Origin of the sequence: Polaromonas vacuolata, from assembly GCF_012584515.1 — a bacterium.
GTDB classification, from domain to species: Bacteria; Pseudomonadota; Gammaproteobacteria; order Burkholderiales; family Burkholderiaceae_C; genus Polaromonas; species Polaromonas vacuolata.
Genome location: NZ_CP051461.1, coordinates 3,735,677 through 3,793,347 on the forward strand (window position 1 = coordinate 3,735,677; position 57,671 = coordinate 3,793,347).

General features: G+C 54.2%; 50 protein-coding genes (2 of these 50 running past the window's edge). 27 read left to right on the forward strand and 23 right to left on the reverse strand.

What is annotated here, in order from left to right; genetic code table 11:
- From HC248_RS17005 to mltA, 3 genes are all read right to left on the reverse strand, one after another.
- On the reverse strand, nt 1-1,869 hold the 5' portion of the coding sequence (locus HC248_RS17005) for an indolepyruvate ferredoxin oxidoreductase family protein (RefSeq protein WP_168923516.1). Its footprint begins 1,710 nt before the window's first position; 1,869 of the gene's 3,579 nt are visible here — the first part of the coding sequence; it begins with the start codon at nt 1,867-1,869; its stop codon lies off the left edge, out of view.
- Nucleotides 1,870-2,057: 188 nt separating this feature from the next.
- Entirely contained in the window at nt 2,058-2,495 is a 438-nt protein-coding gene (locus HC248_RS17010) for a hypothetical protein (RefSeq protein ID WP_238342667.1), read from the reverse strand.
- A 42-nt stretch (nt 2,496-2,537) separates the two neighbouring features.
- A complete protein-coding gene (mltA, locus tag HC248_RS17015; protein WP_168923517.1) occupies nt 2,538-3,806 on the reverse strand; it encodes a murein transglycosylase A in 1,269 nt (422 codons plus the stop codon).
- On the opposite strand from mltA, the gene HC248_RS17020 reads away from it, so the two are divergent.
- Entirely contained in the window at nt 3,739-3,921 is a 183-nt protein-coding gene (locus HC248_RS17020) for a hypothetical protein (protein WP_168923518.1), read from the forward strand. The genes mltA and HC248_RS17020 overlap by 68 nt on opposite strands.
- Nucleotides 3,922-3,981: 60 nt before the next feature.
- Here HC248_RS17020 and HC248_RS17025 read toward each other — a convergent pair whose 3' ends face one another.
- Genes HC248_RS17025 through HC248_RS17035 form a run of 3 tightly spaced genes read right to left on the reverse strand, consistent with a single transcriptional unit; the run spans nt 3,982 to nt 10,944 of the window.
- Nucleotides 3,982-4,608, reverse strand: a complete 627-nt coding sequence (locus HC248_RS17025; RefSeq protein ID WP_168923519.1) for a response regulator transcription factor — start codon at nt 4,606-4,608, stop codon at nt 3,982-3,984.
- Between the two features lie 37 nt (nt 4,609-4,645).
- Nucleotides 4,646-6,712, reverse strand: a complete 2,067-nt coding sequence (locus HC248_RS17030; protein ID WP_238342841.1) for a two-component system sensor histidine kinase NtrB — start codon at nt 6,710-6,712, stop codon at nt 4,646-4,648.
- 11 nt (nt 6,713-6,723) lie between these two features.
- Nucleotides 6,724-10,944, reverse strand: a complete 4,221-nt coding sequence (locus HC248_RS17035; RefSeq protein WP_168923520.1) for a YhdP family protein — start codon at nt 10,942-10,944, stop codon at nt 6,724-6,726.
- A gap of 72 nt (nt 10,945-11,016) precedes the next feature.
- Here HC248_RS17035 and glnE point away from each other — a divergent pair, with 72 nt between their 5' ends.
- From glnE to HC248_RS17070, 7 genes are all read left to right on the forward strand, one after another.
- The gene (glnE, locus tag HC248_RS17040; protein WP_168923521.1) at nt 11,017-13,782 is read left to right on the forward strand and encodes a bifunctional [glutamate--ammonia ligase]-adenylyl-L-tyrosine phosphorylase/[glutamate--ammonia-ligase] adenylyltransferase; all 2,766 of its coding nucleotides are present in this window, start codon (nt 11,017-11,019) and stop codon (nt 13,780-13,782) included.
- A 47-nt stretch (nt 13,783-13,829) separates the two neighbouring features.
- Entirely contained in the window at nt 13,830-15,356 is a 1,527-nt protein-coding gene (locus HC248_RS17045) for an efflux transporter outer membrane subunit (RefSeq protein WP_168923522.1), read from the forward strand.
- A 52-nt stretch (nt 15,357-15,408) separates the two neighbouring features.
- A complete protein-coding gene (locus HC248_RS17050; protein ID WP_168923523.1) occupies nt 15,409-16,590 on the forward strand; it encodes an efflux RND transporter periplasmic adaptor subunit in 1,182 nt (393 codons plus the stop codon).
- A complete protein-coding gene (locus tag HC248_RS17055) occupies nt 16,587-19,670 on the forward strand; it encodes an efflux RND transporter permease subunit (RefSeq protein WP_168923524.1) in 3,084 nt (1,027 codons plus the stop codon). Before HC248_RS17050 ends, HC248_RS17055 begins: the two co-directional genes overlap by 4 nt.
- A gap of 167 nt (nt 19,671-19,837) precedes the next feature.
- Nucleotides 19,838-20,758: an alpha/beta hydrolase gene (locus HC248_RS17060; protein WP_168923525.1), complete on the forward strand. Its 921-nt coding sequence runs from the start codon at nt 19,838-19,840 to the stop codon at nt 20,756-20,758.
- A gap of 112 nt (nt 20,759-20,870) precedes the next feature.
- The gene (locus HC248_RS17065) at nt 20,871-21,125 is read left to right on the forward strand and encodes an acyl carrier protein (RefSeq protein WP_168923526.1); all 255 of its coding nucleotides are present in this window, start codon (nt 20,871-20,873) and stop codon (nt 21,123-21,125) included.
- A 15-nt stretch (nt 21,126-21,140) separates the two neighbouring features.
- Complete coding sequence (locus HC248_RS17070; RefSeq protein ID WP_168923527.1) at nt 21,141-22,382, forward strand: beta-ketoacyl-[acyl-carrier-protein] synthase family protein; 1,242 nt, start codon at nt 21,141-21,143, stop codon at nt 22,380-22,382.
- Here HC248_RS17070 and rfaE2 read toward each other — a convergent pair.
- Together rfaE2 and HC248_RS17080 are read right to left on the reverse strand one after the other, a co-directional pair.
- Nucleotides 22,379-22,867 (reverse strand): D-glycero-beta-D-manno-heptose 1-phosphate adenylyltransferase, encoded by a 489-nt coding sequence (rfaE2, locus tag HC248_RS17075; RefSeq protein WP_168923528.1) that lies wholly within the window; start codon nt 22,865-22,867, stop codon nt 22,379-22,381. The genes HC248_RS17070 and rfaE2 overlap by 4 nt on opposite strands.
- A 5-nt stretch (nt 22,868-22,872) precedes the next feature.
- Nucleotides 22,873-23,736, reverse strand: a complete 864-nt coding sequence (locus HC248_RS17080) for a ferritin-like domain-containing protein (RefSeq protein ID WP_168923529.1) — start codon at nt 23,734-23,736, stop codon at nt 22,873-22,875.
- A 340-nt stretch (nt 23,737-24,076) separates the two neighbouring features.
- Here HC248_RS17080 and HC248_RS17085 point away from each other — a divergent pair, with 340 nt between their 5' ends.
- From HC248_RS17085 to HC248_RS17120, 8 genes are all read left to right on the forward strand, one after another.
- Nucleotides 24,077-24,694, forward strand: a complete 618-nt coding sequence (locus tag HC248_RS17085) for a glutathione peroxidase (protein WP_168923530.1) — start codon at nt 24,077-24,079, stop codon at nt 24,692-24,694.
- A 466-nt stretch (nt 24,695-25,160) separates the two neighbouring features.
- Nucleotides 25,161-26,483 (forward strand): NAD(P)/FAD-dependent oxidoreductase, encoded by a 1,323-nt coding sequence (locus HC248_RS17090; RefSeq protein WP_168923531.1) that lies wholly within the window; start codon nt 25,161-25,163, stop codon nt 26,481-26,483.
- Entirely contained in the window at nt 26,480-27,253 is a 774-nt protein-coding gene (locus HC248_RS17095; protein WP_168923532.1) for a DUF1365 domain-containing protein, read from the forward strand. Before HC248_RS17090 ends, HC248_RS17095 begins: the two co-directional genes overlap by 4 nt.
- A complete protein-coding gene (locus HC248_RS17100) occupies nt 27,250-28,491 on the forward strand; it encodes an SAM-dependent methyltransferase (protein ID WP_168923533.1) in 1,242 nt (413 codons plus the stop codon). Before HC248_RS17095 ends, HC248_RS17100 begins: the two co-directional genes overlap by 4 nt.
- A gap of 4 nt (nt 28,492-28,495) precedes the next feature.
- Nucleotides 28,496-29,074: a chalcone isomerase family protein gene (locus HC248_RS17105; RefSeq protein WP_168923534.1), complete on the forward strand. Its 579-nt coding sequence runs from the start codon at nt 28,496-28,498 to the stop codon at nt 29,072-29,074.
- The gene (locus tag HC248_RS17110) at nt 29,071-30,423 is read left to right on the forward strand and encodes an MFS transporter (protein WP_238342668.1); all 1,353 of its coding nucleotides are present in this window, start codon (nt 29,071-29,073) and stop codon (nt 30,421-30,423) included. Before HC248_RS17105 ends, HC248_RS17110 begins: the two co-directional genes overlap by 4 nt.
- Nucleotides 30,420-30,977 (forward strand): DUF3833 domain-containing protein, encoded by a 558-nt coding sequence (locus HC248_RS17115; protein WP_168923535.1) that lies wholly within the window; start codon nt 30,420-30,422, stop codon nt 30,975-30,977. The genes HC248_RS17110 and HC248_RS17115 overlap by 4 nt, the downstream gene beginning before the upstream one ends.
- A gap of 16 nt (nt 30,978-30,993) precedes the next feature.
- Nucleotides 30,994-31,764: an SDR family NAD(P)-dependent oxidoreductase gene (locus HC248_RS17120; RefSeq protein WP_168923536.1), complete on the forward strand. Its 771-nt coding sequence runs from the start codon at nt 30,994-30,996 to the stop codon at nt 31,762-31,764.
- A gap of 12 nt (nt 31,765-31,776) precedes the next feature.
- Here HC248_RS17120 and HC248_RS17125 read toward each other — a convergent pair whose 3' ends face one another.
- Entirely contained in the window at nt 31,777-32,391 is a 615-nt protein-coding gene (locus HC248_RS17125) for a glutathione S-transferase N-terminal domain-containing protein (RefSeq protein ID WP_168923537.1), read from the reverse strand.
- 101 nt (nt 32,392-32,492) lie between these two features.
- Between HC248_RS17125 and purB the strand changes: the two genes are divergently transcribed.
- Nucleotides 32,493-33,884, forward strand: coding sequence for an adenylosuccinate lyase (gene purB, locus HC248_RS17130; protein WP_168923538.1), 1,392 nt, complete (start codon nt 32,493-32,495; stop codon nt 33,882-33,884).
- Nucleotides 33,885-33,888: 4 nt separating this feature from the next.
- On the opposite strand, the gene HC248_RS17135 is transcribed toward purB, so the two are convergent.
- Together HC248_RS17135 and HC248_RS17140 are read right to left on the reverse strand one after the other, a co-directional pair.
- Complete coding sequence (locus tag HC248_RS17135) at nt 33,889-34,233, reverse strand: DUF2007 domain-containing protein (protein ID WP_168923539.1); 345 nt, start codon at nt 34,231-34,233, stop codon at nt 33,889-33,891.
- Between the two features lie 60 nt (nt 34,234-34,293).
- Nucleotides 34,294-34,704: a DUF3717 domain-containing protein gene (locus tag HC248_RS17140; protein ID WP_168923540.1), complete on the reverse strand. Its 411-nt coding sequence runs from the start codon at nt 34,702-34,704 to the stop codon at nt 34,294-34,296.
- Between the two features lie 462 nt (nt 34,705-35,166).
- Between HC248_RS17140 and HC248_RS17145 the strand changes: the two genes are divergently transcribed.
- A complete protein-coding gene (locus HC248_RS17145; protein WP_168923541.1) occupies nt 35,167-35,916 on the forward strand; it encodes a TerC family protein in 750 nt (249 codons plus the stop codon).
- Between the two features lie 89 nt (nt 35,917-36,005).
- The gene (locus HC248_RS17150; protein ID WP_168923542.1) at nt 36,006-36,359 is read left to right on the forward strand and encodes a phage holin family protein; all 354 of its coding nucleotides are present in this window, start codon (nt 36,006-36,008) and stop codon (nt 36,357-36,359) included.
- Here the strand turns inward: HC248_RS17150 and HC248_RS17155 are convergent.
- Entirely contained in the window at nt 36,315-37,988 is a 1,674-nt protein-coding gene (locus HC248_RS17155; protein WP_238342669.1) for a M48 family metalloprotease, read from the reverse strand. The genes HC248_RS17150 and HC248_RS17155 overlap by 45 nt on opposite strands.
- Nucleotides 37,989-38,007: 19 nt before the next feature.
- Between HC248_RS17155 and moaC the strand changes: the two genes are divergently transcribed.
- Complete coding sequence (gene moaC / locus HC248_RS17160; RefSeq protein WP_168923543.1) at nt 38,008-38,520, forward strand: cyclic pyranopterin monophosphate synthase MoaC; 513 nt, start codon at nt 38,008-38,010, stop codon at nt 38,518-38,520.
- 4 nt (nt 38,521-38,524) lie between these two features.
- Here the strand turns inward: moaC and HC248_RS17165 are convergent, their stop codons facing one another.
- Nucleotides 38,525-40,063, reverse strand: a complete 1,539-nt coding sequence (locus HC248_RS17165; RefSeq protein WP_168923544.1) for a PglL family O-oligosaccharyltransferase — start codon at nt 40,061-40,063, stop codon at nt 38,525-38,527.
- 116 nt (nt 40,064-40,179) lie between these two features.
- On the opposite strand from HC248_RS17165, the gene HC248_RS17170 reads away from it, so the two are divergent.
- Nucleotides 40,180-40,374, forward strand: a complete 195-nt coding sequence (locus HC248_RS17170; RefSeq protein WP_168923545.1) for a hypothetical protein — start codon at nt 40,180-40,182, stop codon at nt 40,372-40,374.
- On the opposite strand, the gene HC248_RS17175 is transcribed toward HC248_RS17170, so the two are convergent.
- The 7 genes from HC248_RS17175 to sucC form a co-directional block, all read right to left on the reverse strand.
- Nucleotides 40,358-42,004, reverse strand: a complete 1,647-nt coding sequence (locus HC248_RS17175; RefSeq protein ID WP_168923546.1) for a PglL family O-oligosaccharyltransferase — start codon at nt 42,002-42,004, stop codon at nt 40,358-40,360. The genes HC248_RS17170 and HC248_RS17175 overlap by 17 nt on opposite strands.
- Before the next feature lie 103 nt (nt 42,005-42,107).
- Nucleotides 42,108-42,596: a pilin gene (locus tag HC248_RS17180; RefSeq protein ID WP_168923547.1), complete on the reverse strand. Its 489-nt coding sequence runs from the start codon at nt 42,594-42,596 to the stop codon at nt 42,108-42,110.
- Nucleotides 42,597-42,764: 168 nt separating this feature from the next.
- On the reverse strand, nt 42,765-43,394 hold the full coding sequence (locus tag HC248_RS17185; RefSeq protein WP_168923548.1) for an FHA domain-containing protein: 630 nt from the start codon (nt 43,392-43,394) through the stop codon (nt 42,765-42,767).
- 38 nt (nt 43,395-43,432) lie between these two features.
- A complete protein-coding gene (locus HC248_RS17190; protein WP_168923549.1) occupies nt 43,433-44,218 on the reverse strand; it encodes a Stp1/IreP family PP2C-type Ser/Thr phosphatase in 786 nt (261 codons plus the stop codon).
- A 248-nt stretch (nt 44,219-44,466) separates the two neighbouring features.
- Entirely contained in the window at nt 44,467-45,162 is a 696-nt protein-coding gene (locus HC248_RS17195; RefSeq protein WP_168923550.1) for a TerC family protein, read from the reverse strand.
- 182 nt (nt 45,163-45,344) lie between these two features.
- Nucleotides 45,345-46,238, reverse strand: coding sequence for a succinate--CoA ligase subunit alpha (gene sucD, locus HC248_RS17200; RefSeq protein WP_168923551.1), 894 nt, complete (start codon nt 46,236-46,238; stop codon nt 45,345-45,347).
- Between the two features lie 32 nt (nt 46,239-46,270).
- Nucleotides 46,271-47,443: an ADP-forming succinate--CoA ligase subunit beta gene (sucC, locus tag HC248_RS17205; RefSeq protein WP_168923552.1), complete on the reverse strand. Its 1,173-nt coding sequence runs from the start codon at nt 47,441-47,443 to the stop codon at nt 46,271-46,273.
- A gap of 283 nt (nt 47,444-47,726) precedes the next feature.
- Here sucC and argC point away from each other — a divergent pair, with 283 nt between their 5' ends.
- A complete protein-coding gene (gene argC, locus HC248_RS17210; RefSeq protein ID WP_168923553.1) occupies nt 47,727-48,638 on the forward strand; it encodes an N-acetyl-gamma-glutamyl-phosphate reductase in 912 nt (303 codons plus the stop codon).
- 247 nt (nt 48,639-48,885) lie between these two features.
- Here argC and recX read toward each other — a convergent pair whose 3' ends face one another.
- Together recX and recA are read right to left on the reverse strand one after the other, a co-directional pair.
- On the reverse strand, nt 48,886-49,326 hold the full coding sequence (gene recX, locus HC248_RS17215; RefSeq protein WP_168923920.1) for a recombination regulator RecX: 441 nt from the start codon (nt 49,324-49,326) through the stop codon (nt 48,886-48,888).
- 102 nt (nt 49,327-49,428) lie between these two features.
- On the reverse strand, nt 49,429-50,559 hold the full coding sequence (gene recA / locus HC248_RS17220; RefSeq protein WP_168923554.1) for a recombinase RecA: 1,131 nt from the start codon (nt 50,557-50,559) through the stop codon (nt 49,429-49,431).
- Between the two features lie 166 nt (nt 50,560-50,725).
- Between recA and HC248_RS17225 the strand changes: the two genes are divergently transcribed.
- The 4 genes from HC248_RS17225 (at nt 50,726) to HC248_RS17240 (ending at nt 54,158) form a co-directional block, all read left to right on the forward strand.
- Nucleotides 50,726-51,226, forward strand: a complete 501-nt coding sequence (locus HC248_RS17225; RefSeq protein WP_168923555.1) for a MarR family winged helix-turn-helix transcriptional regulator — start codon at nt 50,726-50,728, stop codon at nt 51,224-51,226.
- 125 nt (nt 51,227-51,351) lie between these two features.
- Entirely contained in the window at nt 51,352-52,026 is a 675-nt protein-coding gene (locus HC248_RS17230; protein ID WP_168923556.1) for a response regulator, read from the forward strand.
- 79 nt (nt 52,027-52,105) lie between these two features.
- Nucleotides 52,106-53,569: a sensor histidine kinase gene (locus HC248_RS17235; protein ID WP_168923557.1), complete on the forward strand. Its 1,464-nt coding sequence runs from the start codon at nt 52,106-52,108 to the stop codon at nt 53,567-53,569.
- A gap of 61 nt (nt 53,570-53,630) precedes the next feature.
- Nucleotides 53,631-54,158: a GNAT family N-acetyltransferase gene (locus HC248_RS17240; RefSeq protein ID WP_168923558.1), complete on the forward strand. Its 528-nt coding sequence runs from the start codon at nt 53,631-53,633 to the stop codon at nt 54,156-54,158.
- 61 nt (nt 54,159-54,219) lie between these two features.
- Here the strand turns inward: HC248_RS17240 and HC248_RS17245 are convergent, their stop codons facing one another.
- On the reverse strand, nt 54,220-57,240 hold the full coding sequence (locus tag HC248_RS17245) for a DNA topoisomerase III (protein WP_168923559.1): 3,021 nt from the start codon (nt 57,238-57,240) through the stop codon (nt 54,220-54,222).
- Between the two features lie 317 nt (nt 57,241-57,557).
- On the opposite strand from HC248_RS17245, the gene HC248_RS17250 reads away from it, so the two are divergent.
- Nucleotides 57,558-57,671, forward strand: the 5' portion of a protein-coding gene (locus HC248_RS17250) for an SET domain-containing protein (RefSeq protein WP_168923921.1). Its footprint extends 426 nt past the window's final position; only the first 114 of its 540 coding nucleotides appear in the window; its start codon is at nt 57,558-57,560; the stop codon falls past the right edge of the window.

The following is a 57,671-nucleotide window of genomic DNA, read 5'->3' on the forward strand; positions in this document are numbered from 1 at the left end:
TTGCAAATCATCCAGTTCATCGCGGTGATGCACGCTTGTGCCTGAGGCCAACGAAACACCTTCGTACTTCTCTGGCTCGTCAGTCACGACTATCACTTTGACCGCACCCTCGGCACTGACCGACTGCGCAATCTGCGCCACCGAGTGGCCCTCTGGCCGCTCGCCCACGCGCTGACCGCCAGTCATGGCTACCGCGTCGTTATAAAGAATTTTGTAGGTAATGTTCACGCCGGCGGCGATGCTTTGGCGAATCGCCAGCAAGCCGCTGTGAAAGTAAGTCCCGTCGCCAAGATTGGCAAACATGTGGGTGTCAGTGGTGAAAGGCTGCTGACCTACCCAAGGCACGCCCTCGCCGCCCATTTGGGTAAAGCCCATGGTGCTGCGGTCCATCCACAGCGCCATGTAATGGCAACCAATACCGGCCATAGCGCGCGAACCTTCTGGTACCTTGGTTGAGGTGTTGTGCGGGCAACCAGAACAAAACCAAGGTGTGCGCTCGCTGTTAACCACTAAAGCGGTCAACGACTGCTCTTTAGCGGTGAGCACGGCCAGACGCGCGTCTATACGGGCCAGCATGTCGCCATCCAAGCCTAGCTTTTTAATCCGTGAGGCCAAGGCTTTGGCGATTAAGGCGGGCGAGAGATCGGCATTGGCGCGCAGCAAGGTGTTGGCCGAAGGATTCGCCATGCTCCACTCACCGCCCTGCTGCAGGCCTTCGCCTTCGTTGAACTTGCCCACAATGACTGGCCGCACATCAGAGCGCCAGTTGTAGAGTTCTTCCTTGAGCTGGTATTCGATGACTTGGCGTTTTTCCTCGACCACCATGATTTCTTGCAAGCCGGTAGCAAATTCACGCGTGAGCTGCGCTTCTAGCGGCCAGACCACGCCGACCTTGTGTAAGCGGATGCCGAGCTGGCGACAAGTCTCGTCGTCTAGGCCTAGGTCTAACAAGGCTTGACGCGTGTCGTTATAAGCTTTGCCGCTAGCGATCAGGCCGAAGCGATCGTTTTTTTTGCCTTCAATGGCGTTGTAGTTCAGCCGATTCGCGCGTATGTAAGCTAAGGCCGCGTACCACTTGCTGTCAAACAAACGCTGCTCTTGCTCTAGCGGCGCATCCGGCCAGCGTATGTGTACGCCGCCTGGGGGCATCTGAAAATCAGTGGGGATTTTGATCTGTACGCGGTTTGGATCAATCATGACGCTGGCCGAGGATTCGACAATTTCTTGAATCGTCTTCATGCCAGCCCAAACACCGGAGTAACGACTTAGCGCGAACGCATGCAGGCCTAAATCCAAAATTTCCTGCACGCTGGCGGGGAAAAATACCGGCAGGCCGCAAGCCTTAAAGATGTGGTCGCTCTGATGAGCCGCAGTAGAGCTCTTGGAGATATGGTCATCCCCAGCTACCGCGATCACGCCGCCCCAAGCGGTGGTGCCCGCCATATTCGCATGCTTAAAGACGTCTGCAGTGCGGTCTACGCCTGGGCCTTTGCCGTACCACATACCAAAAACGCCGTCGTATTTATTCGTGCCGGGCGGTGCAAAACCCAGTTGCTGGGTACCCCAAACGGCGGTCGCGGCGAGCTCTTCGTTCACGCCTGGCTGAAACACGATGTTTTGTGCCTTGAGGTGAGCGCTGGCGCTCCACAGTGCTTGGTCATAGCCGCCTAGCGGTGAGCCGCGGTAGCCCGAAATAAAGCCGGCGGTGTTTTTACCCTGCTGCTGGTCGCGCTGGCGCTGCAGCATGGGTAGGCGCACCAAGGCTTGCACACCGCTCATGAAGGCTTGACCGTGATCAAGACTGTATTTATCGTCAAGCGTGACCGTGCTTAGCGACTTGCGGATGGATTCTGGCAAGGGTGCGTTCATCTTTTTTGTCTCCTGTAGTTTGCCGAGCGGTTAAGCACCGGATAGGTTCTTAACCAGAGGGTTAAAGCCGGCACACCGCGCCAAATAAAAGCTTGTGGCTCTTTGCGCATTGCATGTCTTCGCTACAAAGTGTATGCCCAACAGCAGGATAAATCTTGTCGCCGAGGCGTCGCGCTTGAGCGCTGCCGTTAAACCCGCGAGCAGCGCACCAACACTGGCTTTGTTGGGTAATGCAGCACGGCCTGACGGCCATTAGCACCTAAACCGAACTCAGCGCGCATGCGGGGGTTGCTAAAAACTTTTTGACCCGCGCCCTGACCACCCGCATCTAGGTATAGCGTTTCTTGACCGCGCGTGCTGTCGAGAACGACTGTGTCAACCGTGAAGTTGGCCAAAAACTCAGTGCTGTGGTCACAGCGGTAATGCACGGCCAGCAGCTGCGGAGTATCCAAACCCACCACCTCCCGAGTCATGCTGCAAGCCTGCAGCAGGGCGCATAGCAGCAAGCCCATGCCGACGCGCATGGTTGGCCGTCTGGTGACGCTGTCTGTCAGCTGCTTTGACGGTAAATCTGTGCTGTGCATATTGACCTTTTGGCGTGAAGTGAAAGAAAAAGTAAGACGCATTAGGTGGCTTTTTGAGCGCCCTTTTAAGCCTTTGTTAGAGATTTATTTTGGCCATAACGCCCATAGCCGCAAGGGCTGATTCATACGGGCAGCAAACAGTCCAGCCTGATCCCCAGTGCCGGCAAAATAATCGGCCCGCACAGCGCCGACGATGGCACTGCCTGTGTCCTGCGCAAAAACCAGTCTTTGTAAATTGGCGGCCGGGCCGCGCGAAGCCAGCCAAACCGGTGTGCCGTAAGGAATGCTGGAAGGATCGACTGCAATCGAGCGACCCGGCGTGAGCGCCACACCTTGCGCGCCGCGCGGGCCGAAGGCGGAGTCCAGCGGGGTGAGAGTTTCTTCTTGAAAAAAGATATAGCGCGGATTGCTCCACAGCAGTTGTTGCACGCGCTGCGGATTTTGTGCCGCCCAAGCCTTAGTCGCTTCGGGCCAAGGATTAACCCGGGTCACGCCCTGACTGATTAACCACTGGTTAACGCTGCGGTAAGGCTGCTCATTGGAGCCAGCAAAAGCCAATCGCGTGACGCGCTCACTGCCATCCGCAGCGGTGATACTGATGCGACCAGAGCCCTGTATGTGCAGCAGCAACGCGTCTATAGGGTCGGCCAACCAAGCAATCTCCCGCCCCTGCAGGGCGGCACGCGCCTCAGGCAGCGTCTCTATTTCCTGCCGGGTATACCAGGGCTTGCGTGCAGCCAGCCCCGCCGGTGGACGGTAAAGCGGTACCTCAAAACCCGGCGCTCTTTGGCGACTGGCCTTGATGAGGGGTTCAAAATAGCTGGTTAACTGACCGGTTTCAGGGCCGGCTAGAGACTCGATACGGTAGGGCTGCAGCCGGGTCAGCAGCCAGACGCGCTGCTCCTCGGGCGTGGCGATGCTTAGCCGCCTGACCTGCGAGCATAGTGGTGCGAACACCGGACCGGGCCGCTCGCAGCTTTTAATCCAAGCGTTCCAAGCCTCGAATAAAGGATCTTGACCCAAGCCGGGCAGTTCCGCCCAGCGCACCGGCACCCAGCGACTTTTCGTCGTGACGCGGGGCGAGGGTAAAGGTGCGTTGTCGTAGTGACTGAGCTCGCGGCTCAACTCGGCGGTCAACATGTCATCCATAGCGGCTGGCAAAGGCGCAGCGAGAACCTCGGGCACAACAGAAACTTGTGGCGCAGTGGGTGTGACGCCACAAGAAGCTAGCCACAGCGTGCTGGCGATAATCAAAAGAGTTTTGACAACTTGAGGAAAGCGCGATATGTACCTGCTACTGCTAGAAGCCTTTGGCGCCATGGTGTTACTCATCCTTATTGTGTGGTGGACCATGTTTTCCGGTCGTGAAAAGGGCGAACTCAAGGCAGATCCGCCCGAAGAAGAAAAAATCGTGGCCGAACCCAAGCCAGAACCCAAGGTTAACCCAGAGCCAACTGACCGAACCTGATTCAAGGCGCTGGCCCAATCTGCAGGCGTGAGCTCAATCCTGACTTGGGTGAAACGAGACTCAGGCACTGCGCAGTACGTTGGCTAGCTCGACCGCGGACTTAACCCCCATTTTTTCAAATACCCGGGAGCGGTGAACCTCAACCGTGCGCACGCTGATGTCGAGCTGATCGGCTACCAGCTTATTCGGCAAACCATCGACGACTAAGCGCATCACATCGCGCTCGCGCTCAGTCAAACCAGTCAAACGCGCCTGCAGACTGCTCGCTTGACTGTATTGGTTTAACGCCGCCGCAGACAGTGCCAAAGCCTGTTCAACCCGGTCCACCAGCGCATTGTCAGAAAACGGTTTTTCGCAAAAATCGAAAGCCCCTTTTTTTACCGCCGCTACAGCCGTCGGCACATCCGCATGCCCGGTCAAAAATATGACTGGCAACACAGGCAAGAGGCCGTAGTCAATCAGTTTTTCAAACAAGCTCAAGCCACTCATGCCAGACATGCGTACATCGAGCAGCAGGCAAGACGGCGCGCGCACCTCGAACTGCTCGCCCATGCGCGCATCAAATGCTTCGCCGCTGCCAAAGGTCTCGCTTTGCAGGCGTCGCGAGCGCAGCAGCCAAGCAAGCGCATCGCGCACACCGGTGTCATCGTCAACAACGTAAACCATGGCGTTTTGGATCGGTTCCATTTGTTCACTCTCACCAAAAAATTAAAAACATATAGCCTTAGCTTAGTAGCCGTTGGATAGAGAGGCCGGCAACCGGCAAAGTAAAACTAAACACCGTGCCGCGCGGCAAAGCAGCCTCGAAATTGAGTACCCCGCCATGCTGCTCAATCACCGTGCGGCAAAGGCTCAAACCCAAACCCATACCTTCGACCCGAGTGGTGAAGAAAGGGGTGAAAAGTTGGGCTGCGACTTCGGCAGGAATGCCCACGCCTTGGTCTATCACCGCGAACTCAACCCAACCGCTGCTGTCGCTAGAAATAACCGGCTGCACCCTGAGAGTGAGCAGACGCGGCATATCAACCGCCAAGCCCTGCATGGCCTGCATGCCGTTGCGCGAAAGGTTGAGTAAGACTTGCTCGACCATGGTGGTGTCGCACAGCACGGCTTCGCAAGCCGGGTCAAGTTGCATCTCCACTCGCACCGAGAGCTTACGCGCCTGCAAGCCAATCAGCGGCATCACGGCATCGAGCAAAGCGCGCGGCTCAATCGCTTCGCGCGACTGATCGCGCCTACGCACAAAGTCATGCACGCCGCGTATCACCTTGCCAGCACGCTCAGCTTGCTGGGCAATACGGCCCATGGCTAACTGCAAATCAGTCGACAACAACTGCGTCGCCTGTGCCCCCGCGTCGCCCGACTGCGCATGGTGTTTGATCAGATTGAGCGAGCCGGTGGCGTAACTAGAAATAGCCGCCAAGGGCTGATTTAATTCGTGACTGAGCAAAGACGCCATCTCGCCGACCATCGCCAATCGGGCGGTGGCTTGCAGCCTATCTTGGCTGGTACGCGAGAGTTCTTCGACCCGCCGCTGCTCGCTCACATCAAGAATCGCGCTCATCCAGCCGGTATGTTTGCCAACCTCGTTTATCAGTGGCGCCTCCATGATGAGCACCGGAAAACGCGTGCCGTCAGCGCGCATAAAAACCGACTCATGGCCCTGCAGCGGAGCGGTATCGCCGGCAAACCGTAGGGCTTGGCGCTGTTGGTAGACTTCCGCCATCTCGGGTGGCCAGTAAGGCGAAGGCAGACTTTGGTTGAGCAAGTCGGCGGCTGGCAGACCAACCATTTTGCAAAAAGCCGGGTTGACGTAAGTGATGCGCCCGCGCAGATCGCGCGCGCGCAGCCCGGTCAACAAAGAGTCTTCCATGGCTTTGCGAAAAGCCAACGCTTCGCCAAGATCATGCTCGACTTCTAGCCGCTTACGCATGTCGCGCGCCAACAAAAAAAGCACCGCCAGCAAAGCCAGCGTCATGGTGCCGACCAAGGCGGTGAGAACATTCGGGAAAAAAGCCGGCCGACTTTTGCGACTTTCAAAACGCAATACCAAGGTGTTACCAGGCAGGTCGACCAACTGCTGGGCGACATAAATTTGGCGGCCCGGCATAGGCAGGCCGTAGAGCGCCAAACGGGTGCCGTCAGCCTCGGTAAAAGACAGGCTTTGGCCGCGAATGAGTTGCTTGCCAACCAGCTCGGCCAACATGCCTTGCAACGAATAAGTCGCCACGCTGTAGCCCATGAGTTGGCCGCTGCGCAAAATCGGCAGACACATGTCTAGCATTTCAAAACCCATACCATCGGCCTGAGGCATAAAGTAGCTCACCGAATAAGCCGGTCCGCTCAAACGTCGCGCCGCATTACAAGCGAGCGCAACATCGGCCTGCGCGCTGCTTCGACCGAGTCGCTGGAACACCGCGTTGCGATAGGGCGTATCAGCAAAAGCCAGCACCTGAAGGTCAGGGTCGCGCCACTCTAGGCGCATGATTTCACGGTGTTCACGCAGCAAATTTGTGGCTGGTGGCAGCCAGTCCTGCTCGGCTAAATCAACGGCATGCAAACTCTGGATATTGCGTGACAGCGCAGAGCGGATATCGGTGGCGGCCTCAGATGCATCATGCTCGAGCTTGGCCTGAATTTGACTGGCCTCATAGCGACCCGACAACCAAACCAGTGTCGCCAACAGGCAAAGCACCAACACCAACAGCAGCAGCCATAAAAAAGAGCGCCGAGTGCCAACTTGCCAGTAAGCCCAACGCAGAGCATGCAAGCGCTTGAGACCGGCAGCCAGCGCTTTCACAACTACTTGGCGACCGGGGTAATGCGTGGATCAGACCAACTACCGTCAATGAGAAACTGCTTGGTAGCTGCTTCTGTCAACGGGGTACGCAGAAAATATTGCGCTAAAAATGTTCCCAAACCTATGGCTGGATTGATCGCCGTTGCGATCAAAGAGGCGGTACCGGCATTAATTTCTGGCACCACCACCACCCGTATGTCTTGGGTTTCTTTGGCAATATCAGCGCTACCTTCCATCAACACGGCAGCGTTTACACCCTTCATCTGCAAGTTGTTAGTTGACGCCAGTCCTTGCTTGATGTTGACGTCGCCGCGCACAAAATCAAACGCAAAGCCTTGGGAGAACACATCCCTGAAATCAAGCGTGAGACGGCGCGGCAGCGACTGCAGGCTAAGCACACCGAGTAACTTAGCTATGCCGGGCTCGGCCTTGAGAAACTGGCCGGATTCGACATTGATGTTGAACTGCCCATTCATACTGGGATAGTCCAAGCTTAGGGGCGATCCCAGCCAAGCAATCTGGCCTTCCATCTTGCCTTTGCCACTGCGTATTAGGCCGGGCATGCCAAAGCGCTTAAGCAACTCACCCGAGTCAGCAATATCAAGCCGGAAATTCATCACCGTGCGCCGCGTGTCCGAGCCGTTTCGCGCCGCCACAGGACCGGCTTGGGCATTGACCGCCGCCCAGTTGCCCGAGGCCGTCAGCGTCGCTTCAGGCATGATTAAGTTGAGCTTATTGAGCCGCCATTCACGCGCACCCAAAGCCGACGACGGCTGATTACGGTTAACCGCTTCGATTTCGACTCGACCCAAGCGTCTGCCTTTGAGTTCAAAATCATCGACAACAATGTCCAGCGAAGGAAGACTGGCGGGCTGCTGATCGAGAATATTTTCCACATCAGTAGCGCTGCTTTGTTCGAGCTTTAAACGCGACAAACGCGCATAAAGTCGACCTGCAGCCGTCGGCGCACTCGCGCCGGGTTGACGAAATTCAACATAGCCATTGAGCTCGTCAGCGGCGATATTGGCGCGCCAGTTAAGACCTTCACGCGAACCACCCACCACCACATGGTTGAGTTGTCGCCCCTGCAGCACCAAGGCTTTGGCGCGTATCGCCATTTGCGTGGGCAGATAAGTCTGAGCCGCGTTCGCCGTGTTGATGGCATTGGCTGCTTGTGCAAAGTTGCTTGAATTCGCAGTATTTACTCTATTTGCTGTAGTTGGAGTGCCATTAGTCGCCACCCCGACACCCACCACCGCACTTAAGGGCACACCAGCAGACGCTGACAATACCCTTTCCCACTTATCCATGTCCAGACTGACCAAGTTGATATTCGCACCAACGCCAGCGACCGGCTCCGGCACCGACTCACCAGACTCTAGACCTACGCCAATACCGCCGCGCAGCACGCGAGGGACATCGGTGCTGACGTCGCGTATAAAGGTGGCGGACACCAAAGTGCCCACGCTCAGACTAAGTCGGTCTTGTAGTTTTTGTCCTGGCGCTAGCGACTCGCGCAGCAAAGTGTTTTCAAAGCGTATTGGCAACAGCGTATCAGCGGTCTTATTCAAAGGCGCAGGCAAATTAAGCGCCATGCCTTGCAAATTGCTGGCCACCGAGACCTCGGCCAAACCGCGCCTAAAGCCCAGCGTCGCCGTATAGGCCGCCGTACCACTGGCGTTTTGCGCTAAGCGAGCCCCAAACCCTAGCTCGCTGGCCTGCCGCAAGGCGTCCGAGCTAAGCGTGCCTTGAGCCCGGAACGCAATCACCGGCTCGGCCTCCACCGCATTCGGTGCGGCGCGCGGCGCCGGTCGGCTACCGCCCTCAAAACGCATCTCACCGCCCAGCACGCGAGCCTGTGCGGCAGGAATATTAAAGCCGCTCTCGGTGAACGTCAGCTGTCCTTTTAGTCGGCTGAACAGCGGCACGCTAGGCATTAGCTGCAACTCGCTGTTGGTCAACGTTAAGCTGCCCTGAACGCGGGATTTATCGATTGTTGCGAGCGGCAAACTCAGGCGCAGATCAAGCTCACCTGCGCCGCTGGCCGTCGCCTGATCAAGCACTCGGCGAGTCAAAGCGCTAAGCGGTGAACTGTTGACAAAGGCCAGCGCATCTTGCACCTGACCCTTGACGCCCAGATTGACCTCAACCGTCGCCGAATGCATCAAGTCAGGTATGCGTGCATTACCCTTGACCACGCGCAGAGACGAGGCGCCGGCTAGCTTGGCACTGGCGGCATTAATTTCTAGCGCGGCGCGATTAAACAGCAACTCGGCTTTGAAGTCGGCCAGCGGCGGCCAGACGCCTAGCTTGCTGTCCGCATCGGTTTGTATTGACTTGGGCACATAGGCAAAAATGCCATTTTTGACCTTGGCAGAAATCCTAAATTCACCGCGCGAAGCATCAACAAAAGGAACTAAATCTATCGGTCCAGAGACCTTGAACTTGACATCGCTGACATCGCCTTGGAGCACCGCATCGCGCACATAGCGGCGCACCAGTTCCGGCAGCACCAGCGGCAGATAACGGTGTACGCGCGCGCCAACGCCGCGGCTAAGACTGCCTTGCAAATCTAGATGCCCTAGGCTTTCATGCGCTGCAGCCGTCTCAGGCGAGCGCCAGCGGGCTTGGAACTGTCCTTCTGCGTCTGGAGCAGAAAACTTCACATTGCGCAGCTCAACATCGGCCTTACCGCCAACTAAGCGCCACTGCGCGTCCAGCGACAGTTGGTCAAACGGCACCCGCACATCCTCAAATACGCCAGGAAAATCCAGTGCACCGCCGGCAAGACTCACACTGAGCTTGCCACCGTCTTGGTTCACATCAAAGTCCAGATTGGCTCCCTCAATACCGGGTCGGCCGGGCAGGGGGTGAGGTGTAGCGCCGGTCGACAGCAAAGGATTGGCCTTGGCGGCAAGCACCAGCGCGCTGGCACTGCCCTTGACCGAAAAGCGTCGGGTGACGTCGGCATTACCTTGCCAGCTGACCTGCACTTTATCCACCAACCCCTTGGGGGCAAGGGAGTCGATTAGTGCGCGGTTCTTGCCACTTAAAGGCAGGCTCTTGGCGATCTGAGCCAGCGCAGCCAAATCTAGTCGGTCGCCGGTAAGGTCAATTTGCTGCGCGTCGCTGCCAGCACCGGTATACAAAAGCGATACATTGCCGCCTGGCCACTGCAAGCCGTCATAGGTTTTAAACGCCAGGTTTTCAGTGCTTAAAGTCACTCCAGCAACACGCTTTTTTCCTGTGAAGCGCCCGCTCACCGAGTCGAGTGTCAGCGGCAACAAGTCCTTACCCAGCTGCACTTGAACATTGGTCAAAGCAGCGTCTACTGTGGCCGATACCAGCTGGCCCGCAGCCACATCGGCCCACAGGCGCAAGCCGCCTTGACCACTCTCCAAATTCATACCCATGCCCATGCTACCTAGATCGGCATACTGTTTTAAAAGAGAAATATCAACCCGGCTGAGATCGGCGAAAACTTCACCCGACCAGTCGGCCCAGCGTGCCGCATTGCCAGAGAGCAAGGGTTGGTGAAACTGACCACGTAGACTAAAGCGCTCGCCCCACTCGGGCGGCGGGGTTGCATCTAAGCGCATTTGATGATTGCGCCTGCCGTTGCGCAGCACGGCATCGACTTGCGTTAACGCCAGCGGCGGCATATGCCGTGTCTCGTCTATCCAGCGCAGCGTGCCGCCGCGGATAGCGAATTCCGTTTGTGAAAAAAACCAGTCAGCTGCGCCACTTGGCTCGCCCTGGCCTTGGGCCAAATCTAAGCCGCCGACATAGATTTTCCCGTCAGCGGTGCGGCGTATGTCGAGCTCGGCTTGCTCTAACACTAACTGCTCAAAACCCAAACCCCAAAGCGACGTCGGCGTCAGCGAAGCGAGCACGCGTGGCAAGCGCAGCGCCTCACGTCCAGCGGCATCGAATAACAACACATCTGTGAGTTCAAACGAGGGAATTAAGCCGCCAGAACGCGCACTGATTGCGCCAATACTCACCCGCATGCCCACGGCCTTGGTGGCGACTATTTCAAGCCTTGGGCGAAATTCTTCGATTCGCGGCACAATCAAACTGAGAATAATTGCCCAGCTAAGTGTAACTAAAAGTACCAACACTAACACCATCCAAAGAAACACTCGCGCGGTTTTAGCCAGCCAAGCAATACGCTTTGACGAGGCTTTATCGCGGGCTAGTTGAGGTGGGTTGCTTTGATCCATTGGCAAACAGATTATGACCGTCAGCAAAGAACTTATTGCCCGCTACAAACATGAAGGTTTATTAATCAGTCGATGCTCCACACCACCGCCAACCATCCCGAGAATGCACCGGACTTGACCGCTTCTAACTACTCACGCTTTGCGCAGCGCATTCGTCGCCGCTATGCTGGCGAACTTGGCTATCTCCCGCCAGGCGCGCCCCAGCGAGTAAGCATGGACTCAACACTGTCTGCGCTGCGTGCCCAAGGATTAGAAGCCGGCGCGGCGCTGCGTGTGCTGCGGCAACTGGTGACTGAACGACTGCTGGTGCTCGATTGCGATGCTCAACCGGGTCAAATCACGGCGCTGAGGTTGGTAACCGATGCCATGACGGCGCTTGCCGAGCTGGCCTTGGATGTAGCGGTGCGCGAGTCTAGCGCCACACTTGACGCGATTCATGGCGCACCGCAAATAGCCGGCAGCAACGGCGAGCCAGACCACAGAGCTCAGATCTGGATAGTTGGCATGGGAAAACTTGGCGCAAGAGAGCTCAATGTCTCTAGTGACATTGACCTGATTTATGTCTACGACCAAGACGGCGAAACCGCTGGTGATGCCCAAGGTCAAGGCAAGATCACCAACCACGAGTACTTCGCGCTTCAAGTAAAAGCTATTTACGCACTGATTGGCGAGACTACCGAACACGGTTTTGTATTTCGCGTCGATTTAGCGCTGCGCCCGCATGGTGGCTCGGGGCCAGCCGCCATATCGCTCAGCGCGCTGGAAGACTATTTTCAGACTCAGGGCCGCGAATGGGAACGCTTTGCCTGGCTCAAAAGTCGGGTTGTCGCGCCGCAAGAATGTCTAGACAACAACTCTGCACAAGCCATGCGCAGCTCAGTGCTGCCGTTTGTTTTCAGACGTTATCTGGACTACAACGTGTTTGACGCACTGCGCACGCTGCACCGGCAAATCCGCGAGCACGCAGCCAAGCGCAGCGCCGGTCATCCAGAGCGCGCCAATGATGTGAAGATCTCGCGCGGCGGGATTCGTGAGATAGAGTTCACCGTGCAACTACTCCAAGTCGTGCGCGGCGGCCAGTTTCCAGAACTCAGAACCCGCTCGACCATAGACGCGCTAAGCCGGCTTGCCCATGCCGGTTTAATGCCGCAAGAAAGCGCTGACGCACTAGCCGAGGCCTACACGTTTTTGCGCCGCGTCGAGCACCGAATTCAATACCTAGACGATCAGCAAACCCACGCTTTACCGACTCGCGATGAAGACTTGGCCTGGATTGCCCAGACACTGAACTACCCCAACTGCGCCAACTTTTTAAGCGATCTGGACACCCACCGCGAATTCGTAGCGGAAGAATTCGACAAGTTGCTAGGCGGCAAACCTGTCTGCAAAAGTTGTACAAAAAATAGTTGCGTGCAACTTCCTTTACTGGACGAGTTACTAGGTAAACCGCCAGAAAAATGGCCAGAACAGTTTCGTAAACGGCTCTCAGAGTGGCGGCAAAACAGCAAGGTACTCTCGCTGCGTGACGACTCACGTGCACGCTTAGCGCAACTGATTTTGCGCACCGCTGACTGGTTGAATGAAGAAAAAGTCAGCGAACTCGCGGCCATACGCTTGTTGGATTGGATGGAGTCACTGCTGCGCCGCGAAAGCTATCTGGCCCTGCTGTTAGAGCGTCCAGCGGTGCACGAGCGCATGCTACGCATGCTGGGCGCCGCGCGTTGGCCGGCGAGCTACTTGTTGCTACACCCCGGAGTCATCGATGAGCTGGCCGATAACGAAATGCTGCATCAGCGCTTTGACGGCGTCGCTTTTTGCGCCGCGCTAGAGCAGCGCATGGCGGCCCTCAAGCGCACTAACGAGGATGACGAGGAAACCAGCTTAAACCTACTGCGCCGTGCCCACCATGCCGAGGTGTTTTGCACACTGGCACGCGACATCGAAGGCATACTCACCGTCGAACAAGTCGCCGACGACCTGAGCGCGCTTGCCAACGCCGTATTAGCCACTAGCGCACACTGGTGCTGGCAGCGTCTAAAAGTCCGACACCGCGACGATCCGGCCCTGGCCATCATCGCCTACGGCAAGCTGGGCGGGCGCGAGTTAGGCTACGGTGGTGACCTAGACTTGGTGTTTGTTTACGAAGACGATCACGAGCAAGCTAGCGAAATTTATGCCGCCTTTGTCAGAAAGCTGATTAACTGGCTAAGTGTAAAAACCGGCGAAGGCGACCTGTTCGAGATAGACACCGAACTCAGACCCAATGGCCACTCCGGCCTACTGGTGACTAGCTTTGACGCCTTCACCCGCTACCAATTGCAACGTGGCAACAACACCGCCTGGACCTGGGAACACCAAGCCATGACGCGGGCCCACTGCGTGCTAGGCGACGAACGGCTGCGTGAACGTTTCGAGCAAATACGCCTAAACGTCATCAGCGCCAAGCGCGACCGCGAACTGCTGCTCAAAGAAATTGAAAACATGCGCACAAAAGTGCATGCGGCCCATCCCGTACGGGGCGGAAAATTTGACGTCAAACACAGCCAAGGCGGTATGCTTGACGCCGAATTTGCGGTGCAGTTTCTGGTTTTGACCGAGTCAGGCCAGCACAGCGAGTTGGCCCAAAACATGGGCAATATCACGCTGATGATGCGCGCCGAAGCCGCTGGTTTACTTCCAGTCGGTGTCGGTCAGCGCGCAGCCGACGCTTACCGCCAGCTGCGCCGAGTCCAGCACCGGGCACGACTGAACGAAGAAGCCACCCAAGTCATGCCGCCTGCGCTCGCCTCAGAGCGACTCGCCATCACCGCACTTTGGGACGCCGTATTTAAAGGTTAATTAACATTAATTGCTAGCCGCCTCGGGTGCATGATTTAATACCGCGCATGACGGCATATGTACACACCGGGCGCGGAATCACGCTGGCACTTGCTATGGCCTTGGCCCTAGCAGGCTGCGCCGTCAATCGCCCACCGGCCAGCCCCAGCATTCTTAGCTCTACCCCACCCGAATGGTATGCCGCTAAGGTCAAACCAGACGCTAGCGCGACCGCTGATGCAGTCAACAAGACACCCGCTAGCAGTGACCTGCCAAACGATATCCGTCTGAGCCAGTTGACTAACTGGTGGCAACTACAAAACGATGCACTGCTGCTCGACTTGATTCAAGCCGCTCAAAATGCCAGCCCCAGTTTGCTGACTGCACTGGCCAACATTACCCAAGCGCGCGCCAACACCAGCATCGCCCAAGCCGCCTTGCTGCCAACACTGGACGCCTCGGTCAGCACTAGCCGCAGCTTGGCTGGACCGATCAATCGCGCCGCCGCCGCGCCGGCCAGTCTGCAGCAGCTTGGCCTACAGACTAGTTGGGAAATTGACGTCTTCGGCAGAGCCAGCGCCAACCGCGATGCGGCTTCTGAGCGCCTGCTAGGCGCCGGTGCGCGGTGGCATGCGGCGCGTGTCTCGGTAGCTGCAGAAGCGGCCAGTCAGTATTACCAATTGCGCAGCTGTGAAAGCCAGCTACGCATTGCCCAAGCCGATACCCGCTCGCGTGAGCAAACCTCGGCACTCGCCGGACTGGCCGCAAAAGCTGGTTTTGAATCCCCTGCTAACGCCGCACTGGCACGCGCTGGCGCGGCCGAAAGCCGTGCGCGCAGCACCTTGCAACGCGGCCAATGTGAGCAAGGCATTAAGGCCTTGGTAGCGCTCACAGCAATGCCCGAGCCAGAACTAAGAGAAAAACTCGCCCAAGCCCCACTGCCACCGCCGCAACAGGCCTTGCTCGCGCCCGACAGCCTACCGGCTCAAGTGATTAGTCAGCGACCCGATGTTTTTAATGCCGCACGTGAAGTCGCCGCCAGCAGCTTTGAAGTGGCCAATGCACGCGCCGAGCGCTACCCGCAGCTGAGTCTGTCCGGCAGTATTTCTAGAAATAAGACCTTTACCCGTAATCAAGGCTTAGATTTCAGTACTTGGTCAGTCGGCCCGTTATCCCTGAACGTGCCGCTGTTTGACGGCGGCGCCAACCAAGCGCATATCGCCTCAGCCAGAGCGCGATACGAAGATGCCGCCAGTCTTTACCGCGGCACGGTGCGTCAAGCGGTGCAAGAAGTAGAGCAAGCGCTGGTGATGCTGCAAAGCAGCGCCGACCGCAACGATGATGCGGCGCTAGCAGCATTGGGCTTTGAGACCTTTTTTGACGCTACTGAGGCGCGCCAGCGTGCTGGACTGGCCAGCTTGGTCGATTTAGAAGACGCTAGGCGCAGCCTGCTAAACGCGCAAGCCGCAGTCGCCAGTTTGGCACTGGAGCGGCGCAAAGCCTGGATTGCGCTCTACCGCGCACTGGGCGGCGGCTGGTCTAGTGCCTCGGCCATGCCAGCGGCTATGACATTTCAAGACCTCGTCTCGCCTTGAGCGGCCGACACCCGAAAAGCAACTGATAAGCACCTGACAAATAACTGGCACCATGAAGAAACCCCAACGATCAACCGCCATTTTTTTGCTGATTCTCAGCGCTTTGCTGCTGGTCGCCATGGCAACATTTTTCTATCTCAAAACCCAGCGTCAATCCGCCAAGACCAGCCCGACCAAACCAGCACTGACGGTTAGTACAGCCGCGCTAGAGCAAAGCCTGTTGCCGCAGCGGCTCAGTGCCAACGGCGCTATTTGGCCTTGGCAGGAGGCAGTTATCGGCAGCGAAGCCGGCGGCCTGCGCCTGACCGAAGTGCGCGTCAATGTCGGTGACCAAGTCCGCAAAGGCCAAATATTGGCGACGTTTGCGATTGAATCTGTGCAAGCCGAAGTCGCGCAAGCCCAAGCCAGTCTGGCTGAAGCCCAAGCCAATGCGCTAGACGCCGCTGGCAATGCCGAGAAAGCCCGCAGCCTGCAGCGCAGCGGTGCGCTGAGCGAGCAGCAAATCAACCAATTCCAAACCGCTGAAAAAACCGCCAGCGCGCGCATGCTTTCAGCCCGCGCCATGCTGGAAGTGCAGCAAGTCAAACTCAAGCAAACTAGGCTACTAGCGCCTGACGACGGCGTGATCTCGGCGCGCAATGCCACCTTGGGTGCGGTAGTAGGCGCTGGCAGCGAGCTGTTTCGCATGATTCGGGGCGGCCGTCTTGAGTGGCGGGCAGAGGTCACGTCTAGCGAGCTAAGCCGGATCAAGACCGGTATGAGCGTTAATTTACTGGCCGCTAACGGCCTGCCAATAAAGGGCAAAGTGCGCATGATTGCGCCTACCGTAGACCCTCAAACCCGCCTGGCCTTGGTGTATGTGGATTTGCCGCTTCAAGCTGGCGCACCGAACGATCCAGCCGCGATTCGGGCCGGCATGTTTGCCAGCGGCGAGTTTGAAATGGGAAAAACCATGGGTTTGACCGCAGCCCAGCAATCAGTGTTGGTGCGGGACGGCTTTAGCTATGTTTACACCTTGGGTGAGGATGGTCATGCGCGCCAACTCAAGGTGCAAACCGGACGCCGTTTTGGCGAGCGCATAGAAATTCGTGAAGGTCTGGCGCCAGGTGCGGTACTGGTCACTAGCGGGGCTGGTTTTCTCAACGACGGTGACTTGGTGCGGGTTGTCAATCCGCCCATGCCGCCAACCGCATCGACTGCCGCCAATCCAGTGCCGACCAAGCCGCAGCCATGAATTTTTCTGCCTATTCGATCAAGAATCCAATACCAGCAATCATGCTGTTTGTGCTGCTGACGCTGGCCGGTTTGCTGGCCTTTAAGTCCAGCGCAGTACAGGATTTCCCAGACATAGAGCTACCCATAGTCACCATCACCGCCACCTTGGCAGGAGCTGCGCCGGCGCAGCTCGAAACTGAAGTGGCGCGCAAGATCGAAGACTCGGTGGCTACTTTGCCGGGTATTAAAAACATCTACACCAGCGTGCTCGACGGACTGGTGCAGATCACGGTGGAGTTTGTGCTGGAAAAGCCAATCGCTGAAGCCGTCAACGATGTGCGCAACGCTGTCGCCAGAGTTCGCGCCGACTTGCCCAGTGAATTGCGCGACCCTTCGGTCACCCGGTCTCTCACCGCCGGTAAGGTAGTGCTGACCTTTGTGGCTGCACCGGCCTTGATGGCGGACGGTAGTCCGAGCGCCATTGACGATCAGGACTTGAGCTGGTTCATAGACGACAACGTCAGTAAGCGCCTGCTCAGTGTGCCCGGCATAGGCGCAGTTAAACGCATGGGCGGCGTGAACCGAGAGGTACGCATTACGCTTGACGCCGACAAGATGGCGGCACTCAAGGTCAGCGCCGCCGAGGTCTCGCGCCAATTGCGCTTGGTGCAGCAAGAAGCACCGGGCGGGCGCGGCGATGTAGGCGGTGCCGAGCAATCAGTTCGCACCATTGCCACGGTGATGTCGGCGGCCGAACTTGGCCGACTCGAGTTACCGCTGGCTGATGGCAGGCGCATTCGCTTGGACCGCATAGGCACAGTCGTTGACACGGTGGCCGAAGCGCGATCTGTGGCGCTACACAACGGTAAAAAAGTCGTTGGGTTTGAGATTTTTCGCAGCCGCGGCGCCAGCGAACTAGATGTCGCCAAGGGCGCACGCGATGCGGTGGCCGAGTTGCAGCTAAGCCGACCCGCTGTGGCCATCACCGAAGTCATAGACAACGCCCAGCCGGTAGAGGAAAACTTCCAAGGCTCTATGGACCTGCTCTACGAAGGTGCACTACTGGCCACGCTGGTGGTGTGGTGGTTTTTGCGCGACTGGCGCGCGACGCTGGTAGCGGCTGCCGCGCTGCCGCTGGCAGTGATACCGACTTTTCTAGGCCTTAAATACTTTGGCTACACGCTCAACACCGTCACCTTGCTGTCGCTAGCCTTAGTCGTGGGGGTGCTGGTTGATGATGCGATTGTCGAGATTGAAAACATTGCCCGTCATCTGCGGATGGGAAAAACGCCCATGCAGGCGGCACTAGAAGCTGCAGACGAGATCGGCCTAGCGGTGATTGCCACCACTTTTGCGCTAGTCGCGGTGTTCCTGCCAACCGCCTTTATGTCGGGTGTGCCCGGTCTATTTTTCAAACAGTTTGGCTGGACAGCGGTGCTGGCCATACTCGCCTCGCTGCTGGTGGCGCGGCTACTCACACCCATGATGGCGGCCTATCTACTCAAACCCACCAGCGAAACTGAGCAAGCCGACAGTTGGTTGATGCGGCGCTACATGCAAATCATGCGCTGGTCGCTGCAGCACCGGTTTATCACCATGACCGCGGCGACACTGTTTTTTGCCGCCTCCATGTCACTGGTCGGCCTGCTGCCAACTGGTTTTGTGCCCGCCGCGGACAGGGCGCAAACTCAAATCAATCTAGAGCTACCACCAGGCAGTACCTTGGCACAAACCGGATTGATCGCCGAGCAAGCCAGACTGGCGGCCATGCAAGTTAAAGGCATCACAGGCGTTTTCAGCTCCATAGGCGGTGGCTCTAGTGGGGACGATTTCGCACCCGGTGCGGCGGCTGAGGCGCGCCGCGCCGTGCTCACACTCACGACCGTGCACCGCACTGATCGCAGCGAATCCATGGCCGATCTGGAACAACAAATTCGCGACCGACTCGACCAAATTGCCGGCGCACGCTTTAACGTTGGTCCGCCCGACATTGGCGCGAAGATGCAGCTGGTGCTGCGCAGCGAAGACCCGGTAGCGCTGACCGCTTCGGCACAAAAAGTCGAGCGCGAACTGCGCGGCCTCAAAGGCGTTGGCAATGTGAGTTCAAGCGCGGCGCTGGTGCGACCAGAAATCATAGTGCGGCCCAACTTTGCTCGCGCTGCCGACTTAGGCGTGACTGCCGCCAGCATTGGCGAGACGGTGCGTATCGCCACTGCCGGCGACTATGACACCAACCTCAATAAACTCAATTTGGCCGAGCGCCAAGTGCCGATTCGCATCAAACTGCCGGACGCAGTCCGTGCCGATCTGGCGGCCATTGAGCGGCTAACTGTGCCCGGTAAAAATGGCCCAGTGATGCTGGCAACGGTGGCGAGCGTGCGTATGGAGTCGGGCCCAGCGCAGATTGACCGACTCAACCGCAGCCGCAATGTCACGCTGAATGTGGAGCTGGGTTCGCGCAGTCTGGGCGAGGTCAATGCCGAAGCCCGCGCACTGCCGTCTGTGCTGGCACTGCCGCCCTCGGTGCGCATCGCCGAGTTAGGTGACGCGCAAGAGATGAAGGCGTTGTTCGCCAGCTTTGGCCTGGCCATGCTGATTGGTGTGCTGTGTATCTACGGTGTGCTGGTACTTTTATTCAAAGACTTTATGCAGCCGGTGACGATTCTCGCGGCGTTGCCGCTGTCCATCGGTGGCGCTTTTGTAGCTTTGCTACTGACTGGCAAGGCCTTGTCTATGCCGTCCATGATTGGCTTGATCATGCTGATGGGCATTGTCACTAAAAACTCCATCTTGCTAGTGGACTATGCACTGATAGCGCGGGCCGCCGGTATGGACAGGTTTGAAGCCTTGGTAGACGCCTGCCACAAGCGCTCTAGGCCTATCATCATGACAACCATTGCCATGGGCGCGGGCATGATGCCTCTGGCCTTGGGCTGGGGTGCAGATCCAAGCTTTCGCTCACCCATGGCGATAGCGGTGATTGGCGGACTGATCACCTCGACCTTGCTCAGTTTGTTAGTGGTGCCCGCCGTGTTTACTTATGTGGATGATGTCTCTGATTGGCTGGGCCGACGTTTACGTTCATCCAAAGCTTTGTGATTAGCGTATTGGCAGGGCGCTAGGACTAGCTCAAACAGCTAGGCGGCGCGTTGTGTACATTGATCCAAAGATTACCGGCTAGCAACAGCGGTTTTTTGTAACCCAACCGCGACCTATTGGTAGGCGGCTTTTGCCTTTTTAGTCGGTCTAAAAACCCTTCTCGCCCTATGTCAGACCCCAAGTCCATCACCGTCATTCCCCCCCTAAACCTCAAGTCACTCCGGCTTGATGGCGGCACGCATGGGGTGTTGCTGTTTCATGGCCTGAGCAGTAGTCCGATGGAACTTCAGTTTGTCGCCAGAGGTTTGCAGCGCGCCGGCTATAGCGTGGTAGCGCCGGTGATTGCCGGCTATACCCACGGTCTGTCTTCTGAGTCAGGTCAAAACGTCGGTGCCAACGAGTGGATAGTGACGGCCTTACGCGAGTTCGATGCGCTGGCCGAGCGCTGTGAAACCGTCTCTGTGGGCGGGCTTTGCATAGGTGCTGTGCTGTCCTTGCGCGTTGCCGCTCTGCGCACCAACCGCATCAGCTCGGTGTTGGCTATGTCGACAGCGCTGCACTTCGATGGCTGGGCCAACCCTTGGTACACCCACTTTTTGAGACTCGCTCGCTACCTGCCGTTTGCCCGGCGCATCGCCATCAGCGAGGGCGAACCCTATGGCTTGAAAGACACGCGCATGCGCGCTTGGGTCAAGCGCCAGATGCAAGTTAGCGGCGACTCCAGCGCCGGTGCCGCGGTGTTGATGGTGGATGACCTACTCAAATCCAGAGACTTGATCGCCTTGGCCAAGTCATCGCTGGCGCAGATCACATCGCCCACGCTGCTGATTCACGCACGCGAGGACGAATGCGCGTCACCTAAAAGTTCTTACGAGGTGGCTAGCAAAGTCAAAGCCACACGGATTGAGATTTTGATACTCACCAACAGCTACCATATGGTTAGCTTGGACCAAGAGAAAAACACAGTCATCTCTGCCATGATTCGTTTTCTAGCGGATGACGCCAAGCCCGCTGTCAACAAAGTGTCAGCAGTGCCGCCAACGCAGTCGTCTGAATCGCTTCAATTAGCGCCTTTGACTCGGACATAAAGCCCACACTCTTAGCCAAAATACATCTTGGCGTCAAGAACTGTTAAGCTTTAAACAATATTCGCTCAAATCTGAGCAACACAGCTTAACTAGTATTTATTGTTATTTATTGATGAATTCTGACCTGATCAATCTTTTTGCTGAAACTTTCGATATTGCGCCAGACAAGCTGGTGCCTGAAGCAACGCTCGAAAGCCTAGGGCTAGACTCACTGGCCACTATTGAATTTTTGTTTCAAATCGAAGATAAATTCGGCATTCAAATCCCCGACCGTGCCAGCCCACCCCGCACTCTTGGCGAAATGGTGGCGCTAATTGCGCCGCTTATGCCGCTTGTGCCGGACTCGGACAAGGCAGCGGCTGACTAAAACCGCCACAACACTATGCGTCGTGTCGCCATCACAGGAATGGGCATAGTCTCGCCACTGGGAAACAATTGCGCAGATTTTTTCTCCGCCCTACTTGAGGTGCGCTCCGGCATCGCGCCACTTGAAGTGGCCATGCCCAATGGACCAGAGACTTTTTTAGCGGGCAGCGTCTGCATCAACGTCGATACACACTTTCCGCGCGCCAAACTACTCAGCATGGACCGCGTTAGCCAGTTTGCCTTGGTCGCGGCGCGCCAGGCCATGCAGCAAGCCGGATTAAACGATGAGAACGCACGTAGCAGCCTGCCTGCCGAGCGCTTTGGTGTGGCAGTTGGCACAGCCACCGGCGGCTCTGGATCACTGGAAAACAGCTACATCGCGCTGCTAGAGCAAAAAGCGCAACGCCTGCGGCCTATGACAGTAGTGCTGGCCATGAACAACGCTACCGCGGCCCACATGTCAATGGAGTTTGATCTCAAAGGCCCGAGCAGCACTGTCTCCAACGCCTGTGCATCCTCGGCCACAGCCATAGGCGAGGCAATGCGGCAAATTCGCCATGGTTATGCCGATGTGATGCTGGCCGGCGGTGCAGAAGCCATGCTCAACCGCGGCAGCTTCAAGGCTTGGCAGTCTATGCAAACATTGGCCAAGCCGCATCCTGATGGCGTAGAGACGTCCTGCCGGCCCTTTTCAATCGACCGCAGCGGCTTGGTTTTGTCCGAAGGCGCGGCCATGTTGGTGCTCGAAGAATGGGAAAGCGCCAAACGCCGCGGCGCCACTATTCTGGCCGAATTGGTCGGCTATGCCGCCAGCACCGACGCCCATCATCTGACCCAGCCCGAGGCTCAAGGTCAGGCACGGGCGATCACCTTGGCACTGCAAGATGCGGCTTTGAATTCATCCGACATTGCTTACCTCAATGCCCACGGCACGGCGACCGAAGTGGGTGATGTGGTCGAGACTCAAGCGATTAAGTTAGCGTTTGGAACGGCAGCCGCAGCCCTACCGATAAGCTCAACCAAAGCCTTGCACGGCCATGCCATGGGCGCAGCGGGCGGCATGGAATTTATTGCTAGCATTCTGGCGCTACGCTCTGGCCAACTGCCACCGACGGCTTTTTTAGTGCATCCGGATCCACGCTGCGACCTCGACTACATCGCTTTGCAAGCGCGAGACAGTCGGGGCATTGGCGCAGTCATGTCCAACTCGTTTGCCTTTGGTGGCTCTAACGCAGTGCTGATTGCGAAGGCTGTTTAAGCTTTACTGGCGCGAATTTTTTTAACCAATGCGGTGGTCGAGTAGCCGTTGACAAAATCAATCGCTAGAGCCTTGCCGCCATATGACTCAACAACGGCTGTTTCTGCCAGTTTTTGCATGTCGTAATCGCCACCCTTGACCAAGATGTCTGGCCTTAGCGCACGGATTAATTCAATCGGCGTGTCTTCATCAAACCAAGTGACCAAGCTGACTGACTCCAATGCGGCCAGCATCAATGCGCGGTCTTGCTGATTGTTGAGTGGCCGGTCATCACCTTTGCCCAAACGCCGCGCTGACGCGTCGGTGTTGAGCGCCACCACTAGGCTAGCACCCAGCGAGCGTGCATGGGCAAGATAGCTGGCATGGCCACGGTGCAACAAATCAAACACGCCGTTGGTAAACACCACCGGCCTTGGTAGTTGCGCCAACCGAGTAGCGGCTTGCTCACGGTCGGCGAGCTTGCGCTCAAAGTCAGGCGACGTCACCTGGCTCAGGCCGATGAAGGTACGAGCGCTGTATCAGCCGCAATTTCGCGGCCAATTTCTTTACGGAAACGGTTTAAGTCCTGCACGGTTTTAAAGCTACGGTTCATCAGCAAACTCATGTTGTGCAAGATACGACCCACGACCTTGCCTTCCCATTCCGCATCAAACTTAATTTGCGTGTCTAGCCAATGATCCAACCACTGTGGATCGGGCAAGCGCGACTGTATGGTGTCGCGTGGAAACAAGTTTTTGTTCACATGCAAATTAGTCGGATGCAGCGCTTGCGAGGTGCGCCTAGCGCTGGCCATCAACACGCCAACCTTAGAAAAAGCGACGTTTGCTTCGTTACCGGACTTATTAATCGCCCGTTTCATATAACGAAGATAAGCGCCGCCGTGGCGGGCTTCATCTTGGCTGAGTTGGGTATAAATTTGTTTAATGACTGGCTCGGTATGCCATTCACTGGCGCAGCGGTACCAGTGGTTAAGCCGAATTTCGCCACAAAAGTGCAACATCAAAGTCTCTAACGGGGGCGCTGGTTCAAACTCGAAACGCACCTCATGCAACTCTTCTTCTGTGGGTGCAAATTCAGGACGGAAACGCTTGAGGTACTCCATCAAAACCAGCGAGTGTTTTTGCTCTTCAAAAAACCAAATCGACATGAATGCAGAAAAGTCACTGTCGTCTTTGTTGTCACGCAAAAACATCTCAGTAGCTGGTAAGGCCGCCCATTCTGTGATGGCATTCATTTTGATCGTCTGAGCTTGTTCGTCAGATAACTTGGACGCGTCGAAACTGGACCAAGGAATATCCTTTTCCATGTCCCACCGGACGGCTTCTAGCTGTTTAAATAGTTCGGGATAAAGCATAAGAACTCCTTGGCGATTAACAATGCATCAAATCAGACGCGGTGTTATGACTGTTACGCGGCAAGAGCATCATCAGATGCAAGAACACACATTTTTATAACAGAACAATTTTATTTTCCCATTATGTCAAATCGTATTTGACACGCAGTCTCTGGGTGATTGGTCAAATGCAAACAAGGTCAAGACCCACGAAACTACTGGCATAAGTCAAACAGCCGAATCCGACTAGTGCGTATCAGCGTATAACAATAATCAGCTATTGCACAAGACAGCCATCTTGCAAACTGCGTGCGGTATTTCCCGCCAACGAAAACAACCGTTTTTTAAAAACAATTTCGCTATGTCCGATTCTTTTACTGCGCGGATCATCCTACCCCTTATCTGCCAAGCACTTTTGGGTCTGGCTGCCTTGACAGGGCCGCTAGCCTCTGCACAGGCCGCCGCCCCAGCCGCGACGACGATAGCGCAGACAGCCGCTTGCCCGACATTACTCAAGCACAATTTCTTGCGTCTGCAAGACGAAAAACCCCAAGACTTATGCCAATACAGCGGCAAAGTCGTAGTGGTCGTGAATACCGCCAGTTTTTGTGGTTTCACACCTCAGTACCAAGGGCTAGAAGCTTTGTATTCGCAATTTAAGGATAAAGGCTTGGTGGTACTGGGCTTTCCGTCAAATGACTTTTCGCAAGAAAGTGGCAGCAACAAAGAAATTGCGGATTTTTGCGCCAGCACCTTTGGGGTGAAATTTCCCATGTTCACAAAAACCAACGTCACGGGCAAGCAAGCCAATCCGCTGTTTAAACAACTCGCTGCAAAGACCGGCACAGCACCAAGCTGGAATTTTTACAAATACGTGATCAGCCGCGATGGACAGAGCGTGATCAGCTTTAACTCCATGACCGATCCCAAGGGACGGCAATTCTTAAATGAAATTGATAAGCAGCTAGCCCGGCCCTAAATCTGAGTCGCTCAGTGAGACCAGCAGCCCTAGTAAAAGTCAAAATTAACAAAAAGATACCACTTAGTCACTATTTGACCGGTGAGTAGTGAGGCGTTTATGATAGTCAATGATAATCAAAAGCAAAATTGTATAAATACAACTCAATGTTCACAGGAAAGCCTGTCTGAGACGCGCTGCAATGAAAATAAATGCTTTTAGCCGCCATGTCCAAACTTACGTTAACAAATCTTTACTGGCAAAAAATTGCATTCACAGGGAACTCATTGATAGCTTCTGATCTCAAACCCACGTACACATTGAACGCCTTGTTGGCGAACATTGAACGTCAACCCTTTTCATTGCTGCGGAGTTTTATAGGCCTTTGTGGCTTAGACAAAATCCCGGCGCACGTCTCCTCCTCCTCCCTTGCTTTATTGTTGGTACCGGGGCGCTTCGCAGCATTTTTATCTTTTGGTAGCCGCCCATGAGCGGCCAGCCAAACTCAGCCGCTCTGGCACGGGTGGCCATCGTCGGTTCAGGTATTTCAGGTTTAGCCGCAGCGCACGCGCTGAACGGCTTGGCTGACATCACACTCTTTGAAGCCGGTAACTATTTCGGTGGACACACCAACACAGTCGATGTCACATTGCCCGGAGCAGATGGTCTGGTCACGCACGGCGTAGACACCGGTTTTTTGGTTTTCAACGAGCGCACCTATCCAAATTTAATCAATTTATTGGCTGAACTAGATGTTAAGACTGCCAAGTCAGACATGTCGTTTTCCGTCAAAGTACCCGGCGCAGGCAGCAAGGGTCGAGCGCTGGCTTGGAGCGGCTCAAACTTAAGCAGTGTGTTTGCCCAACGCAGCAATTTATTCAACTGGAAATTTCTTCGCATGCTGCGTGACATCGTGCGTTTTAACCGCATCTGCACCAAGCTGGCCGAAGCAAATCTTGAGACTGAAATGCGCCAGCCGCTGAGTGATTTTCTTAAAGCTCATGCGTTTTCCAATGAATTTCGCGACTGGTATTTTCTACCCATGATGGGCTGCATATGGTCTTGTCCAACTGACCAGATGCTGCAGTTTCCAGTCGCCACCATGATTCGTTTTTGCCATAACCACGGTTTAATCCAAGTCACTGATAGGCCGCAGTGGTGGACTGTCAGCGGTGGTGCAAAACACTATGTTGAAAAAATCGTTGCGCAGATTTCAGACAAACGACTAAACACGCCCGTGCGCTTAATTGAGCGTGACGAAGAAGGCATTCGCATCGTCACCGATGGCCGTGCTGAGCGCTTTGACAAAGTAATATTGGCCGCACATTCAGACCAATCACTGGCCATGCTGCGCGAGCCCAGCCAGACCGAGCAGAATCTTTTAGGCGCCATACGCTACCAAGCTAACCGTGCAGTGCTGCACACCGATGCGACGGTACTACCCGACGAAAAAATTGCGTGGGCAGCTTGGAATTACGAGCGTGCAGTGCAAAGCGAGCAAGAGTCTTCAAGAGTCTGTCTGCATTATTTACTCAACATGCTTCAGCCCTTGCCCTTTAGTCAACCGGTTCTGGTTTCGCTCAATCCATTGACCGCCATACGGCCAGAGAAAATCATTGCCGAGTTCGACTACACACACCCGGTGTTTGATCTGGCTGCGATTCAAGCGCAAGGCCAGCTAAGCCAATTGCAAGGCGGCTCGCACAGCTATTTTTGTGGCGCTTGGACGGGCTACGGTTTTCACGAAGACGGGCTTAAATCTGGCCTACAAGCTGCTCGCCAATTATTGCGAGACATGAGCCCCGCATGATGCAAAACACAAAGGTTGATCTGCCGCTGATTGGCTTTGGCCAAGTACGCCACACGCGGTTAAAACCAGCGCAGCACGCCTTTAATTACGCCACTTATTTCTTGCTATTGCCAATGCGTGCAATGCAGAAAAACGGCAGTGGTCTACTTGCCCACAACCGAGCTGGACTGCTGAGTTTTTTTGACCAAGACCACGGCGACGGACGCGCTAATGCGGTCAGTTGGATAGATGAATTACTGGAAAAAGAAGGCATAACAGACGCCAGCGGCGAACTTTGGCTACATGCCTATCCGCGCGTGCTGGGCTACACCTTTAAGCCGGTTAGCTTTTGGTATTGCCACACCGAAAATGGCGACTTGCGAGCGATTGTGGCCGAGGTCAACAACACCTTTGGCGAGCGCCATTGCTACCTGCTAGATGCGCCCATCTATGGTCAAGAATTGCGCGCAGATAAAGTTTTTCATGTCTCACCGTTTTGCAGCGTAGAAGGCAGTTATCGCTTTCGATTCATGCGCAGCAGTCAAGACGGCGTAGAGAAAACCGTGGCCCGTATCGACCATGACGACAACACCGGCCCATTGTTAGAGACCAGCGTCAGCGGCACGCTAGAAACCATCACCCCACGCAGCCTGCGCAAGGCGCTGTGGACTTACCCAGCTATGACTTTTGCAATCATGGCGCGCATCCACTGGCATGCCTTTAAATTGTGGCGCAAACGCGTTCCTTTTTTTAGTAAGCCCAAGCCTCCGAAAGCATTTTTGACGCGATGAATATTCTCAATACACCTAGCGCCCGACCGGCAACATTAATCATTCCTAGCGACGCACCAGCTGCTGCTCGAAGCGCATTAAAACTGCTGGCGCGTCTCAAGCACGGCACGCTTAACGTCAAGATGCCTGACGGCACGGTTCAACGTTTTGGCAATGGTCAAAGTCCAACGGCTAGCTTGCATTTATTAAACTGGAATGCCTGTAGCGCTGCGCTCAAATCTGGTGATATTGGTTTTGCTGAAAGCTATATTGCGGGCGACTGGACTTCACCTCACATGACGGAGTTGCTGCGTATTTTCATGCTCAATCGTAAAGAAATTGAAGATGTGATTTACGGCACTTGGCTAGGCCGTTTGGCTTACCGGGTTAAGCATTTACTCAACCGCAATACCAAAACGAATAGTCAAAAAAATATTCATGCGCACTACGATTTAGGCAATGCTTTCTATCAGCTCTGGCTGGACGAAAGTATGAATTATTCGTCCGCAGTTTTTGACACACCTGAAGTCTCAATGCTAGAAGGCCAACATGCCAAGGTCAGGCGTGCGCTGCAATCGGTCCAACTCAAACCAGGTCAGCGAGTACTTGAAATTGGCTGCGGCTGGGGCGCGTTAGCAGAAAAAGCCGTGCTGGAGTTTGATGCGACGGTTGTCGGCGTGACACTCAGTACCGAGCAATTGGCTTGGGCTGAAGATCGTCTTAAACGGCAAGGCATTGGTGACTTCGCTGACCTGCGTTTACAAGACTACCGCGACATCGGGAAAACCACAAAAGACCAGCCCTTCGATGCCATCTGCTCGATTGAAATGGTCGAAGCAGTTGGCCGCGAATACTGGCCAGAATACTTTCGCACGGTGACACGTTTACTCAAACCCGGTGGTCACGCCTGCATACAAAGCATAGTGATTGCTGACGAATTGTTTGACCGCTACATCACCTCGACTGACTTTATTCAGCAGTACATTTTTCCAGGTGGTTGCTTGCCTTGCCCACGCGAATTTCGTGCCCAAGCCAATGCGGCAGGACTCGAAGTGATAGAAGAATTTTCATTCGGTAAGGACTACGCTCGCACGCTACAAATTTGGCGCGATGCTTTTAAAGCCAAAGAAACCGAAGTCATGGCACTCGGCTTTGACCGCCGCTTTATGCGTATTTGGGAGTTTTACCTGTGCTACTGTGAGGCCGCGTTTCACGAGGCCAATACCGATGTTGTGCAATACACGCTGCGCAAACTGTGAGCCAATGATGAAACGAAAAATCCAGCCCAGCCTGCTGATCAGCCTAGTCTTATTGTCTAGCCCATTGCTGGCCCAAACCGCACCAAGCGCAGCGCTAGACAGCAAGACAGATACGAGGATAGAGCTCCAGCAACAGCTGCCACAAGGCAAGTTGCTGGGCAAAACCAAACTCACGATTTGGGGCTTTCAAATCTATAACGCACGGCTCTGGGTGGCGCCGGGTTTTCGCACCGACCAGATCGATAATTCAGCCTTCGCATTGGAGTTAGCCTATCTGCGAGATTTCTCAAGCACCGATGTGGCTGAACGCTCGATTGAAGAAATGCGCCGTTTCGCCAGCCTCAGTCAAGCCCAGACGACAGCCTGGACGGCGGAGCTAATGCGCGTCATACCGAACGTGAAAAAAGGCGACCGTATCATGGCCGTGAATTTACCGGGTGAAGGTGTGCGTTTTTTATTCAACGGCAAACCGAATGGTGAAATTTTAGACAAGCAGTTTTCACGTTTGTTTTTTTCGATTTGGCTTTCACCTAAAACTTCAGAGCCCAAGATGCGTGAAGAATTACTACTCGGTGCAATGTGATCGACACAGGCCTTAGTCAGGAAAAATTTAGTCGCCGTAATACGCTGGCCTATGGTTTACTCGGCCTGCCGTTGGCGTTTGTTGCATTGCCGCTGTATGTGATTTTGCCTAACCATTACGCACGCGAGTTTGGTGTGCCACTGGCCACGTTGGGCGCAATCTTGCTGCTCGCGCGGCTGTTCGATGCGTTGATAGACCCGCTATTAGGACGACTGAGCGACCGGTTGTTTGCGCGTTCAGCACGTGCCGTTCTCATCATGGGTGGACTCGCCGCCTTGCTCCTAGCGCTGGGGTTTGCGCTGCTATTTTTTCCACTCGTGAGTGCGCCTGATGCACTACTGGCTTGGGCTGGCGCAACGCTAATGCTGACCTATGCTGGATACAGCGCACTGAGTGTCGCGCACCAGTCTTGGGGTGCCAGGCTGGGCGGCAATGAAGCCGAGCGCAGTCGCTTGGTCGCTTGGCGCGAAGGCTTGGGTCTGGTCGGCGTGGTGGTGGCATCCGTCACGCCGGTAGCACTTGGGCTGCCAGCCACCACGGCAATTTTTTTCGTCGCACTGGCCGCCGGTTGGCTGGCTTGGACGCGATCGGTACCGCCACCAACCAAAATAGAAGCAGCGCTAAACGCAGAAACTAAAAAAACAAAAGTCGCCGACACAACCAATCCCGTCAAGCCGGCCAATACAGTCGACACAGACATCTGGCTACCGTTTCGCTCTGCCGCTTTTCGCAGCCTGCTCACGGTCTTTATGCTCAACGGGATTGCCAGTGCTGTGCCGGCCACATTGGTGCTGTTTTTCATCCAAGACTTGCTGCAAGCACCGGCGGCTTTAGAGCCGCTTTTTCTGGGCAGTTATTTTTTATCGGCTGCGCTGTCCATGCCGCTGTGGCTGGCACTGGTTAAACGTTTGGGGCTTGCGCGCACTTGGCTGTGCGGCATGTTGTTAGCGATTGCGGTGTTTGCTTGGGCGTCTCAAATGGGTGCAGGTCAAACCACCGCATTTGTGGTGATTTGTGCGCTCTCAGGTATTGCACTGGGCACTGACTTAGCTTTGCCAGGCGCGTTATTGACCGGCGTGATTCAAGCTAACGGTGACTCTGGTCGCGCCGAAGGCGCTTATTTTGGCTGGTGGAGTTTTGCCACCAAACTCAATTTAGCATTGGCCGCCGGTCTGGCATTGCCGCTGCTAGCGCTATTTGGTTACGCACCTGGCGTGAACACACCCACAGCGCTTAATGCGCTCTTGATTGCTTACTGCGTGCTGCCTTGCTTACTCAAGCTAGCAGCAGCAGGCAGCTTGTATTTTTTAGTCCTCAAAAAACCCAAACTCAAACCTTATTTATTATGAAAAAAGATCGCTCTTTTGCCGCATTTTTCTCACTTTTAGCGCTCACTGCTGGCTTATTAGCTGGCTGCGCTTCTCCGCAAGTGAGCGACTATGCAGCGGAAAAACCAGTGCTAGATATGCGTGAATATTTCAACGGCACGCTAGACGCTTACGGTCTATTCACCGACCGTTCAGGCAAAGTCGTCAAACGCTTTACCGTGCTGATGACGTGCAGTTGGACGGGTCCAGCGGGCCAAGAAGTCGGCACGCTGAATGAACAATTTAGCTACTCAGACGGTACCAAGGGCGAGCGCATCTGGACGCTCAAACGCACGCCCAACGGCAGCTATAGCGGCACCGCCTCTGACGTCGTCGGTCAGGCTAGTGGCCAAGAAATGGGCAATGCGTTTCGCTGGGGTTACACCTTAAATCTGCCGGTAGATGGAAAAATTATCGAAGTTCAGTTTGATGACTGGATGTATTTAATGACCGACAAAGTCATGCTGAACAAAGCTGCGATGAGTAAATACGGCTTCAAGCTGGGTGAAGTCACGCTGAGTTTCGTTAAACGCTAAAAACAAAAAAATTACTATGGCTTTTAATCCACCCATTAATGACTGGCACGGCAAGACCGTTTGGCTGGTCGGCGCCTCTAGCGGCATAGGCCGTGCAACGGCGCACGCTCTGCATTTACTAGGCGCGCAAATTATTATCTCGGCGCGCAACCAAGCCGCGCTTGATCAGTTTGTTCAAGAGCATCCTGGCTCTATTGCGCTGGCATTAGACGCTGGCGACGCAGCATCGGTCAAAGCCGCTGGCGAGTCGGTCTTGCAAGCCGGCCCGCTCGATCTGGTGCTTTACTGCGCCGGTTACTATAAAGAAATGCGCGCCGCACAATTTGATCTAAAGGAAATGCAAACGCACAACCAAGTCAATTACATGGGCGCATTGCATGTACTGGACAGCGTGTTGCCGTATTTCTTGAGTCGCAAAGCAGGGCACATCAGCATGGTCAGCAGCGTGGCCGGCTATGGCGGCTTACCGCAAAGCTTGGCTTACGGGCCGACCAAAGCCGCTCTGATTAATTTGGCAGAAACGCTTTACATGGACTTGCAAGACAGCGGCGTCGCAGTCAGCCTTGTCTGTCCTGGCTTTGTAGAAACACCGTTGACTGCACAAAATAAATTCACCATGCCGGGGCTACTTACGCCCGAGCAAGCGGCGGATGAAATCATTAAAGGCTGGCAATACGGTGATTTTGAAATCCACTTTCCCAAGCGCTTTACGCGATGGGTCAAGCTAATTGGACTGTTGCCTAGAAAGTTTTACTTTCCGTTGATTCGCAAATTCACCGGTTTGTAAAGCGTCTAAAAATTAAGTCGGCTGAGTGTCGACAAAACTTGCGCGCAGCGTGAGTTTTTCCTGCAGCTTGGCCAAATTAGGATAGCTGTCGCGCCAAGTGATTTGACTGAAACGAAAATCCAGATAAGACAGCGCGCAGCCTACCGCCACATCGGACAGAGTAATGTAGACACCGCTGCAAAAAGCTTTGTCGGCCAAGCAAAGACTCATGGACTTGAGAGCCAAATCAATTTTTACCAATTGGCGATCTATCCACAATTGACTGCGCTCGGCGTCTGTACGACCAGCCCATCCCGCTTCGAGGCGGGCGGCAACAGCCGCATCAAGCAGTCCATCGGCGAGTGCTTCCCATGTCTTTACTTCAGCCCGTTCACGGCTCTGAGACGGAATGAGTTTCCCCACTGGCGATAACGTATCTAAGTACTCAACAATGACTCGCGAATCGTAAAGTGTCTCGCCGCCTTCCATGACTAGGCAAGGCACTTTACCTAAAGGGTTGGTTTCACTGATGCGGGTATTTGTGGCCCAGACATCTTCGAGTAAAAACTGGTAATCCAATTTCTTCTCTGCCATTACGATGCGTACTTTTCGCACATAAGGACTGCTATTGGATCCGATGAGTTTCATAAATGACTTTGTGCAAGAAGAAGAAAGATTTCTGACAAACCATTCTATCGACTAAGCCGGCTAAGTCGCCGTGCGCGTTGCTAGCGACCTACAATTAAGGCATGAGCCCAACAAATACTCTTTCCCCCCTGAACGCGCTGTCCCCACTAGACGGCCGCTACGCCAGCAAACTCGCTAATCTTCGCCCACTGATGTCCGAGCGCGGTTATATGCACCGCCGTGTACAAGTTGAAATCGCTTGGTTTATTTCCCTCTCAGATGCTGGCTTTGCCGAATTCAAGCCACTCAGCCCAGGTGCACGAACCTATCTTATGGGTTTGGTGAAGAATTTTTCTGATGCCGATGCACTGGCAATTAAGACGATTGAAAAAGTCACCAACCATGATGTAAAGGCTGTTGAGTACTGGATCAAATCTAAATTTGAAGCGCGGCCAGAACTGCAATCTGCAGGCGAATTCGTACACTTTGCATGTACCAGCGAAGACATCAACAACACCAGCCATGCGCTGCAACTCAAAAGCAGCCGTGAACAAGTTTTGTTGCCCGCACTAGACAAAGTGATTACCCAGTTGCGCGAAATGGCGCACGAGTTTGCGGACGAGCCTATGCTGGCCCGAACGCACGGCCAGACCGCCAGTCCGACCACCGTCGGCAAAGAAATCGCCAACGTTGTGGCACGACTCGCACTCGCGCGCGAAAAAGTCGCCAGCATCAAACTGATGGCCAAAATGAATGGCGCCGTCGGCAATTTCAACGCTCACTTATCAGCCTGGCCCGAGTTCGACTGGGAAGCATTTAGCCGCAAGGTCATAGAAACTCCAGAGCCACTTGGCTTGGGCTTGAGCTTTCAATCGCACAGTATTCAAATCGAGCCGCACGACTACATGGCCGAGTTGTTCGATGCGATTGCCCGCACCAACACCATACTGATCGACTGGTCGCGTGATGTCTGGGGCTATGTCAGCGTGGGTTACTTTAAGCAGCGACTCAAAGCCGGAGAAATTGGCTCATCCACCATGCCGCACAAAGTCAATCCGATTGACTTTGAAAATGCGGAAGGCAACTTAGGCATGGCCAATGCCATGCTGCGCCACATGAGCGAGAAGTTGCCAATTTCCCGCTGGCAACGTGACCTGACCGACAGCACCGTGCTGCGCAACATGGGCGTGGCAATGGGCTACGCCGTGCTGGCCTACAGCTCGCTGAGCACAGGTTTGGGCAAGCTGGAACTCAATCGCGAGAACTTGCAAAGCGACCTCAATTCATCTTGGGAAGTACTGGCTGAGCCAATACAAACCGTGATGCGCCGTTATGGTGTTCAAGGGGCTTATGAAAAACTCAAAGAGGTCACACGCGGCAAAACCGTGACAGCTGAGGACTTGCACGCGCTGATTCGTTCGCTAGAAATTCCTGAGTCTGAAAAAGTCCGTCTTCTGGCCATGACACCCGCGAGCTATATCGGCATGGCGGGCGAGTTGGCAAGAAGGGTTTAAGGACTTAAGGTTTGGTAGGGGTCGAGGTCAAAACCTCGACTTCACTGTCTGGTGGCATATCACGCCCGCATTGCCAGCATTGCTCAAAGCCGCCTTCGACGATCTCACCGCAGTCGCAAGACCAGCGCCGCTGCGGCATGTTTTGCAATTGATCAAGCAACTGTTTTGCCGCCGATTCCTGATTATTGTGTGTTAGCCAGACCTCGGGCAAACACTGGTCAGGCGGCATTTCACCGGCCAAGCTACTCATAAAGTAGCGCTGAACACTGGCTTCGAAGCCAGCTTGCTTGAGGGCGTCTACCCAGAGCGAAGCAATTGCGATATTGGGGGCACGTGCAAGACGAATCATTAACTCAGTTTAACTGCTGACATTAGGTTGCACGCAGCCTGTGGCTACAGCCTTAGGCACTCACCTTTTCTCCAACGCTCGGTCAGAGTAACGCCCGAAACGCCAGGCGCTGGCGTCTAGCGTGATGCGCCGCCAAGTCTGGCGTTTCGCCGCTGGTGTCATCTCCAGCCAAAACTGAACTTCCTCAAAACTGCGGCCGCAGCCTTTGCACACTTCGTCGCCCTGACTGGTGGAGCAGATCGCGATACAAGGCGTGTCGGCCGTGCTGTCGTACCAGCGCTGCCAAGCCTGCATGGCGGCGTCTGGGAAGCTGTTCTCGTCGGCTTCTGTCTCGTGGTAGAAAACCATTAACGCATACACCTCGGCCAGCGCAATCAGTGGCCGGGCCAAGGTAATGCCGTCGAAGGAAGGGGATTTATCGCGCCAGTAATTAATGGCCGCTTCTATGTCTGTGATGTGTATGCCGGCCATGCGCTGAAGTCAAATCGGGTTAAAAGCTTGGCGTATTTGCAAGCGTGTGGGCAAATTATCCGGCAAGCGCTATTCCCTGATGCGGGACTTGGCTAAAAGCTTAAATTTGCAATTAAATTTATTTCGGCGCCTAATGGCCGTCCGAAGGGGAGTAACTCCTCTGATTTCGCCGCGCTGTTTTTAATTTAACTTGATTTAGCTTGATTTAACTTAAGCAAAGTCGCGGCAATTTCTCACAACAAGTCGTCAATACGAAGCTTATGCTTCCGGTTTGTTGGGCACGCAGCAGCGTGTCGAGCCAGACCTTCGATTAAAACCTGACCGGGTTTGATCGAGAGGTCTCTTGACTCACATTGACTCACGTTCACTCAACACCTCGACCTGACCTTGCCGGTTTGTAATACCGCTGGGAATTCGTACGCCGAATTTCCAAATTGAAACTTGACTAGAAATGTTGTGACTATGGAATTTTTATCCGCCTCTTGGCTGTCAGCACTGCTGACTATCATCTTGATTGACCTGGTGCTGGCTGGCGACAACGCCATCGTCATCGCCTTAGCTGCGCGCTCTTTACCCAAACACCTGCAGAAAAAAGCCATTATTTGGGGCACGGTGGGCGCTATCGCGCTGCGCTCCGCCATGACTATAGGCGTGGTCTGGCTGTTGCAAATTCCGGGGCTAATGGTGGCTGGCGGTCTAGGCCTGCTGTGGATTGCTTACCAGTTGTTGACCAGCCAAGACGGTGAGTCACATGAGGGCGTAGGCTCAGTCACCTTTTGGGGTGCGATGAAAACCATCATCGTGGCCGACGCCTTAATGGGCATAGACAATGTATTGGGCGTAGCTGGCGCTGCCAACGGTGCGTTCGATCTGGTTGTCATAGGTCTGCTGATCAGCATCCCAATTGTGGTTTTGGGCAGCACTATGGTGCTTAAGCTACTCACACGCTTTCCATCCATTATCTATATTGGCTCGGCTGTGTTGGCAATTACAGCGGCCAAAATGATTGTGGGTGAGCAGTTGTTAGACATGGTCTACGGTGGCCCAGACTCACCAGAATCGGCACAAACGCTAAACCGTATTGCCGAGTATGCGACCTACGTAATCGCAGTGGTCGGCGTGTTGGGCAGCGGCTGGTGGGCTGGACAGCGGGCTAAAAAAGCCAAGGCTGCGGTAATGGAAAAGCCCGCTAAGCCAACCGCTTCACATTAAATGGTCAGCATTAAGCACTCCATGTCTGCGCCTTGAATTTTCATGTTCTCATGCATACGCCACAAGATAGCTGATGTATTCTTGCGATCATGAAACTCTTACTTAAATGGCTTTGCAGCGCTTTGGCGCTGCTCATGGTGGCTTATCTTTACCAAGGAGTCAGCGTTAGCAGCTTTGGCGGCGCTTTAATCGCAGCGGCCGTTTTGGGCGCACTCAACGCAGTGCTGCGACCGATACTGGTTTTGCTCACGCTACCGGTCACAGTTGTCACGCTGGGTTTGTTTTTATTTGTTGTCAATGCGCTGATGTTTTGGTCCGCTGCAGGCCTGGTCTCAGGTTTGGCAGTTGCCGGTTTTGGCGCTGCACTGATTGGCTCGGTGCTTTACTCGCTGATTCAGCTAGCGATCGATTTTGTCTTGGAGCGCCTGTTCCTTAACCAGTAAATCGACCTGTCGAGCACGTGCATCGATGATGGAACCCTCGATAAAGTCCGCACTGCTGGGGTCACTGCGCATCAGACCTTGGGCCGCCCGCAACCTATCCAAGGCGCCGGTATATTCAAGTTGCGCCACATGCGCTTCAGCATCCGCACGCACTGCCCGTATACGTTGGTTTTGAAGTCCGTAGGCCTGTGACAGCAGCTGCCAAGCCAGCGCATCGTTGGGGTGAGCTGCGACTAAAGTTTGCAACCGGTCTGCGACTTCTTGCCCACGTCCCAACGCTAGCAGAGCGCGCGATGCCAGCATGATGTCAGCGCGCGTTGTGGCTAGACCCCAATCAATCCGGCTAGCTTGAATGGTTCCTGCCAAGGTATCGATTTCCAGACGCAGCAAGCGCACCGCGTGCAAAGACGGCGGATTACCGGCTAGCTGAGTTTCTAGTTTGGTAGCTAGCCGCTGTGCAGTTGGGTAGTCTCGCAGCCGGCTCGCCGCTAACGCGCCGGCATAAAGCCGGGCAACGCCACGGGCACTAGACGAATCAGAAACAGTGCCCTGCTGTGCCTCAAGCACCATAGTGTGTAGGGCATCAATACCAGGGTCAGAAAGCACGCGCGCGCGTGATGCCATCATGGCGTGTAAGACCAAGGCTTGCGCAGATTCACGCTCACTTGCAGCACTAGCCGGTGCTACATTTTGTGCGGCCAGTTGCAGCCGGGACTGTGCCTCGGCGATACGTTGGGTATTGAGCGGGTGAGTGCGCAGATAGGGAAATGAGCCGTTGTCGTTCAATCGCGATGCTTGCTGGAGCTTGTCAAACATACTCGCTACACCACTGCCTTCAAAGCCTGCGTCCAACATCACACCAAAACCGACACGGTCTGCCTCGCGCTCCATATCACGTGAGAAATTTAACTGGTTTTGCGCTGCCAGCGCTTGGCCACCGACTATCGCTGCGCTACCGGCCTGCGGATTTTTGCCTAAAGCTAAGGCGCCCAAAATCATGGCGCCCACCATCCACGGCGTTTGCTGACTTTGCTGGGTTATTAAACGGGCAATATGGCGCTGAGTCACATGGCTAAGTTCGTGACCGAGCACTGCGGCGAGCTCGTCTCGGCTGCTGACTGTGCTGATCAGACCCAGATGCACACCGAAATAACCGCCGGGCAAGGCAAACGCATTGACAGTGCGGTCACGGATCAAAAATATCTGCCAAGAAAAGCGCTCCTCGAGCTCGGCATTGAGCTCGCCTCTGGCCCGCGCAGCCGCCATCAAAGGCAGCCAAATACTTTGCACATAATCCACCAACACCGGGTCATCCATATAGTCAGCATCGCGGTAAATACTGGCTGCAATGCGCTCACCAATGCGGCGCTCGGCAGCCGGAGTGATCTGCGAGTTCTCGCCCAAAGTAGGTAATGCAGATGCCGAATTAAATGCACCGGGAAGCGGCTGAGCGAATGGGGCACTAGTAGACAACAGCAGTACCAGTAGCGTCAGCCTGTGAGTGAAAGGAAAGCGCTGGCGGGTCGGGTTTAGCGCGAAAAATCGGCCCAAACTTTTACCTATGCCGCAGGCCAAAATGTGAGTCTTACAGAGATAAGGTTGTATCAACATGGTCTTATGATGAGGCATGACAGTAAAGGTTCGTTCAATGACATCGCCAACAATTTCTTCTTCCGCTACAGCAGCATCCACACTCACCCATTTTGATGCTCAAGGCCAAGCCCATATGGTGGACGTAGCGGCCAAAGCCACCACCCACCGAATTGCCATTGCACAAGGCCGCATCGTGATGAATCCGGCCACCCTAGCCATCATCATGCAGGGCAACGCCAAAAAAGGTGATGTGCTGGGCATAGCCCGCGTGGCCGGCATCATGGCGGCCAAAAAAACCAGTGACCTAATTCCACTTTGCCACCCCTTGGCCTTAACTCGCGTGACGGTAGATTTCACTTGCGACGAAATCAACGCCAGCATACATTGCCGCGCCTGCGTGGAAACCGTAGGCCAGACGGGCGTGGAAATGGAAGCGCTGACAGCCGCGCAAATTGCCATGCTCACCATTTACGACATGTGTAAAGCCGTCGACCGGGGCATGACAATTACCGATGTCAAAGTGTTGGAAAAGCATGGCGGTAAATCAGGAAGCTTTACTAATCCTTGAGCGCTCATTCACGCTTGATTCGCTCACATCTTCGCTTTTTTTGCGCCGGATTGAGCTGCATCCAGCGCTCAAACTCCAGCGGAAAAGACTGCTGGTAACGCCGCATTTGCGCCTTGGCCTCGTCCTCAAAACCCAGCATTAAAGCGCTCTCAATACGTTTTTCAATCACACGTGGCTCGGGCGAAAAATGCAGCAACAAGCCTGACGACTCAAAGATCGTTTGTGCATTACTCGGCGTGAGCGGTGTGAGAATCAAGGTAGCAAACCGAGCCTGACCAGCAAACAGCCGTGAATGGTTTATCTTGGTCAGTGTGTCTTCACGGTAGTTAGGGATACGCAACTCAGGCATGAGGTAAATCTGACTGATACGCTGGTAATCCCGTGCCGCATAAATGCACGCCAGAGCCAAAAATACAGCGGTAATACCCACTAATAAACGAGGTAACAGCGACGGTTTTTCTGCTGTATTGCGCCGCCATAAAAACAATAAACAAAGCCCTGCGGCCATCTGAAACGGACCGTACCAAAGGGGATACTCCAGCAAGCTGTGCAGCAGTATCAGCGCCAACACAGCCCACGCCAGCTGCCGCGTCACGTCGCGCTCACGCCAAGGCTTTTGCGTCCAAATCCAAAATACGAATGCAGCGCATAAAGTCAGCGCAATCGGCAAGCCCAGCTCGACCGCTAAATGCAACGGTAAATTGTGTGCGTTATCTAAAATATCGCAAAACCGCGGACCCGTATAAAGCGCCCAATGATGGGCATAAGACAGCTCACCCCAACCCCAACCTAGCCAAGGTTTTTGCGCAATCAAATGCAGCACGTTTGCCCATAACGTCAAGCGACTACTGCACACAGCATCGATCGTATTAAGACGAGCGACCAGGCCTAGTGAGAAAAAGTCACCGCCAGCAAACCAGGGCAAAAGCATCAAAGACAGAGCATAGCTAAGCACACCCACTAACAAAAGATTGCGCGGCAACGCCGCACGCCAGCCAGTCCAAACCAACGGAGCGACTAAGGCCAGCATGGCAATTTGAACTAAACCGGTACGCGAAGAAGACGCCGCATTACCCACAGCAAGTAGCGCTGCAGCAAGTAAAAATAAGGCGTGAGAAAATCGTGATACTGGCTTTTTCATTAGCAGCGCCAACCCAAGCAAAGCCGCTAATGCCAGCATGGTCAGCGTCGCAAACTGATTGCGTTGACGCAAATTAGCAAACGCCTCGCCGAGCGAGGTATGGTTAATCCAAGGACTAAAGACTGCGGAATAGCCTAGGTATTGCAGCAAACCAAACACACTGCTGATCAGGCCCGCAGCGACCCAAGCGTAGGCCACGGGTAAGACCCAGCGTTGATTAAAAGACAAGGGAATTCGATCTTTGATCGCCACCGGAAAAACCGAAAGCAACAGCAAGAAAGCGCTGGCAGCCAGACACACCAGCCATGGAACAACCGCTGCGGATGGACCGGGTGCGAAAGGGTTGAGCCAGGGCAGTAGCAAGGCTAGAAATGCCGCCGCACGAAAAAATTTCAGACTCATGACCGACAGACCAACATCAGTGCAAAAGCTGTTGCAAGGCTGCTCAAAGCCTTGAATTCATAGGCCGTTATAGGGCCGTGGTGCCGTGGATAAACGGGTGCTGGCGCAAAGCTGTCATGAACGTCAATGGGCAAAATTCGATGGGTGGAAAGGGCGTGCATGGCTTGCATTTTAGTGAAGCTCTTGCCAGTCTCGAAAAGATCACAGCACTTGATTTAAAGGATTGCAATTTAACTGAGCTAACACTTTATTTAGCCAAGCAACGGGTGCCGCGTACCGCTTATTTTTACGCCCTTAATTTGAAGATTTAGCCGATAGGAGAGTTGGCGGTGCGATGAAAGAAAGCTGTGGATAGCGCAACTGCAAGGCGAGCCACTCTGCTTGGGCTTCCAGGCAGCGCGCGCTTGAATGAATGCGGCAGATTGAATCTAATGTGTCTCGCGCAACACGCGGTTGAGCGTTTAAACCAGCCGCCAATGCGTAGCGAAATAGTACCGGCGCGTAAGCATATCGCAGCGCAACCATACGCATGGCGTCAAGCGCAGCGGGCGTCATATCCGGTGTCGCCTGTGTGCTGACAAAGCGCTGATACGCTTCTAGCTGATTGAGTAGCCGCCTCGGTTCAATCGGCGTTGAGATAGCATTAACGCCAATACGCGCAGACTCCAAACGCAGTGTGCGGTGCGCTTCTTCAACGTCTAAGTATTCGGTAGCAGTCCAGACAAAAAATACGGCTAACGAACCCACACAAAAAACTGCAAATTTGCGCGGTATCAAAACTTGTACTTTTGACGGCGCCAACCTTTCTAAGCAGCCCATGATCAGGCCCAAAGGAATCAAGAAATAAGCGTATTCAAGCGCGTATTCGAGCAGGCCATGAATAACAATACCGCCAGCCAACACCATCAACCAAACAGAGCCCGCGTCAGTGATTGCCCGCAGCCGAGAAACTAGCCACCAGGTAAGCAGTGCCGCAATAGTCAGGCCCGCAGGAATACCGTTCCACAGCAGCAAATCCAAAATAAAGTTGTGACTGTGCTCAAAATAGTCCCCGATTGGCTGATGGTTCAAAGCAATACGTTGCTGAGCCGAGCCGACCTGCTGCCAGCCGTAACCCAACCATGGCTCTTGGCGAATAGCGTCCAGCATGGCGCGCCAATAAATTAGACGAATGCCGGGTAGCATTTGGTCGGTCAAAGTGCGGCTGGACGTTAACAGCAGCATCTCGCATAAACGCGGCCACAGCAACACCCACCCAATGAAAATACTGCCTAACCCAGTCAACTGCGGCAAGGATACTCGCGAGGTATAAAACCGCCGCGCTAGTGCACCAGCGACCAGGACTAACCCAACCTGAAGCCAGCCAGTGCGCGACTGCGACATGGCCATACCAAAAAGCAGAAAGACGCCAGCCAACCAAAAAACCAGCCGCTGTACCTCACGCCGCTCATAAAGCCATAGCAAGCTGCATAGCCCAATGAGGCAAATTGTCGCGAAGTGGTTGGGCTGGGCCACATTGGCAAACGGTCTTGCGCCCGGTGGTAAATCTGCCATGTAAATACCCAAACTCAAAGCGCCAGTCCACTGAACAAGGGCGATACCCACCGACAAAATCGCAACGATAACCCAACCAAAGGTTAATGCATTAAGTATGTCGCCGGAAAAACGCGACGCTGTGATAAGGGCACCAGTGCCGACAGCAGCCAGCCATAACGCAATATAAAAAGCCGACATAAGGGCATCGCCGTAAAACCAAATTCGGCCAGTAAGCCATTGAAACAGCAGCACCAAACCACTTATAACTGCAACCAATAATAGCGGTCGTGAAACCTTGATATCTGGCGGAGCACGCCACAAAATCACTGCGGCTAGCAACAGCAAAATAGCAATAGCTATGCCGTCGCCCCAAGCAGTCGACCACGGTAAATAATGGTTAGGCATAAGCCAACCAACACCAGAAAAACTGGTGAGAATAATTATTAAAGACGATGTGCGCATTAACGAAAAAAGCGGCCAAGGCCGCTTTTTATATTAAAAATATTTTTTAAACTGTTCTGCACGAACCTGGTAAAAATTTAGCAGGTAAGCCAGCCGCCGCAGTAGGTCCACACACCCACATTTGAATGGGTGTACCGGCAACTATAGCGTTACATGTTGCGAAAGTTGTAGCAGTCGCATTACTGCATGGCTGCAATTGAATGCTGCCAACAGCAGTTCCTCCAAGATTTTGAGTTAATACAGTAACAACTCCAGTTCCAACAGTCGTAACCGATGCAACGAACCTAGTAGTTGGGGATGCCGATTCACAGCCCCAAGCGTTTACTGCTGCAGCTAAGGGAAGTACGGTAGCAGTTTGCACAGTCTCAGTAATTGAGGTTCGGCAAGTAGAGCCAGCGAGAATCACTTCAGACACCTTAGCCTTGACCGTGTAATCCTGATACGCCGGCAGTGCCACAGCAGCCAAAATACCAATAATCGCCACGACGATCATCAATTCGATAAGGGTAAAACCCTGTTGTAGTTGACGTTTCATAAAGAACTCCAAAAAAGTAAGGACAGATATCCGCTTTTTGTCACAGCAAATCGCGACCAGATAAAAGACGAATGCCGATTACAGTCTAGCCCGATTTTCGCTTCAATATGTGACGTTTTTAGTATAAAAAAAGAAAATGGTCGCCAATATGTTACGGAACGAGACGTCTTAGTCCTGAACAAACTGCATCGCAGTACCAGCGAGCATCAACATATCGCCGTTTTTGAGTAACGCTGCATCATCGCCAATCGGCAAACCGTTGAGCAAGGGTCGCTCTTGACCGTCCACATGCACCAACACAAAGCCTTGCGCTCGCTTGGTAATAGTCGCTACCGCTTGGCCAGGCTTGCCTATCGTTGTGACGACCTTAACCAGAACGATTTCGCGATCCGCTGCCACACCAGACAGGACCTTGATAGAGGCATTAAAACTGGCCACTGAATGCGGGGCTGTGATGCGCGTGGCTGTATCTGACTCGCTGGCGTGCCGACTTCCAACGCTGCTATTTTCGGGCTCGCTTAGGTACTCGATCTTGAAGTTACCAATTTCAATTACGTCCTTGTTTTGTAAAAGCTGCCTTTTCACAACCTTGCCATTCACGCAGCTGCCGTTGGTGCTATTTAAATCTTCTAAGAACACATCTTCGCCGCTTATTTGCACCAACGCATGCTCGCCGCTGACGGCAAGATTATCGATCACTATGTCGTTATAAGGTCGCCTACCTAGGGAGGTTCGGCTCTTCGTCAATTGGACTTCATTGATGACGACACCATCTTTAGAGACGATTATTTTCGGCATGGCCGACTCCTGTTTAATTTTGCTCTGTCAGGCTGTATTTATTTGCCCAGCATACGGGACAAAAAACTGCGTTTTTCAAGCGCTTGACTGGCCAGTACCAGCAACACAGAAATGTTATCGCGCCCGCCGCTGGTGTTGGCCGCCGAAGTCAAGCGCCAAGCTTTTTGCTCTAATGATTCAAAGCCTTGCATGATCTCGGAAATCACTTCATCGCGCACCATATCTGAGAGTCCGTCGGAACACATCAAATACAGATCACCAGACTCCACACGGTGCTCGTGAATCTCTAGCGCCACACCATCTTCAACCCCCAAAGCACGCGTCACCAAGTTACGGTTGCTAGAAGTCAACGCCGCCTCTGGCGTGATCAGCCCAGCATCAATTTGCTCTTGCAACAGGGAATGGTCTTTAGTGATTTGCACCAGCGCATCGCCGCGCAAGCGGTAACAACGCGAGTCACCGATATGGCCTAGCGTTAAGCAGTCGTTATGAAACACACCAACTACCAAAGTAGTGCCCATGCCGGTGTACTGAGGATTGGAATTGCCGGCGTTATAAATCGAATGATTGGCATTTTCAACGCAGATTTCCATCGCCCGCCTAACGCCTTTGGGCAACGGATTTAGCCCAGTTTGTGTGAGCCAGCGACCCATCTCAGCGTTAATAAAGGTCGCCGCCATAGCACTGGCAACTTCACCTGCGTTATAGCCTCCCATGCCGTCGGCAAGTATGCACAAACGCGTTGACACATCAAAGCAGACCACGTCTTCGTTATTGCTTCGAATCAGTCCTGGATCGGTTTGACTGAAGAACTCATAATTCATTTTTTTGCAACTTAAGTCGCAGCAGCTCTTGGGCTCGAGCGCCACAGTTGGCGACATTGAAGAAGTCGGACTTACGCACGAACGGCTCCACTTATCTGAGCGAGTCTATCAGGCAAGTCCGCGCAAAAGGGCTAAAAGCTAAAGCACTTGTGTCACGAAAAAATCCCCAAAGCTTGTCATTTCGGAGTTGAAAAATCTACGCTTTCGCTACTAGTCGCCTACCCAACCGAATACCGACTGCAATAGTATTAATCCAAAGTAGCGTTGCTGCGCCGATTAAGAATACTGCCCAGCCCAGTCACTAGCAGCGCGCCCAGTACGCCGGCAAAAATCACCACTTGCTGACTGATCACGCCAAATTGCGCGCTGATAGCGGGATCGGTGAGCAGCATCTCGCCAGCCAAAAAACCCAGCATCGCGGCACCGACGGTGATGATGACGGGAAAGCGCTCCATCACCTTGGTCAAAAAAGTTGCGCCGAAAATGATCAGCGGAATACTCACCAGCAAGCCCAAAATGAGTAGCGGTAAATTACCGTTTGCGGCGGCAGCGACGGCCAGCACATTGTCTAGACTCATGATCAGATCAGCGACCAAAATAGTCCGAATCGCGACCAGCATGCTGCTGACCATATGACCGCCTTCACTGGCCTCATTTCCGCCCTTGAGCAGGTCAACACCAATGTAGACAAGTAGCACCGCACCGCCTGCTTTGAGGTAGGGCAAGGAGAGCAACTCAATCGCTACAACAGTCAGCACAATGCGCATCACTATGGCCGCAGCAGTGCCCCAGAAAATGGCTTGGCCGCGCTGCTTGTGCTCTAGCGTGCGTGCAGCCATCGCAATCACCACGGCGTTGTCGCCTGACAGCACGATATTGGCCAGTACTATAGAGCCAAAGGCGCTCCACACCTGCGCTGAAGAAAGATCAAGTCCGAAAATCATGGCAGCTCCGATAGAGGAAACGAAAGAAAGCGCCAACAGGCGCTTTCTTTCAAAGTTCTTTCAGTCTAGCCCGGGCTTGGCGCGTATTGCATTGGTAATACTGCTTACACAATTAAGCGACCAAGATGCAATCCCAGCCGATTTTCAATTCACGTCCTAAAGCCTGCCGAAATTGCCGACGCTTAAAGTAACGCCTTGAGCAACTTAGCCATCTCGGACGGATTACGCGTGACGGTAAAACCGCAAGCTTCCATGATGGCCAACTTGGCATCCGCCGTGTCTGCGCCACCAGAAATCAGCGCACCGGCATGGCCCATGCGCTTACCTGCTGGAGCGGTAACGCCAGCGATAAAACCAACGATAGGTTTTTTCATGTGGAGCTTGCACCACTCGGCCGCTTCAGCTTCATCGGGTCCGCCGATTTCACCAATCATGATGACAGCGTCGGTATCCGGATCATCGTTGAAAGCGCGCATCACATCGATATGCTTCAAACCATTGATTGGGTCGCCACCAATGCCGACGGCGCTGGACTGACCCAAGCCGATTTCGGTCAACTGCGCAACCGCTTCATAAGTCAGCGTGCCGGAGCGGCTAACCACACCGATACGGCCCTTGCGGTGAATATGGCCGGGCATGATGCCGATCTTGAGTTCGTCTGGCGTGATCAGGCCCGGGCAGTTAGGGCCGAGCAGCAGCGTGCGTTTGCCGCCAGCAGCTTCCTTGGCCTTCATGCGGTTGCGAATTTCCAGCATGTCGCGAACCGGTATGCCTTCAGTGATGCAAATGGCCAGGTCGAGGTTAGCTTCTACAGCTTCCCATATAGCCGCAGCCGCACCAGCTGGTGGCACGTAAATGACCGATACCGTGGCGCCCGTGGCCGATGCGGCTTCAGACACGTTAGCAAAAATTGGTATGCCTTCGAAATCTTCACCGGCCTTTTTCGGGTTCACGCCAGCCACGAATGCGGCCTTTCCATTGGCGTACTCACGGCACATGCGGGTGTGGAATTGACCGGTCTTGCCAGTAATGCCTTGCGTGATGACTTTGGTGTCTTTATTGATGTAAATCGACATGATGTGTTCTTTCGCTATTGGCTATGCTGGCGTTAGGCTTTTGCAGTGCTGACGGCTTTAACAGCAGCTTGTGCTGCTTCTGCCATGGTGTTGGCCGCAATAATGGGCAGACCGGAGTCAGCCAGCATTTTCTTGCCCAAGTCTTCGTTAGTGCCCTTCATGCGCACCACCAAAGGCACCGACAGATTGACGGCTTTACAAGCTGCAATCACGCCGCCGGCAATGGTGTCGCACTTCATGATGCCGCCAAAGATGTTGACCAAAATACCCTTGACTTCTGGATTTTTGAGCATGATCTTGAAGGCTTCTGTGACTTTTTCTGCAGTTGCGCCGCCGCCCACATCCAAGAAGTTAGCCGGCTCGCCGCCAAACAATTTGATAGTGTCCATAGTCGCCATAGCCAGGCCTGCACCATTGACCAAGCAGCCGATATTGCCGTCTAAGCTGATGTAGGCCAGGTCGAACTTGCTGGCTTCGATTTCAGCTTGGTCTTCTTCGTCCAAGTCGCGGTAAGCGACTAACTCGGGGTGGCGAAACAGTGCATTGGGGTCAAAGTTGAACTTAGCGTCCAATGCTTTGATATGACCATTGCCTTCAAGCACTAACGGATTGATCTCGACCAGCGAGGCATCCGTGTCCATATAGACTTTGTAAAGCTTTTTGAGCACATCAATGCACTCGGCAGTAGAGGCGGCCGGTACGGTCATGCCGTCGGCCAGTTCCTTGGCTTGCGCATCGGTCAGACCCACAGCTGGATCGACGAAAACCTTGATGATTTTCTCCGGCGTTGCGTGGGCAACTTCTTCGATGTCCATACCGCCTTCTGACGACGCCATCAGAGCGACGCGCTGAGTTGCGCGGTCGGTCACGGCCGAAACGTAATATTCTTTTTTGATGTCCGCGCCTTCTTCGATCAAGAGGCGGCGAACCTTTTGGCCAGCCGCATCGGTCTGGTGTGTGACCAGCTGCATGCCGAGGATTTCGGTGGCCAGTGCACGAACTTCTTCGACACTGCGAGCGAGCTTAACGCCGCCGCCTTTGCCGCGACCGCCAGCGTGAATCTGAGCTTTAACTACCCAGACTGGACCGCCGAGTTTTTGTGCGGCTTCTACCGCTTCTTGCACTGTGAATGCCGGAATGCCGCGTGGCACTGGCACATCGAAACTACGCAAGATTTCCTTGCCCTGATACTCGTGAATTTTCATGAAAAAACCTTCAGAATTCAATAAAGAGGGGGTCTGCAACAAAGCTTCATGGGGGGGCGGTCAAGACACTTTTAGCCTCTAACGCCGACTCAAAACGCTGTGTTAGCGTTGACGGGGATAGCAAGGGAGAACTGTATCATGGTGCATTGCACAAAACTTTTCTTAAACTTACGCAGGTTTTCAAGCCTATTAATGCGCTACTTATTTAAGAAAATGCCTGAAACTAATCACTGCCAAGCAAGGCTTTGCGCCCGCCTTGTTTAACCGAGAGCCCAGAACCCATATGCCAAAGATTTTCATTGACGGCGAAGCCGGTACCACTGGCTTGCAAATCCTAGAGCGTTTGCAGGCCATGCCGCAAATCACGCTGCTCAGCATCACGCCTGAGTTGCGCAAAAACGCAGCCGCTAAACTGGATTTAATGGCACAAGCCGATCTGGTCATACTCTGTCTGCACGACGACGCTGCGCGCGAATCGGTGGCCATGATTGACAGCTTAAGCGGCAAAAAACCCAAGATTATTGATGCCTCAACGGCACACCGCACAGCCCCTGGTTGGGTCTACGGCTTTCCCGAACTAAGCCGCACTCACGCCGCGCTAGTCGCTGACGCCGAGCGCGTTGGCAACCCGGGCTGCTATGCCACCGGCGCCATCGCACTCATCAGGCCGCTAATAGACGCCGGTCTGCTTGACGCGGATGCAGCGCTGGCCTTGCCAGCTGTGAGCGGCTACTCCGGCGGTGGTCGCCAGATGATTGAAGCCTACCAAGCGGGAGACGCGCCGCTTTACGAAATCTACGGCCTTAGCCTTGAGCACAAGCACCTGCCAGAAATCATGCGCCACACGGGTTTAAGCCGGCGTCCTGTTTTCACGCCAGCCGTCGGCAACTTCATGCAAGGTATGTTGGTGCAACTGCCGCTGCATTTAGATTTAATGCCCGGTAAGCCAACAGCGGCGCGTATCAAAGAAGCGCTTAGCCAACACTATGCGGACAGCCCATGGGTGTCAGTAGAAGATGCGCCAGAGTCCGGCAAACTTGACGCGCTGGCTTTAAATGACAGCAACAAAATGGAACTACGCGTCTTTGGCAATGAAAAATATCGCCACGCGGTGCTGATTGCACGGCTGGACAACTTAGGCAAAGGCGCCTCGGGTGCAGCGGTGCAAAATCTTAGATTAATGCTGGGGCTTTGAACTATACGAGTTCATACGGCGCCAGTCGCTAACGGGTAATCGAGTAATCGAGTAATCGAGTAATCGAGTAATCGAGTAATCGAGTAATCGAGTCTGAGTATTGCCAACCCAAGCATAGCTAACAAGATACCGGTAATTGCGGGCTGGCAAACCCGCATCAACCGTTAATACCGCAACTCTCGCAAGCTTGGATCGGCCTACTTTTCACATCTTCTCTTGGCTGTTTAAGCCTAATTCAGCTTACTTTTCAGTCTTCTTCTAGCCGCGCAATCACGCGCCGAATCACATCCCCGCTAAAACCGCGCCCGGCCAAAAACCTCGCTTGTTTGGCGCGCGCTGCGCCGTCAATGCCGGGGACTGCAAACTTCTTGCGCCAGATCAGGCTGGCCCGCTCGAATTCACTGGCCTTGAGCGCATCTACCGCATCCGTCACCACTTGAGCGCCCAGTCCCTTGGACTGCAACTCGTAACGCAGTCTTGCGGCGCCAAAACGCGCTGCCTTACGGTGTACAACCGAGTCGGCCACGCGTTGCTCGCTGATGAAGTCCTTGGCCTGCAAATCGTCTAGCACTTGGGCTAGCTGGCCTGGCGATTCTTCATGCGGCGCCAGCTTGCGTTCAAGCTCGCTGCGCGAATGCTCTCTGGCGCTGAGGTAACGCAGGGCTCGACCCTTGAGTGACAGCGTCATGCCGGATTTGCTGCGCGGCTTGTCCGAGTGAGTCCGCGCCGCACTGCTGCGAACGGCGTCGTCGGATGGCTTAAACATCACTCACTCCGCAAAGCCTTGGTGTCAAGCCGCAGCCTTGGGCGCCTTGTCTATCTTCTCGGCTTTTTCTGCTTTCTCGGCTTTAGCTGGCTTATCCGCAGACTTATCCGCACCGCCTTGGCCCGGCTGTATCAAAGGAATGCCGAGTGACTCACGCACCTTGTTTTCGATTTCCATCGCCAACGCTGGATTTTCCTTGAGAAATTCACGCGAATTGTCCCGCCCTTGGCCGATTTTTTCACCGTTGTAGGCATACCAAGCACCGGCTTTTTCAACAATATGGCCAGCCACGCCTAGGTCTAACACTTCGCCCAAGCGGCTAATGCCTTCACCGTAAAGAATGTCAAACTCCGCCGTTTTAAAAGGTGAGGCAACCTTGTTTTTGACCACTTTGACACGCGTCTCGTTGCCTATGATTTCTTCGCCCTTTTTGATCGAACCAATGCGGCGTATGTCTAAGCGTACCGACGCGTAAAACTTCAGCGCGTTGCCGCCTGTCGTCGTCTCGGGTGAGCCAAACATGACACCAATTTTCATGCGAATTTGATTGATAAAAATCACCATGCAATTGGCTTTTTTGATGGTCGCAGTGAGTTTACGCAGCGCCTGGCTCATCAATCTAGCCTGCAGACCGGGCAACGAGTCACCCATCTCACCTTCGAGTTCGGCCTTGGGCGTGAGCGCGGCGACCGAGTCAATCACGATCAAGTCAACTGCGCCGGAGCGAGTCAAAGCATCAACGATTTCCAGCGCTTGCTCACCGGTATCGGGCTGACTGATCAGCAACTCTTGCAGATTAACGCCTAGCTTTTGCGCGTACTGAATGTCCAGAGCATGCTCGGCATCGACAAAAGCACAGGTGCCGCCCAGCTTTTGCATCTCGGCAATCACTTGCAAAGTCAATGTCGTTTTACCCGAGGACTCAGGGCCGTAGATTTCGACCACCCGGCCGCGCGGCAAGCCGCCAACACCGAGTGCGATGTCTAGGCCTAGGGAGCCGGTGGAGACAACTTGAATGTCTTCGATCACCTCTCCAGCACCCAACTTCATGATGGTGCCCTTGCCAAACTGTTTCTCAATCTGTGCCAATGCGGCCTGCAAGGCCTTGGCTTTTTCTGTGTTCAAGGCGGGGTTGGCTTTATTTGGCAAGTCCATAAAAAACTCCTGGGTAGGTCAATAATTTAAAAAGTTGAGCATTTGTTTGACGTTACTGGCGTTAACAACATGCTGGATACATAACCAGTACTTTATGGCTGACATACCAATAAGTAAACCCTATTTTTAGTCAGTTTACCTGTCTATATTTTGCTACCATGAAGCCATGCAAACTTCTATAACCAGTCCGACAACACACCCGGGTGACAGTTGGCGTCTCACGCATTTAGGCCGTCTGCTGGGTCAGTCCATGCGCCGTTTTGACGAGCGCGTCCTGTGGCTGATGGCACGCAATGTAGAGGTGCCGTTGGCGCTGGCCAATTTAGCCGCGCGCAACCAAGTCGGGGCGGCCCATATACACATCACCCGACATCTGGCGGTGACAGGCTCGCGGCTAACCGATTTAGCGGCGAGTGCCGGCATGAGCAAACAAGCCATGGCTGAACTGGTCGATCAATGCGAAGCCTGGGGCTTGGTAACACGCGAGAATGATCCGCACGACAAGCGGGCGCGCCAAGTGCGTTTTACCGACACCGGTCAGCTCTGGCTAAAGGCCTTCCAGCGGGCAGTGGAACAAGCCGAGGAGGAGTTTCGCCAAGCGGTTGGTCAAGACGTAGCCACCGTGGTAGCTCTCGGTCTGGAGGCCTATGCGGGTGCGCAAGATTAGTTTTAAAAACCACCGAAGAAAAGCGTCAAAATAGCGCGACTGAACAATAGCCTAAAATTTGTAAGTAAATATATCAACACGCCAGCCAGCACCAGCACAGTGGGGTCGGTTCACGGAGGACAAACATGCGAATTTTGATTGCCGAAGATGACCAAGTTCTAGCCGATGGCTTGTTGCGTACTCTGCGTGCGTCTGGTGCAGCCGTCGACCATGTCGCTAGTGGCACCGAGGCTGATGCCGCTTTGCTGACGAATACTGAGTTTGATTTATTAATCCTCGATCTAGGACTGCCGCGCATGCACGGACTCGAAGTGCTCAAGCGCTTGCGGGCGCGCGGCTCAGCGTTACCGGTGCTCATTCTCACGGCCGCCGACAGCGTAGAAGAGCGCGTCAAAGGCCTGGACTACGGCGCTGACGACTACATGGCCAAGCCCTTTTCACTGCAAGAACTCGAAGCCAGAGTGCGCGCGCTGATTCGCCGCGGCATGGGCGGCGCAAGCAGCACCATCAAGCACGGCCCACTGGTGTATGACCAAGCTGGCCGCGTCGCCACCATAGACGGACAAATGCTAGAACTCTCAGCACGTGAACTGGGCTTACTCGAGGTGCTGCTACAGCGCGCTGGCCGTTTAGTTAGCAAAGATCAGTTGGTCGAGCGCCTGTGCGAATGGGGCGAGGAGGTCAGCAACAACGCGATCGAAGTCTACATTCACCGGCTCCGTAAAAAGATTGAAAAAGGCCCGATACGCATTGCAACTGTTCGCGGTTTAGGTTATTGCCTTGAGAAAATTCCCGGTTAATGATTCACGCCATGGCGTTCTCAACGCCCACGCAAACCTGCACCAGCCACGCTGCGCACAAGACGGTAAATAACAAGCTATGAGACTTTTCCAACGCGAGCGGCGTAGCTTATTTGGCGAGATTTTGGATTGGATGCTCACGCCCTTATTGCTGCTTTGGCCCATCAGCATGGCGCTGACTTGGTTGGTGGCGCAAAACATCGCCGGCAAGCCTTTTGATAGAGCGCTTGAGAACGACGTACAGGTTTTGGCAAAGCTAGTCATAGTCAAAAACGGTCAACTGCAATTTAATCTGACCACACCCGCACGCGAAGTAATGCATGCCGACGACTCTGACCAGATTTACTACCAAGTGCTGGGCCAGAACGGTCAATACATCAGCGGCGAGCGTGATCTAGCGAGTCCACCGCTTGACGACAAGATAGTGGATGGCGAAGTGCTGCTGCGCGAGGACAACATTCAGGGCGTGCCCGTGCGTGTCGCCTATGCATGGCTTAAGCGCGATCTGATCGACTCCGCAGCTGCCGACAGCAACACTGCATTAGTGCTGGTACAAGTCGCTGAAACGCTAGGCAAACGCAAAACACTGGCCACCGAAATCGTCAAAGGCACTATGGTGCCGCAGTTCGTAACGCTGCCGCTAGCCGTGCTACTGGTTTGGCTGGCATTGGTGCGCGGCATTAAGCCGCTGGCCGAATTGGAAAGACGCATACGCGCGCGAAAGTCCGACGACATGAGCCCACTTGACGACACGGAGGTGCCCGAAGAAGTCGCGCCACTGGTCTCATCGGTTAACGATTTACTCAGCCGTTTAAAAATCTCGCTCAACACCCAAAAACGCTTTCTGGCCGATGCCGCACATCAGCTCAAAACACCACTCGCAGGCCTGCGTATGCAGGCCGACATGGCGCAACGCGAAACCGATGCGGACGAGCTCAAAAAGTCACTCAAACAAATCGGCCAAGCCAGCGTACGCGCCACCCATACCGTGAACCAACTACTGGCCTTGGCAAGGGCCGAAAGCACGGGTCGCAACTTGGCCAAGCAACGTGTGGATCTGGTGCAGCTGGCGGCCGAGGTGATGTCCGACTCAGTACCACGCGCATTGGAGAAAAGAATTGATCTCGGCTACGAAGGCCCAGCTGCAGGCGAGCAACCCACAGAGCTAGAAGCTAACCCCACCTTGATCAAAGAGATGGTGCGAAACCTCTTAGATAACGCGATTAACTACACGCCAGAAAACGGTCAAATCACGTTGAAAATTCTGACCGACCAATACGGCGGCGTGTTGATGCTCATCGTCGAAGACTCAGGCCCTGGGATTCCAGAGTCTGAACGTGATCTGGTGTTTCAACCCTTTTACCGCGCGCTCGGCACCAACGTTGATGGTTCTGGTTTAGGCCTTGCTATCGTGCAAGAAATCGCCAACCAACACGACGCCAGCATCAGCGTAGAGGACGCCAACCTCAGCGGCCACAACAGCCTGCCAGGCACACGTTTTACGCTGCGGTTTATTGGTTTGCGGATGCGACGCACGTATTAGGCAACGCGATGGGCGACATGATGGGCGCCGTCGTAATCAGCAGCTATTTTCAATTTCATAAATGATAAAAATCGATATAAAAGAGACCCGCATTCGCGCGCTAGAAGTGACCGATGCCGCCGACTACCGCGCCTTTAGGCTGCGCGCATTGCGCGAAAACGCATCCGCTTTTACCTCTAGTTTTGAAGAAGAAAATCTCAAACCCATGAGTGCCACATTAGCCCGACTAGCAACCAGCGAATACGAAAAACTCTGGGGCGGATTTGTCGGTGCGCAGATAGTCGGCATGGTCGGAATGAGCGCGGAGACGCGGCTTAAAAATCGCCACAAAGCCGCGCTGGTGAGCATGTATGTAGCGCCCGAATACAGCGGACAAGGCATAGGCCAAGCCTTGGTCAAAACAGTGGTGCTGCAGGCCGAGCTAAGCGCTCTTGCGCGGCTGCTGCTGACAGTTACCAGCAGCAATCACAAAGCACTGGCACTCTATGAAAAATGCGGCTTCAAAGCCTTTGGCACAGAGTTAGATGCGATTCGCATTAATGGCCAAAGCTTTGACAAAATACATATGTCTCTAGACCTAAGCAAATAGGCCGTCAAACAGTTAGGCAGCGCTTTTACAGCGCATACGCAGCGCCGCGCCTCGCGCCCGGTTATTCCTGCTTAGTCAAATGCTTGCCCACAATTCCAGCTAACTCAAACATAGTGACCTGCGGTTTACCAAACACTGCCAGCAGTTTCTCATCCGCATTGATGGCGCGTTTATTCGTCGCGTCTTGCAGGTTTTCTGCTTTGATGTAATCCCAAAGTTTTTTAATCACTTGCGTGCGCGCCACCGGCTCTTGGCCAATCACCGCCGCCAATGCCGAACTTGGCGTCAGACCTGCGCCTGGCGTCGCCACGCGCGCCACTTTGGGTTTTGCAGTTTTCACCGCAGCGACTTTTTTAACAGCCACTTTTTTTGCGGCTACTTTTTTCGCTGCCGGTTTAGTCGCGCCAGCCGTTTTAACCGCAACGACTTTGCCAAACGGCGTTTTAATCGTAGCCGGCCCGGTTTTAGCGGATGCCGGTTTACGCGGCGGAAATTTAGACGGCGCAAATTCAAAATTAACTTTAACCGCCACAGCATCCCAAGACAGCATAGCCTTGAAGGCGCGGCGCGTGCGCATGGAAACAAACTTATCTAACAAATCGGTCTTACCAGTTTCCAGCAGCTTAACCATTTGCTCGCGCTCAATCGGTTGCTGCAAAATTACCTGTCCGGTTTTAAACGTGCAGCTTGGTGTTGGCTGCGCATTGGTCGGCACGGATTTTTCACAAATATAATTTTTACCATGTTCAAAAACAGCTGAACCGCAGATAGGACATTTGCCCAAACTTTGCTGTTCACCGAGCTCCACAATCTCGCCTGACTCGGCGTTTTTGTCATCGCCAAAATCAAATTCAAGTTTGTAGTTTTTGGTTTCTTCGTCGAACTTAATCACCATCTCAGCGGTGAAAGGCCAACCGGCTTTAGATCTAAAACCTTCAAGTGGACCGATCTTTTTATCGCGTAAAAATTGCTCTACCTCGACGGTTTCAAACGTTCTTCCCGCCGGTGTTTTGCCAAACGAAAAACCGCAGCCATCATCACCCTTGTGGCCGACACAGGTGTAGCGCCGATAGTTTTCCTTGACCACGCCAGCGCAATTCGGACACGGCGTTGCAAGCGTGGCGTAGTCGCCCGGAATGCTGTCTTTGTCGTAGCCCTTGGCCTTGGCCACCATGCGCTCTGTCATGGCGGCGATCTCGGCCATAAAGGTTTCGCGGCTGAGTTTTCCGTGCTCCATTTGTGAGAGTTTGAATTCCCACTCACCGGTTAATTCGGCCTTCGAGAGTTCTTGCACATCAAGGCCGCGCAGCAGCGTCATGAGCTGAAAAGCTTTGGCAGTGGGAATCAAATCACGGCCGTCGCGCAGCATATATTTCTCAGCAATCAAACCCTCGATCGTGGCCGCGCGGGTAGCTGGCGTGCCCAAGCCTTTTTCCTGCATTGCGTGACGCAATTCGTCGTCATCTATGGTTTTACCTGCACCCACCATGGCGGCGAGTAAGGTGGCTTCGTTATAGCGTGCGGGTGGTCGGGTTTTAAGACCTTTAGCGTCAACACTGTCAACTGCAACTTGCTCGCCGGGTTTAACTGGCACCAAGGTTTTGCTGTCTTTTTCGTCGCTGCTTTCGTCTTGAACTTCTTTACCGTAAATCGCCAACCAGCCGGGCTTGACCAACACCTTGCCCTCGGTTTTAAAGCTGTGGCCGGCGGCCACCGAAATACGCGTGGTCACCAAGTGTTCAGCACTCGGGAAAAACACCGCCATAAAGCGGCGCACCACCAAGTCGTAGAGTTTTTGTTCCACATCGCTCAAGCCACTAGGCGCTTGCAGCGTGGGAATAATCGCAAAGTGATCACTGACCTTGGCGTTGTCAAAAATGCGTTTGTTCTGGCGCAGATAGCCGTTGTTTAAGGCCACCAAAGCATGTGGTGCGAGATGGCGCATATCACTGCCAGCAAGCATTTCAAACGTCTTTTTAACCACCGGTAAATAGTCTTCCGGCAAGGCCCGCGAATCGGTACGCGGATAGGTCAATGCCTTATGCCGCTCATACAAACTTTGCGCAATCGAGAGTGTCGTTTTGGCGGAAAAACCGAACTTACCATTGGCCTCGCGCTGCAAAGATGTCAGGTCAAACAACTGACCCGGTGCCTGCGTTGTCGGCTTGCTTTCTTCGCTGACGCTGGCGTGTTTACCGCGCACCGCGTCAGCAATAGTTTGCGCTTGTGCGGCAGTCCAAACGCGGTCGTTTTTAAGTTCGGGGTCAGACTCTGGCGCGGCCAATCCATCTTGCGGCGCTGCGCTATTGATACGGGAAGCGGCGGCGGCATGCGCCGCAGCTTTGGTCCACGTTGGATCAAACCACTTGCCCGGATACTGACCGGCCTCGGCTTCAAAGACGGCTTGCACTTCCCAATAGTTGCGGCTGATAAATTTACGAATTTTTTCTTCGCGCTCAACCACTACTGACAAAGTCGGCGTCTGCACCCGGCCCACCGTGGTGAGAAAAAACCCGCCATCGCGGGAGTTAAATGCCGTCATGGCACGGGTGCCATTAATGCCGACTAACCAGTCCGCTTCTGAACGCGAACGCGCTGCGTCGGCCAGCCCCTGCATTTGTTGCTCGCTACGCAGGCTCTCAAAACCATCACGAATCGCGGCTGGCGTCATGGACTGCAACCACAGTCGCTTGACCGGGTGCTTGGATTTAGCGTACTGCTGGATCAGGCGAAAAATCAGCTCGCCCTCGCGGCCCGCATCGCAGGCGTTAACCAATGCGCCCACGTCTTTGCGTTTGCTCAGCTTGACAATGGCGTTAAGCCGCGTCTTCGTCTTGTCCATCGGTTTTAAGTCGAAAAACGGCGGTATGACAGGCAGGTTGGCAAAACTCCATTTGCCGCGCTTGACGTCAAACTCTTCCGGCGCTTGGATCTCGACCAAGTGACCCACTGCGGACGTGACTAGCCACTCTTCGCTCTCGAAATATTCGTCGTGCTTTTCGAACTTGCCCGCAAAAGGCGTGATGGCGCGAACAATGTCTTGCGCCACCGATGGTTTTTCTGCAATTACCAGAGTTTTCATAAATACTTCTTCAAACCTTCTACATCTTCGGGAAACAACTTCCCGTTTTCAGCCAATACCGCTGTGCACATGTGCCTGAGTACACCACAAGCTTATGGCGAGCGGCTCAAGCCGTCTGCCAATCCCGGAATTTGTATAAATCCAAAATCGGTATGAATCAGGAATTCGTGTGAATCATATGGCAGGCTTGAGGCCTCACTACAATCACCTCTTTATAGGTGGGTTACGCTGCATCAGCGCTCGCTCAGAGACTAATTAACCATACCAAAAAATTGAGGGGATACTTCGCCTTGGATAAAAATCAGGCTTACGCAAATTTGCCAGCCGAGACCGCAGCCGCTAATTTCACCGCGCCAGTCAGTGCCGGACGTAGGCTGCAGACACGCCGCTCCGGCGTACATGGCAAGGGCGTATTTGCCGAAATAGACTTA

What these genes read in the sequence shown, in the direction of transcription:
- moaC (WP_168923543.1), top strand. Translation starts at nt 38,008, where the DNA reads ATGACATCGCCAACAATTTCTTCTTCCGCTACAGCAGCATCCACACTC.
- HC248_RS17240 (WP_168923558.1), top strand. Translation starts at nt 53,631, where the DNA reads ATGATAAAAATCGATATAAAAGAGACCCGCATTCGCGCGCTAGAAGTG.
- HC248_RS17035 (WP_168923520.1), bottom strand. Translation starts at nt 10,944, where the DNA reads ATGGATCAAAGCAACCCACCTCAACTAGCCCGCGATAAAGCCTCGTCA.
- HC248_RS17115 (WP_168923535.1), top strand. Translation starts at nt 30,420, where the DNA reads ATGAAAAAAGATCGCTCTTTTGCCGCATTTTTCTCACTTTTAGCGCTC.
- recA (WP_168923554.1), bottom strand. Translation starts at nt 50,559, where the DNA reads ATGGACTTGCCAAATAAAGCCAACCCCGCCTTGAACACAGAAAAAGCC.
- HC248_RS17125 (WP_168923537.1), bottom strand. Translation starts at nt 32,391, where the DNA reads ATGAAACTCATCGGATCCAATAGCAGTCCTTATGTGCGAAAAGTACGC.
- HC248_RS17225 (WP_168923555.1), top strand. Translation starts at nt 50,726, where the DNA reads ATGCAAACTTCTATAACCAGTCCGACAACACACCCGGGTGACAGTTGG.
- HC248_RS17025 (WP_168923519.1), bottom strand. Translation starts at nt 4,608, where the DNA reads ATGGAACCGATCCAAAACGCCATGGTTTACGTTGTTGACGATGACACC.
- HC248_RS17120 (WP_168923536.1), top strand. Translation starts at nt 30,994, where the DNA reads ATGGCTTTTAATCCACCCATTAATGACTGGCACGGCAAGACCGTTTGG.
- mltA (WP_168923517.1), bottom strand. Translation starts at nt 3,806, where the DNA reads ATGGTCCACCACACAATAAGGATGAGTAACACCATGGCGCCAAAGGCT.
- HC248_RS17045 (WP_168923522.1), top strand. Translation starts at nt 13,830, where the DNA reads ATGACGGCATATGTACACACCGGGCGCGGAATCACGCTGGCACTTGCT.
- HC248_RS17175 (WP_168923546.1), bottom strand. Translation starts at nt 42,004, where the DNA reads ATGCCTAACCATTATTTACCGTGGTCGACTGCTTGGGGCGACGGCATA.
- HC248_RS17085 (WP_168923530.1), top strand. Translation starts at nt 24,077, where the DNA reads ATGTCCGATTCTTTTACTGCGCGGATCATCCTACCCCTTATCTGCCAA.
- argC (WP_168923553.1), top strand. Translation starts at nt 47,727, where the DNA reads ATGCCAAAGATTTTCATTGACGGCGAAGCCGGTACCACTGGCTTGCAA.
- HC248_RS17195 (WP_168923550.1), bottom strand. Translation starts at nt 45,162, where the DNA reads ATGATTTTCGGACTTGATCTTTCTTCAGCGCAGGTGTGGAGCGCCTTT.
- HC248_RS17190 (WP_168923549.1), bottom strand. Translation starts at nt 44,218, where the DNA reads ATGAATTATGAGTTCTTCAGTCAAACCGATCCAGGACTGATTCGAAGC.
- HC248_RS17165 (WP_168923544.1), bottom strand. Translation starts at nt 40,063, where the DNA reads ATGAGTCTGAAATTTTTTCGTGCGGCGGCATTTCTAGCCTTGCTACTG.
- HC248_RS17055 (WP_168923524.1), top strand. Translation starts at nt 16,587, where the DNA reads ATGAATTTTTCTGCCTATTCGATCAAGAATCCAATACCAGCAATCATG.
- HC248_RS17050 (WP_168923523.1), top strand. Translation starts at nt 15,409, where the DNA reads ATGAAGAAACCCCAACGATCAACCGCCATTTTTTTGCTGATTCTCAGC.
- HC248_RS17020 (WP_168923518.1), top strand. Translation starts at nt 3,739, where the DNA reads ATGTACCTGCTACTGCTAGAAGCCTTTGGCGCCATGGTGTTACTCATC.
- HC248_RS17150 (WP_168923542.1), top strand. Translation starts at nt 36,006, where the DNA reads ATGAAACTCTTACTTAAATGGCTTTGCAGCGCTTTGGCGCTGCTCATG.
- HC248_RS17185 (WP_168923548.1), bottom strand. Translation starts at nt 43,394, where the DNA reads ATGCCGAAAATAATCGTCTCTAAAGATGGTGTCGTCATCAATGAAGTC.
- HC248_RS17070 (WP_168923527.1), top strand. Translation starts at nt 21,141, where the DNA reads ATGCGTCGTGTCGCCATCACAGGAATGGGCATAGTCTCGCCACTGGGA.
- purB (WP_168923538.1), top strand. Translation starts at nt 32,493, where the DNA reads ATGAGCCCAACAAATACTCTTTCCCCCCTGAACGCGCTGTCCCCACTA.
- HC248_RS17090 (WP_168923531.1), top strand. Translation starts at nt 25,161, where the DNA reads ATGAGCGGCCAGCCAAACTCAGCCGCTCTGGCACGGGTGGCCATCGTC.
- HC248_RS17140 (WP_168923540.1), bottom strand. Translation starts at nt 34,704, where the DNA reads ATGGCCGGCATACACATCACAGACATAGAAGCGGCCATTAATTACTGG.
- HC248_RS17080 (WP_168923529.1), bottom strand. Translation starts at nt 23,736, where the DNA reads ATGCTTTATCCCGAACTATTTAAACAGCTAGAAGCCGTCCGGTGGGAC.
- HC248_RS17135 (WP_168923539.1), bottom strand. Translation starts at nt 34,233, where the DNA reads ATGATTCGTCTTGCACGTGCCCCCAATATCGCAATTGCTTCGCTCTGG.
- HC248_RS17230 (WP_168923556.1), top strand. Translation starts at nt 51,352, where the DNA reads ATGCGAATTTTGATTGCCGAAGATGACCAAGTTCTAGCCGATGGCTTG.
- HC248_RS17245 (WP_168923559.1), bottom strand. Translation starts at nt 57,240, where the DNA reads ATGAAAACTCTGGTAATTGCAGAAAAACCATCGGTGGCGCAAGACATT.
- HC248_RS17010 (WP_238342667.1), bottom strand. Translation starts at nt 2,495, where the DNA reads ATGCGTCTTACTTTTTCTTTCACTTCACGCCAAAAGGTCAATATGCAC.
- HC248_RS17170 (WP_168923545.1), top strand. Translation starts at nt 40,180, where the DNA reads ATGAACGTCAATGGGCAAAATTCGATGGGTGGAAAGGGCGTGCATGGC.
- recX (WP_168923920.1), bottom strand. Translation starts at nt 49,326, where the DNA reads ATGACGCTGTCACTCAAGGGTCGAGCCCTGCGTTACCTCAGCGCCAGA.
- HC248_RS17105 (WP_168923534.1), top strand. Translation starts at nt 28,496, where the DNA reads ATGATGAAACGAAAAATCCAGCCCAGCCTGCTGATCAGCCTAGTCTTA.
- HC248_RS17060 (WP_168923525.1), top strand. Translation starts at nt 19,838, where the DNA reads ATGTCAGACCCCAAGTCCATCACCGTCATTCCCCCCCTAAACCTCAAG.
- HC248_RS17180 (WP_168923547.1), bottom strand. Translation starts at nt 42,596, where the DNA reads ATGAAACGTCAACTACAACAGGGTTTTACCCTTATCGAATTGATGATC.
- HC248_RS17100 (WP_168923533.1), top strand. Translation starts at nt 27,250, where the DNA reads ATGAATATTCTCAATACACCTAGCGCCCGACCGGCAACATTAATCATT.
- HC248_RS17145 (WP_168923541.1), top strand. Translation starts at nt 35,167, where the DNA reads ATGGAATTTTTATCCGCCTCTTGGCTGTCAGCACTGCTGACTATCATC.
- HC248_RS17155 (WP_238342669.1), bottom strand. Translation starts at nt 37,988, where the DNA reads ATGCCTCATCATAAGACCATGTTGATACAACCTTATCTCTGTAAGACT.
- HC248_RS17065 (WP_168923526.1), top strand. Translation starts at nt 20,871, where the DNA reads ATGAATTCTGACCTGATCAATCTTTTTGCTGAAACTTTCGATATTGCG.
- HC248_RS17235 (WP_168923557.1), top strand. Translation starts at nt 52,106, where the DNA reads ATGAGACTTTTCCAACGCGAGCGGCGTAGCTTATTTGGCGAGATTTTG.
- sucD (WP_168923551.1), bottom strand. Translation starts at nt 46,238, where the DNA reads ATGTCGATTTACATCAATAAAGACACCAAAGTCATCACGCAAGGCATT.
- glnE (WP_168923521.1), top strand. Translation starts at nt 11,017, where the DNA reads ATGCTCCACACCACCGCCAACCATCCCGAGAATGCACCGGACTTGACC.
- sucC (WP_168923552.1), bottom strand. Translation starts at nt 47,443, where the DNA reads ATGAAAATTCACGAGTATCAGGGCAAGGAAATCTTGCGTAGTTTCGAT.
- HC248_RS17095 (WP_168923532.1), top strand. Translation starts at nt 26,480, where the DNA reads ATGATGCAAAACACAAAGGTTGATCTGCCGCTGATTGGCTTTGGCCAA.